At 64.4% G+C, this 57,671-nt stretch carries 40 protein-coding genes and 3 tRNA genes (2 of these 43 running past the window's edge); 27 read left to right on the top strand and 16 right to left on the bottom strand.

What is annotated here, in order from left to right; translation table 11 throughout:
• The 11 genes from AC1RQG_RS18445 to AC1RQG_RS18395 all read left to right on the top strand — a co-directional run.
• On the top strand, nucleotides 1-201 hold the 3' end of the coding sequence (locus tag AC1RQG_RS18445; RefSeq protein ID WP_493133469.1) for an efflux RND transporter periplasmic adaptor subunit. 912 nt of this gene lie to the left of the window's left edge; 201 of the gene's 1,113 nt are visible here — the last part of the coding sequence; its start codon lies off the left edge, out of view; its stop codon occupies nucleotides 199-201.
• On the top strand, nucleotides 201-3,311 hold the full coding sequence (locus AC1RQG_RS18440) for an efflux RND transporter permease subunit (protein ID WP_493133468.1): 3,111 nt from the start codon (nucleotides 201-203) through the stop codon (nucleotides 3,309-3,311). The genes AC1RQG_RS18445 and AC1RQG_RS18440 overlap by 1 nt, the downstream gene beginning before the upstream one ends.
• Before the next feature lie 163 nt (nucleotides 3,312-3,474).
• A tRNA-Leu gene (locus AC1RQG_RS18435) sits at nucleotides 3,475-3,561 on the top strand.
• A 35-nt stretch (nucleotides 3,562-3,596) separates the two neighbouring features.
• A complete protein-coding gene (gene tig, locus AC1RQG_RS18430; protein ID WP_493133442.1) occupies nucleotides 3,597-4,937 on the top strand; it encodes a trigger factor in 1,341 nt (446 codons plus the stop codon).
• Between the two features lie 63 nt (nucleotides 4,938-5,000).
• Nucleotides 5,001-5,618, top strand: a complete 618-nt coding sequence (gene clpP, locus AC1RQG_RS18425) for an ATP-dependent Clp endopeptidase proteolytic subunit ClpP (RefSeq protein ID WP_182153523.1) — start codon at nucleotides 5,001-5,003, stop codon at nucleotides 5,616-5,618.
• Nucleotides 5,619-5,773: 155 nt separating this feature from the next.
• Nucleotides 5,774-7,042 (top strand): ATP-dependent Clp protease ATP-binding subunit ClpX, encoded by a 1,269-nt coding sequence (gene clpX / locus AC1RQG_RS18420; protein WP_182164614.1) that lies wholly within the window; start codon nucleotides 5,774-5,776, stop codon nucleotides 7,040-7,042.
• Nucleotides 7,043-7,323: 281 nt separating this feature from the next.
• Nucleotides 7,324-9,735, top strand: coding sequence for an endopeptidase La (gene lon, locus AC1RQG_RS18415; protein ID WP_493133441.1), 2,412 nt, complete (start codon nucleotides 7,324-7,326; stop codon nucleotides 9,733-9,735).
• Between the two features lie 190 nt (nucleotides 9,736-9,925).
• A complete protein-coding gene (locus AC1RQG_RS18410; RefSeq protein WP_311196558.1) occupies nucleotides 9,926-10,213 on the top strand; it encodes an HU family DNA-binding protein in 288 nt (95 codons plus the stop codon).
• 61 nt (nucleotides 10,214-10,274) lie between these two features.
• Nucleotides 10,275-10,351, top strand: a tRNA-Asp gene (locus AC1RQG_RS18405).
• A 28-nt stretch (nucleotides 10,352-10,379) separates the two neighbouring features.
• A tRNA-Asp gene (locus tag AC1RQG_RS18400) sits at nucleotides 10,380-10,456 on the top strand.
• Between the two features lie 308 nt (nucleotides 10,457-10,764).
• Entirely contained in the window at nucleotides 10,765-12,690 is a 1,926-nt protein-coding gene (locus AC1RQG_RS18395) for a SurA N-terminal domain-containing protein (RefSeq protein ID WP_493133440.1), read from the top strand.
• Between the two features lie 101 nt (nucleotides 12,691-12,791).
• Here the strand turns inward: AC1RQG_RS18395 and mnmH are convergent, their stop codons facing one another.
• Nucleotides 12,792-13,850, bottom strand: a complete 1,059-nt coding sequence (mnmH, locus tag AC1RQG_RS18390) for a tRNA 2-selenouridine(34) synthase MnmH (protein WP_493133439.1) — start codon at nucleotides 13,848-13,850, stop codon at nucleotides 12,792-12,794.
• Entirely contained in the window at nucleotides 13,847-14,503 is a 657-nt protein-coding gene (locus tag AC1RQG_RS18385) for an arylesterase (RefSeq protein ID WP_493133438.1), read from the bottom strand. The genes mnmH and AC1RQG_RS18385 overlap by 4 nt, the downstream gene beginning before the upstream one ends.
• On the opposite strand from AC1RQG_RS18385, the gene AC1RQG_RS18380 reads away from it, so the two are divergent.
• Nucleotides 14,502-15,230 (top strand): ABC transporter ATP-binding protein, encoded by a 729-nt coding sequence (locus tag AC1RQG_RS18380; RefSeq protein WP_493133437.1) that lies wholly within the window; start codon nucleotides 14,502-14,504, stop codon nucleotides 15,228-15,230. The two genes, AC1RQG_RS18385 and AC1RQG_RS18380, sit on opposite strands and share 2 nt — an antisense overlap.
• A 6-nt stretch (nucleotides 15,231-15,236) precedes the next feature.
• On the opposite strand, the gene AC1RQG_RS18375 is transcribed toward AC1RQG_RS18380, so the two are convergent.
• The gene (locus tag AC1RQG_RS18375) at nucleotides 15,237-16,742 is read right to left on the bottom strand and encodes an NAD(P)H-hydrate dehydratase (RefSeq protein WP_493133436.1); all 1,506 of its coding nucleotides are present in this window, start codon (nucleotides 16,740-16,742) and stop codon (nucleotides 15,237-15,239) included.
• Nucleotides 16,743-16,917: 175 nt separating this feature from the next.
• Between AC1RQG_RS18375 and AC1RQG_RS18370 the strand changes: the two genes are divergently transcribed.
• Entirely contained in the window at nucleotides 16,918-20,523 is a 3,606-nt protein-coding gene (locus AC1RQG_RS18370; protein ID WP_493133435.1) for a hydantoinase B/oxoprolinase family protein, read from the top strand.
• Nucleotides 20,524-20,548: 25 nt separating this feature from the next.
• Here the strand turns inward: AC1RQG_RS18370 and AC1RQG_RS18365 are convergent, their stop codons facing one another.
• Entirely contained in the window at nucleotides 20,549-22,186 is a 1,638-nt protein-coding gene (locus AC1RQG_RS18365) for a response regulator (protein ID WP_493133434.1), read from the bottom strand.
• Between the two features lie 21 nt (nucleotides 22,187-22,207).
• On the bottom strand, nucleotides 22,208-23,902 hold the full coding sequence (locus AC1RQG_RS18360) for a response regulator (protein ID WP_493133433.1): 1,695 nt from the start codon (nucleotides 23,900-23,902) through the stop codon (nucleotides 22,208-22,210).
• Between the two features lie 305 nt (nucleotides 23,903-24,207).
• Between AC1RQG_RS18360 and purL the strand changes: the two genes are divergently transcribed.
• Nucleotides 24,208-28,257 carry a phosphoribosylformylglycinamidine synthase gene (gene purL, locus AC1RQG_RS18355; protein ID WP_493133432.1) on the top strand — a complete coding sequence of 1,350 codons (4,050 nt, stop codon included), beginning with the start codon at nucleotides 24,208-24,210 and terminating at the stop codon, nucleotides 28,255-28,257.
• A gap of 66 nt (nucleotides 28,258-28,323) precedes the next feature.
• On the opposite strand, the gene AC1RQG_RS18350 is transcribed toward purL, so the two are convergent.
• Nucleotides 28,324-28,959, bottom strand: a complete 636-nt coding sequence (locus AC1RQG_RS18350) for a hypothetical protein (RefSeq protein ID WP_493133431.1) — start codon at nucleotides 28,957-28,959, stop codon at nucleotides 28,324-28,326.
• Nucleotides 28,960-29,053: 94 nt separating this feature from the next.
• Here AC1RQG_RS18350 and AC1RQG_RS18345 point away from each other — a divergent pair, with 94 nt between their 5' ends.
• The gene (locus tag AC1RQG_RS18345) at nucleotides 29,054-30,094 is read left to right on the top strand and encodes an AraC family transcriptional regulator (protein WP_493133430.1); all 1,041 of its coding nucleotides are present in this window, start codon (nucleotides 29,054-29,056) and stop codon (nucleotides 30,092-30,094) included.
• A gap of 18 nt (nucleotides 30,095-30,112) precedes the next feature.
• Here the strand turns inward: AC1RQG_RS18345 and AC1RQG_RS18340 are convergent, their stop codons facing one another.
• Entirely contained in the window at nucleotides 30,113-30,781 is a 669-nt protein-coding gene (locus AC1RQG_RS18340; RefSeq protein ID WP_493133429.1) for a DNA alkylation repair protein, read from the bottom strand.
• A 419-nt stretch (nucleotides 30,782-31,200) separates the two neighbouring features.
• Here AC1RQG_RS18340 and AC1RQG_RS18335 point away from each other — a divergent pair, with 419 nt between their 5' ends.
• From AC1RQG_RS18335 to AC1RQG_RS18320, 4 genes are all read left to right on the top strand, one after another.
• Nucleotides 31,201-32,481 (top strand): dicarboxylate/amino acid:cation symporter, encoded by a 1,281-nt coding sequence (locus AC1RQG_RS18335; protein WP_493133428.1) that lies wholly within the window; start codon nucleotides 31,201-31,203, stop codon nucleotides 32,479-32,481.
• A gap of 40 nt (nucleotides 32,482-32,521) precedes the next feature.
• Nucleotides 32,522-33,517 carry a porin gene (locus AC1RQG_RS18330; protein ID WP_493133467.1) on the top strand — a complete coding sequence of 332 codons (996 nt, stop codon included), beginning with the start codon at nucleotides 32,522-32,524 and terminating at the stop codon, nucleotides 33,515-33,517.
• 97 nt (nucleotides 33,518-33,614) lie between these two features.
• Nucleotides 33,615-35,525: a sensor histidine kinase gene (locus AC1RQG_RS18325; protein WP_493133427.1), complete on the top strand. Its 1,911-nt coding sequence runs from the start codon at nucleotides 33,615-33,617 to the stop codon at nucleotides 35,523-35,525.
• Nucleotides 35,518-36,879 carry a sigma-54-dependent transcriptional regulator gene (locus AC1RQG_RS18320; RefSeq protein WP_493133426.1) on the top strand — a complete coding sequence of 454 codons (1,362 nt, stop codon included), beginning with the start codon at nucleotides 35,518-35,520 and terminating at the stop codon, nucleotides 36,877-36,879. The genes AC1RQG_RS18325 and AC1RQG_RS18320 overlap by 8 nt, the downstream gene beginning before the upstream one ends.
• A 66-nt stretch (nucleotides 36,880-36,945) precedes the next feature.
• On the opposite strand, the gene AC1RQG_RS18315 is transcribed toward AC1RQG_RS18320, so the two are convergent.
• The 6 genes from AC1RQG_RS18315 to AC1RQG_RS18290 all read right to left on the bottom strand — a co-directional run bounded on the left by AC1RQG_RS18315 (nucleotide 36,946) and on the right by AC1RQG_RS18290 (nucleotide 41,444).
• Nucleotides 36,946-37,722: a peptidylprolyl isomerase gene (locus tag AC1RQG_RS18315; RefSeq protein ID WP_493133425.1), complete on the bottom strand. Its 777-nt coding sequence runs from the start codon at nucleotides 37,720-37,722 to the stop codon at nucleotides 36,946-36,948.
• A 103-nt stretch (nucleotides 37,723-37,825) separates the two neighbouring features.
• Nucleotides 37,826-38,605 (bottom strand): peptidylprolyl isomerase, encoded by a 780-nt coding sequence (locus AC1RQG_RS18310; protein WP_493133424.1) that lies wholly within the window; start codon nucleotides 38,603-38,605, stop codon nucleotides 37,826-37,828.
• A gap of 114 nt (nucleotides 38,606-38,719) precedes the next feature.
• Nucleotides 38,720-38,992: a BolA family protein gene (locus tag AC1RQG_RS18305; RefSeq protein WP_493133423.1), complete on the bottom strand. Its 273-nt coding sequence runs from the start codon at nucleotides 38,990-38,992 to the stop codon at nucleotides 38,720-38,722.
• Nucleotides 38,989-39,618: a septation protein A gene (locus AC1RQG_RS18300; RefSeq protein ID WP_493133422.1), complete on the bottom strand. Its 630-nt coding sequence runs from the start codon at nucleotides 39,616-39,618 to the stop codon at nucleotides 38,989-38,991. Before AC1RQG_RS18300 ends, AC1RQG_RS18305 begins: the two co-directional genes overlap by 4 nt.
• A 24-nt stretch (nucleotides 39,619-39,642) precedes the next feature.
• Nucleotides 39,643-40,041 carry a peptide-methionine (R)-S-oxide reductase MsrB gene (msrB, locus tag AC1RQG_RS18295; RefSeq protein ID WP_493133421.1) on the bottom strand — a complete coding sequence of 133 codons (399 nt, stop codon included), beginning with the start codon at nucleotides 40,039-40,041 and terminating at the stop codon, nucleotides 39,643-39,645.
• An 8-nt stretch (nucleotides 40,042-40,049) separates the two neighbouring features.
• Nucleotides 40,050-41,444 carry a protein adenylyltransferase SelO gene (locus AC1RQG_RS18290; RefSeq protein WP_493133420.1) on the bottom strand — a complete coding sequence of 465 codons (1,395 nt, stop codon included), beginning with the start codon at nucleotides 41,442-41,444 and terminating at the stop codon, nucleotides 40,050-40,052.
• 295 nt (nucleotides 41,445-41,739) lie between these two features.
• Between AC1RQG_RS18290 and AC1RQG_RS18285 the strand changes: the two genes are divergently transcribed.
• Nucleotides 41,740-43,389, top strand: coding sequence for a 3-(methylthio)propionyl-CoA ligase (locus AC1RQG_RS18285; protein WP_493133419.1), 1,650 nt, complete (start codon nucleotides 41,740-41,742; stop codon nucleotides 43,387-43,389).
• Between the two features lie 36 nt (nucleotides 43,390-43,425).
• On the opposite strand, the gene AC1RQG_RS18280 is transcribed toward AC1RQG_RS18285, so the two are convergent.
• Nucleotides 43,426-44,001 (bottom strand): NnrU family protein, encoded by a 576-nt coding sequence (locus AC1RQG_RS18280; protein WP_493133418.1) that lies wholly within the window; start codon nucleotides 43,999-44,001, stop codon nucleotides 43,426-43,428.
• A 222-nt stretch (nucleotides 44,002-44,223) separates the two neighbouring features.
• Here AC1RQG_RS18280 and AC1RQG_RS18275 point away from each other — a divergent pair, with 222 nt between their 5' ends.
• Both AC1RQG_RS18275 and AC1RQG_RS18270 read left to right on the top strand, forming a co-directional pair.
• On the top strand, nucleotides 44,224-46,311 hold the full coding sequence (locus tag AC1RQG_RS18275; protein ID WP_493133417.1) for a 3-hydroxyacyl-CoA dehydrogenase NAD-binding domain-containing protein: 2,088 nt from the start codon (nucleotides 44,224-44,226) through the stop codon (nucleotides 46,309-46,311).
• A 307-nt stretch (nucleotides 46,312-46,618) separates the two neighbouring features.
• A complete protein-coding gene (locus AC1RQG_RS18270; RefSeq protein ID WP_493133416.1) occupies nucleotides 46,619-49,588 on the top strand; it encodes an EAL domain-containing protein in 2,970 nt (989 codons plus the stop codon).
• Nucleotides 49,589-49,657: 69 nt separating this feature from the next.
• On the opposite strand, the gene AC1RQG_RS18265 is transcribed toward AC1RQG_RS18270, so the two are convergent.
• Nucleotides 49,658-51,361 (bottom strand): MFS transporter, encoded by a 1,704-nt coding sequence (locus AC1RQG_RS18265; RefSeq protein ID WP_493133415.1) that lies wholly within the window; start codon nucleotides 51,359-51,361, stop codon nucleotides 49,658-49,660.
• 171 nt (nucleotides 51,362-51,532) lie between these two features.
• Nucleotides 51,533-51,928 carry a VOC family protein gene (locus tag AC1RQG_RS18260; protein ID WP_493133414.1) on the bottom strand — a complete coding sequence of 132 codons (396 nt, stop codon included), beginning with the start codon at nucleotides 51,926-51,928 and terminating at the stop codon, nucleotides 51,533-51,535.
• Nucleotides 51,929-52,182: 254 nt separating this feature from the next.
• On the opposite strand from AC1RQG_RS18260, the gene AC1RQG_RS18255 reads away from it, so the two are divergent.
• The 5 genes from AC1RQG_RS18255 to AC1RQG_RS18235 all read left to right on the top strand — a co-directional run.
• On the top strand, nucleotides 52,183-53,361 hold the full coding sequence (locus tag AC1RQG_RS18255) for an acetyl-CoA C-acyltransferase (RefSeq protein WP_493133413.1): 1,179 nt from the start codon (nucleotides 52,183-52,185) through the stop codon (nucleotides 53,359-53,361).
• 93 nt (nucleotides 53,362-53,454) lie between these two features.
• Nucleotides 53,455-55,371, top strand: coding sequence for an acyl-CoA dehydrogenase (locus AC1RQG_RS18250; protein ID WP_493133412.1), 1,917 nt, complete (start codon nucleotides 53,455-53,457; stop codon nucleotides 55,369-55,371).
• A 78-nt stretch (nucleotides 55,372-55,449) separates the two neighbouring features.
• The gene (locus AC1RQG_RS18245) at nucleotides 55,450-56,232 is read left to right on the top strand and encodes an SDR family oxidoreductase (protein WP_493133411.1); all 783 of its coding nucleotides are present in this window, start codon (nucleotides 55,450-55,452) and stop codon (nucleotides 56,230-56,232) included.
• Between the two features lie 3 nt (nucleotides 56,233-56,235).
• Nucleotides 56,236-57,237, top strand: a complete 1,002-nt coding sequence (locus AC1RQG_RS18240; RefSeq protein ID WP_493133466.1) for an NADP-dependent oxidoreductase — start codon at nucleotides 56,236-56,238, stop codon at nucleotides 57,235-57,237.
• Nucleotides 57,237-57,671, top strand: partial view of an SDR family oxidoreductase gene (locus tag AC1RQG_RS18235; RefSeq protein WP_493133410.1) — the beginning only. Its footprint extends 483 nt past the window's final position; the window shows 435 of its 918 coding nt (coding positions 1-435); its start codon is at nucleotides 57,237-57,239; its stop codon lies beyond the right edge, outside the window. Before AC1RQG_RS18240 ends, AC1RQG_RS18235 begins: the two co-directional genes overlap by 1 nt.

Below are 57,671 nucleotides of genomic sequence, written 5' to 3'. Positions count from 1 at the left end.
GCCATTGGCGGCGTGGCCGGCAATGAACTGGTGCTGACCAAGGGTGTGGCGGCCGGCCAGACCGTTGTCACGGCCGGCGTGAACCTGCTCAAGCCTGGCCAGAAAGTCAAGATTCTCGGTGACGACCTGCCGGCCAAGCCGGCCCGTCCGGCTGGCGCCAGCGCCAGCGCCGCACCCGGCAACGCTGAGGCGGCCATATGATGAAGGGCGGCTTCAACCTGTCGCGCTGGGCGCTCGAACACATCCCGCTCACGCGCTACCTGATCGCCGTGCTGCTGATCGGCGGCATGCTCAGCTACTCCAACCTCGGCCAGGACGAGGACCCGCCGTTCACGTTCCGCGCGATGGTGGTGCGCGCCATGTGGCCGGGCGCCACGTCGCTGCAGATGGCCGAGCAGGTCACGGACAAGCTGGAGAAGAAACTCCAGGAAACCCCCGACATCGACGAGATTTCCAGCTATTCCAAGCCGGGCGAGACGGTGATCATCCTCAAGCTGCGCGAATCGGCGTCGCCCAAGGATACCAACGCGTCCTGGTACCAGGTGCGCAAGAAGATCGGCGACATCCGCGGCACGCTGCCGCCCGGCGTGATCGGCCCGTTCTTCAATGACGAATTCGGCGACACCTTCGGCTCCATCTTCGCCCTGTCCGGCGACGGCTTCACCTATGCCGAGATGAAGGACTACGCCGACTTCGTGCGCCAGCAACTGCTGGGCGTGCCGCTGGTGTCGAAGGTCGAACTGTTCGGCGTGCAGGATGAGAAGATCAACATCGAGTTCTCGCACAAGAAGTTCGCGCAGCTCGGCATCCCGTTCGAGGCCATCGTCAACCAGATCGCCACCCAGAACTCGGTGGAATCGACCGGCGTGCTGGTGACGCCGACCGACAACCTGCAAGTGCGCGTTACCGGCGCCCTGAAGACCGTCAAGGATCTGGAGGAGCTGGAACTGCGCGCCAACGGCACCACGTTCCGCCTGGGCGACTTCGCCACCGTCAAGCGCGTCTACCAGGATCCGCCGCAGGACAAGATGCGCTTCAACGGCAAGGAAGTGATCGGCCTGGGCGTGTCGATGGAGAAGGGCGGCAACATCATCCGCATGGGCGAAGGCTTGCAGAAGGTCGTGGACCAGCTCAAGGCCAAGCTGCCCGTCGGCATCGAACTTGAGCGCGTGTCGAACCAGCCGGCGGCCGTGACGGCCTCCGTGGGCGAGTTCGTGCACACGCTGATCGAAGCCGTGCTGATCGTGCTGGCCGTCAGTTTCCTGTCGCTGGGGCTGCACAGCAAACCGTTCCGGCTCGACGCGCGCCCCGGCCTCGTGGTGGCCCTGACCATCCCGCTGGTGCTGTCGGTCACCTTCCTGTTCATGCGCATGCTCGACATCGACTTGCACAAGATCTCGCTGGGCGCCCTGATCATCGCGCTGGGCCTGCTGGTCGATGACGCGATCATCGCCGTGGAGATGATGGTGCGCAAGATGGAGGAGGGCATGTCGCGCTTCGAGGCGGCCACCTTCGCCTACACGTCCACGGCGCTGCCCATGCTGACGGGCACGCTGATCACGGTGGCCGGCTTCCTGCCGATCGGCCTGGCCAAATCGGCGGCAGGCGAATACACGTTCTCCCTGTTCTCGGTCAACGCGCTGGCCCTCGTCATCTCGTGGGTGGTGGCGGTCGTGTTCACGCCTTACCTCGGCTACGTGCTGCTCAAGGTCAAGCCGCATGCGAACGGCGACCATGAGCTGTTCGATACGCCGGGCTTCCGCAAGTTCCGCGCCGTCGTCAACTGGTGCGTGGAATACCGCAAGACCACCATCGTCGCCACCCTGGCGGTGTTCGCGCTGGGCGTGTATGGCTTCAACTTCATCGAGAAGCAATTCTTCCCCGATTCCAGCCGGCCGGAACTGATGGTCGAGATGTGGACGCCGGAAGGCACGACCTTCGCGGCGAACGAGGCGCAGGTGAAGAAATTCGAAGCGTTCATGTCCAAGCAGGAAGGCGTGGTCAGCGTGACCAGCTATGTGGGCACGGGCAGCCCCCGTTTCTACCTGCCGCTCGATCAGATCTTCCCGCAGACCAACGTGTCGCAAATCGTCGTGCTGCCCAAGGACCTGCAGGCGCGCGAAGTCTTGCGCAACAAGATCGTCGATATCTTCAAGAACGATTTCCCGGAAGTGCGCGGCCGCGTCAAGCTGTTGCCCAATGGCCCGCCCGTGCCCTATCCGGTGCAGTTCCGCGTGACCGGCGAGCAGGTGGAGAAGGTGCGCGCCATCGCCGACGAGGTCAAGGACATCATGCGCGCCAATCCCAATACGGTGGGCGTGAACGATAACTGGAACGAGTCGATCAAGGTGCTGCGCCTCGACCTCGATCAGGACAAGATGCGCGCGCTGGGCGTGACCTCGCAAACGGTGATGCGTGCCGCCAACACCATCCTGTCGGGCACGACGGTCGGCCAGTTCCGCGAGAACAACAAGCTGATCGACATCCAGGTGCGTCAGCCGTTGGAGGAGCGCAACACGATCTCCGTGCTCAACGACACCAATATCCCGACGGCCAATGGCAAATCCGTCACCATCAGCCAGCTGGCGCGCGCCCATTTCGTGTGGGAGCCCGGTGTCGTGTGGCGCGAGGGCAGGGAATGGGCGATCACCGTGCAGACCGACGTGGTCGACGGCATCCAGGGGCCGACCGTGTCGGGCCAGATCAATCCCAAGCTCGATGCGCTGCGCGCGCGCCTGCCGGCCGGTTACGCCATCACGGTGAAGGGCGCGGCGGCCGACAGCGGGGCGGCGGAGGCGTCGATCGCGGCCAACCTGCCGCTGGCGATCTTCATCATCTTCACGCTGCTGATGCTGCAATTGCATAGCTTCTCGCGGGCCTTGCTGGTGTTCCTGACCGGGCCGCTGGGCGTGGCCGGCGCGGCCATGGCCTTGCTGGCGCTGCATCGTCCGCTGGGCTTCGTGGCCAACCTCGGCATCATCGCGCTGTTCGGCATGATCATCCGCAATTCGGTGATCCTGGTCGACCAGATCGAGCAGGACATCGCGGCCGGCCATGAACCGTGGGATGCCGTGGTGGAATCGGCCGTGCGCCGTTGCCGCCCCATCATCCTGACGGCCGCCGCCGCCGCGCTGGCCATGATCCCCCTGTCGCGCTCCGTGTTCTGGGGCCCGATGGCGGTGGCCATCATGGGCGGCCTGGTGCTGGCCACGGCCTTGACCTTGCTGTTCCTGCCGGCGCTGTACGCGGCCTGGTTCCGGGTGAAAGAGCCGGTGCGCGGCGCCGATCATTTAGTCGTAAATAAAGCGTAATTAAACGAAAGTAGGCGGGGTGTTGGCGATAAGTTAAAAAACGCCACATTTCGCCGAAAAACCCGTTAGAATACCGCGTTGAAGTTGAAAGCTCCCACTGCGAGGCGGGATAGGGCGACCGTTTTCACTTACGGGTCGCCCTTTGCTTTTGTGCAAACATGCCGCGAGGATGGCGAAATTGGTAGACGCACCAGGTTTAGGTCCTGACGCCAGCAATGGTGTGGGGGTTCGAGTCCCCCTCCTCGCACCAACTGTACTCATAAATTTTTTGGACGATTTTTAAACATGGCAACTGCAGTCGAAACCTTGGGCAAACTCGAACGTCGTATCACGATCTCCTTCCCGCTGACTGATGTCCGCACGGAAGTGGAGAAGCGCCTGAAAGTGCAAGCCAAGTCGGCTAAGGCACCAGGCTTCCGTCCGGGCAAAGTTCCTTTAAAAATGGTCGCAGCACAATACGGTTATCAGATCGAAACCGAAGTGCTGAATGACAAAGTGGGCCGCGCGTTCAACGACGCCGCCAACGAAAATAACCTGCGCGTTGCCGGCTACCCACGCATCGAGCCTAAGGCCGACGCACCGGAAGGCGTGCTGACCTTCGACGCCACGTTCGAAGTGTACCCAGAAGTGGTGATCGGCGATCTGACCGCCGTGGAAATCGAAACCGTGAAGTCGGAAGTCACCGACGCCGAAATCGACAAGACCATCGAAATCCTGCGCAAGCAGCGCGTGCACTACCACACCAAGGGTGAAGCCGGTGAGCACGGCGACGGCGGCGCGCCGATCGCTGCCAACGGCGACCGCGTGACCGTGGACTTCGTCGGCTCGATCGACGGCGTCGAATTCCCAGGCGGCAAGGCTGACGACTACGCCTTCGTGCTGGGCGAAGGCCGCATGCTGCCTGAGTTCGAAGCCGCCACCGTCGGCCTGAAAGTGGGCGAGGCCAAGACCTTCCCGCTGGCTTTCCCTGAGGACTACCATGGCAAGGACGTGGCCGGCAAAACCGCCTCGTTCACCATCACCCTGAAGAAACTGGAATGGGCGCACCTGCCGGAAGTCGATGCCGAGTTCGCCAAGTCGCTGGGCGTGCCTGATGGCGACGTCGCCAAGATGCGCGAAGACATCAAGGTCAACCTGGAACGCGAAGTGGCCGGCCGCATCAAGGCCCGCAACAAGGAAGCCGTGATGGAGACCCTGGTCAAGACCGCCACCCTGGACGTGCCACAGGCACTGATCGCCCAGGACACCGAGCGTCTGGCCGAGATGACCCGCCAGGACATGGCGCAGCGCGGCATGAACGTCAAGGACGTGCCATTCCCACCAGAACTGTTCAAGGACAAGGCTGAGCGCCGCGTGCGCCTGGGCCTGATCCTGTCGCAACTGGTTGGCGAGCAGAAGCTGCAAGCGACCCCTGAGCAAGTCAAGGCCCAGGTCGAAGATTTCGCCCAGAGCTACGAAGATCCACGCGAAGTGCTGAAGTACTACTACAGCGATCGTCGCCGTCTGGCCGAAGTGGAAGCCCTTGTATTGGAAGAAAACGTCGTCAACTACGTCCTGGGCCTGTCGAAAAACGCGTCCAAGGCGATCGCCTTCGACGAACTGATGGGAAGCAACGCTCAAGCGTAATCCAGCTCAGGCTGGCCGTCCGCGGCCGGCCTGTCTGCTTCACAAGGAAAAGGAATGACTGGAATGAACCGAAACCCGGCGTTGGACACTGAAATGCTCGGCCTGGTGCCGATGGTGGTGGAACAGAGCGGTCGTGGCGAGCGCTCATACGACATCTACTCGCGCCTGCTCAAGGAGCGCGTGGTGTTCATGGTGGGCCCTGTCAACGACCAGATGGCCAACCTGATCGTCGCCCAGTTGCTGTTCCTGGAAAGTGAAAATCCTGACAAGGATATTTCCCTGTACATCAACTCTCCTGGCGGTTCCGTCTCGGCCGGCCTGGCGATCTTCGACACGATGCAGTTCATCAAGCCCGACGTCTCGACGCTGTGCACCGGCATGGCCGCCTCCATGGGCGCCTTCCTGCTGGCCGCCGGCGCCAAGGGCAAACGTTTCTCGCTGCCCAACTCGCGCATCATGATCCACCAGCCGTCCGGTGGCTCGCAGGGCCAGGCGTCCGACATCGAGATCCAGGCCAAGGAAATCCTCTACCTGCGCCACCGCCTGAACAGCATCCTGGCGGAACGCACGGGTCAGACGATAGAGCAGATCGCCAAGGACACCGACCGCGACCGCTTCCTGTCCGCCGAAGAGGCCACCGAGTACGGGTTGATCGACAAAGTGTTGACTTCCCGCGCTTGATGCGTCCCAAGCGCAATTGCTGAAAAAACGCCCGGACGCTCAAACGTTCGGGCGTTTCGTTTTTATTTCGGGTAGCATGTAGTGGTGGGCGGATTTTTTCCGGGCCGCACACACTAGCACCGGACACAACCTGGAAAACCTAAGAAAACTGCCCCATGTCAGACAAAAAATCCTCCAGCGGCGAAAAATTACTGTACTGCTCGTTTTGCGGCAAGAGCCAGCACGAGGTGAAGAAGCTCATCGCCGGCCCGTCGGTCTTCATCTGCGATGAATGCATCGACCTGTGCAATGACATCATCCGCGACGAGACGTCGGCCATCGAGTCCGTCACGGGCGCCAAGTCGGACCTGCCCACGCCCCAGGAAATCAAGGACCTGCTGGATCAGTACGTGATCGGCCAGCAGACGGCCAAGCGCATCCTGTCGGTGGCGGTGTACAACCACTACAAGCGGCTCAAGCACTTGGGCAAGAAGGACGATGTCGAACTGGCCAAGAGCAACATCCTGCTGGTCGGCCCCACCGGCTCGGGCAAGACGCTGCTGGCCCAGACCCTGGCCCGCATGCTCAACGTGCCGTTCGTGATCGCCGACGCCACCACGCTGACCGAAGCCGGCTACGTGGGCGAGGACGTCGAGAACATCATCCAGAAGCTGTTGCAAAGCTGCAACTACGATGTGGACAAGGCCCAGCGCGGCATCGTCTACATCGACGAGATCGACAAGATCTCGCGCAAGTCCGACAACCCGTCCATCACGCGCGACGTGTCGGGCGAGGGCGTGCAGCAGGCGCTGCTGAAGCTGATCGAGGGCACCATGGCGTCCGTGCCGCCGCAGGGCGGGCGCAAGCACCCGAACCAGGACTTCGTGCAGATCGACACCACCAACATCATGTTCATCTGCGGCGGCGCCTTCGACGGCCTGGCCAAGGTGATCTCGAACCGTTCGGAGAAGAGCGGCATCGGCTTCTCGGCCAGCGTCAAGAGCAAGTCCGAGCGTTCGGCCAGCGACGTGCTGCAGGAAGCGGAACCGGAAGACCTGATCAAGTTCGGCCTGATCCCCGAGCTGGTCGGCCGCCTGCCCGTGGTCGCCACGCTGTCGGAGCTGACCGAGGAGGCGCTGATCCAGATCCTGATCGAGCCGAAGAACGCGCTGGTCAAGCAATACTCGAAGCTGCTGGACATGGAAGGCGCCGAGCTGGAGATCCGTCCCGCCGCCTTGCACGCCATCGCCCGCAAGGCGCTGGCCCGCAAGACCGGCGCGCGTGGCCTGCGCTCGATCCTGGAACACGCGTTGCTGGATGTGATGTATGAACTGCCCAATCAGCAAAACGTGACCAAGGTGGTGATTGATGAAAACACCATCACCAGCGGCGCCAAACCATTATTGATTTATCAGGAACCTGCAAAAGTTTCTGGCGAAAATTAATTTAACTCAATCCCCTGGAGACACAAATGCGAAAAAAGGGTTTCGCATCTCCGGGGCGAGGCGGTACAATTTAAATCAATAAAAGATGCAGGCTTCATTCGAAAAGCCACTCGCGACATCGACGCCGCGCGTGGCTTTTTTATTTGAAACGCAAGCTTTTAGAGCACGGCCTCCAGTTTCCCGGCCGAATAGTGAACGCCTGGAATTTTTTCTGGACGCCGGTCTTGTGATTAGGCCACACCGCGCCCACATCATAAACACGCTTTCACATAAGGTACGCCATGACAACTTCCAAATTAACTGAGCAAACCCAGCTGCCGTTATTGCCGTTGCGGGACGTCGTCGTTTTCCCGCATATGGTGATACCGCTGTTCGTGGGGCGCCCAAAATCAATCAAAGCACTGGAAGCCGCGATGGAGCAAGGCAAGAGCATCATGCTTGCCGCGCAAAAAGCCGCTGCCAAGGACGAACCTTCTGCCTCCGATATCTATGAGATCGGCTGCGTGGCCAATATTCTGCAAATGCTGAAACTGCCCGACGGCACCGTCAAGGTGCTGGTCGAAGGCGCTCAGCGTGCGCGCATCAACCGCATCACCGATACGCCGTCGCACTTCGTGGCCGACCTGACGCCGCTCGAATCCGAGCTGGGCGACGAGTCGGAGCTGGAAGCCATGCGCCGCGCCATCGTTCAGCAGTTCGACCAGTACGTCAAGCTGAACAAGAAAATCCCGCCCGAGATCCTCGCTTCGCTGTCGGGCATCGACGACGCCGGCCGCCTGGCCGACACCGTGGCCGCCCACTTGCCGCTCAAGCTTGAGCAGAAGCAGGTGATCCTGGAGATCTTCAGCGTGTCCAAGCGCCTCGAGCACCTGCTGGGCCAGCTCGAAGGCGAGCTCGACATTCTGCAGGTGGAGAAGCGCATCCGTGGCCGCGTCAAGCGCCAGATGGAGAAGTCGCAGCGCGAGTACTACCTGAACGAACAGGTCAAGGCCATCCAGAAGGAACTGGGCGAGGGCGAAGAGGGCGCCGACCTGGACGAGCTGGAGAAGAAGGTCGCGTCCGCCAAGATGCCGAAGGAAGCGCTGGACAAGGCCACGGCCGAGCTGAAGAAGCTCAAGCTGATGTCGCCGATGTCGGCCGAGGCCACCGTCGTGCGCAACTACATCGACACGCTGGTCAGCCTGCCATGGAAGAAAAAGTCCAAGGTCAACAACGACCTCAGCAACGCCGAGAAGGTGCTGGAAGGCGACCACTATGGCCTCGAGAAGGTCAAGGAACGCATCCTGGAATACCTCGCGGTGCAACAGCGCGTCGACAAGCTGAAGGCGCCCATCCTGTGCTTCGTCGGTCCTCCGGGTGTCGGTAAGACCTCGCTGGGCCAGTCGATCGCGCGCGCGACCAACCGCAAGTTCGTGCGCATGGCGCTCGGCGGCGTGCGCGACGAGGCCGAGATCCGTGGCCACCGCCGCACCTACATCGGCTCCATGCCGGGCAAGATCCTGCAATCGCTGGCCAAGGTCGGCGTGCGCAACCCCTTGTTCCTGCTGGACGAGGTCGACAAGATGGGCGCGGACTTCCGCGGCGACCCGTCGTCGGCCCTGCTGGAGGTGCTCGATCCGGAACAGAACCACACGTTCTCCGACCACTACATCGAGGTCGATTTCGACCTGTCCGATGTGATGTTCGTGGCCACGTCGAACTCGTACAACATCCCGCCGGCGCTGCTGGACCGGATGGAGGTGATCCGCCTGTCCGGCTACACGGAGGACGAGAAGACCAGCATCGCGCAGCGCTACCTGCTGCCGAAACAGATCAAGAACAACGGTCTGAAGGAAGAGGAAATCTCGGTGGCCGAGTCGGCCCTGCGCGACATCATCCGCTACTACACGCGGGAGGCGGGCGTGCGTTCGCTCGAGCGTGAAGTGTCGAAGATCTGCCGCAAGGTGGTCAAGATGCTGCTGCTCAAGAAGTCGGACAAGAAAGTGGCCGTCACCAGCAAGAACCTCGACAAGTTCCTCGGTGTGCGCCGCTACGACTTCGGCGTGGCCGAGAAGGACAACCAGATCGGCCAGGTGGTCGGCCTGGCATGGACCGAGGTGGGCGGCGACCTGCTGACCATCGAGGCCGTGCAGATGCCGGGCAAGGGCAACGTGATCCGCACCGGCACGCTGGGCGACGTGATGAAGGAATCGATCGAGGCGGCCCGCACCGTGGTGCGCAGCCGGGCGGCGCGGCTGGGCATCAAGGCCGAGGTGTTCGAGAAGAGCGACATCCACATCCACGTGCCCGAAGGCGCCACGCCCAAGGACGGTCCGTCCGCCGGCGCGGCCATGACGGTGGCGATGGTGTCGGTGTTCACGGGCATCCCCGTGCGTGCCGATGTGGCGATGACGGGCGAGATCACGCTGCGCGGCGAAGTGTTGCCGATCGGCGGCTTGAAGGAGAAACTGCTGGCGGCCCAGCGCGGTGGCATCAAGACCGTGCTGATCCCCGAGCAGAACGTCAAGGATCTGGCCGATATTCCGGACAATGTGAAGAACAAGCTGGAAATCGTGCCCGTGCGCTGGATCGACAAGGTGCTGGAAGTGGCCCTCGAACGCCAACCCGTGGCGCTGACGGAAACGGCCGCCGTGGAAGCGGTGGCGGCGGCGGCGACCAAGGTCGATGGTCAGGCGGAAGTGGTAAAACATTAACTTTCCGTCGTCCGCAATGAACAAACAAGCGCCCGCGAGGCGCTTGTTTGTTATTTAAACCGTCATTCCTGGCTTAAAGTCTTGACATAAAGTGAGTGTGGCTTGTTTAATACGGCCTGAGATTTTTCTCTGCCGCAATTAGCGCGCCATTCGACTGGCGATTAATTGCCGGTGCAACGATATAACCTTTGTGACGGGGAAGCTAGTGAATAAGACTGAATTGATCGACCATATTGCCCAATCCGCCGATATTTCGAAAGCGGCTGCGGCGCGCGCACTCGATGCGGTGATCGACGGTGTAACGACAACCTTGCAGAAGAACGACAGCGTCACCCTGGTCGGCTTTGGCACCTTCTCCGTGAGCGAACGCGCCGCCCGTACCGGCCGCAATCCGCGCACCAAGGAAGAGATCACCATCGACGCGGCGAAAGTGCCGAAATTTAAAGCTGGTAAAGCTTTGAAAGATGCTGTAAACTAACGGACTTCGGTGAGTGGACGCTCACCGATTTGTTTGTCAGTAGGCAGTATCAGCATTTGCAGGAGCGGTAGTTCAGTTGGTTAGAATACCGGCCTGTCACGCCGGGGGTCGCGGGTTCGAGTCCCGTCCGCTCCGCCAGCAAATGCGCGATGAAACATCCAGTCCAGGAGTGGTAGTTCAGTTGGTTAGAATACCGGCCTGTCACGCCGGGGGTCGCGGGTTCGAGTCCCGTCCGCTCCGCCAGAACAAGAAACCCCGCAGCCGTCACCGGCTGCGGGGTTTTTCTTTTGTCGCGCGGTATTTGTTGGTCCCGTATATGGCTTCCGTTGCAATTGATTTACTCTTGCTATCGACTGAGGCTCACTGTAAAATCGCGTGATACCGATTTATTCGGCAGGTTTTTCGTTCACTGTGCCGTATAACTCGTTGAATTTAAAGGCGAAGTGGGCCGGAGTCAGTCGCTCCAAACCACCCCGCCCGACATAGAAGAGGCGAACGGGAGTTCGCCTTTTTTTGTATGTGCACGTTCCACTAATCCGAATTGGCTGACCATGTTTGAATTTATACGCACCCATCAACGCTTGATGCAGTTTTTCCTGATGCTGCTCATCATTCCGTCATTCGCGCTGGTCGGTATCAGCGGCTACAAGAGCTTTGGTGACGACGCCAACACGATCGCCAAGATCGACGGCCGCGCGCTGACCCAGCAAGAGTTCGATGCGGCCCTGCGCAACCAGCTCGAGAGCTATCGCCAGCGGCTCGGCGCCCAGTTCGACCAGAAGCTGTTCGACACCCCGGAATTCAAGCAAAACATCCTGGACCAGATGATCGCCGAGCGCGCGCTGAGCGCGGAAGTGGCGCGCGACCACCTGACCGTGACCGACGCCGCCCTGCAGAAGGCCATCCTGGAAGTGTTCGGTGGCGACGGCAAATTCGACATGGAGCGCTACAAGGCCATCCTGGCCGCGCAAGGCATGACGCCCGCCATGAACGATGCGCGCATGCGCCGCGACATGGCCTTCCAGCAACTGACCGGCGCCATCCAGAACACCGGCTTCGCCCCGCGCACGGTGGCCAAGACCGTGTCCGACATCGGCGCGCAGGAGCGTGAAGTGCAGGAGCTGGTGCTGCCGATCAGTGAATTCGCGGCCCAGGTCAAGGTCACGGACGACATGGTCAAAGCGTTCTACGACAAGAACGCCAAGATGTTCGAAGTGCCAGAGCAGGCCAAGATCGAATACGTGGTCTTCAGCAGCGACGCCGTGCTGTCGCAAGTGAGCGTGAGCGACGCCGACATCGCGGCCTACTACCAGCAGAATCAGCAGCGCTACACAACGCCGGAAACCCGTCGCGCCAGCCACATCCTGGTGGCCGTGAAGAAGGACGCCAGCGCCGCCGACAAGGCAGCCGCCAAGGCCAAGGCCGAAGCCATCCTGGCCGAAGTGCGCAAGGCGCCCGGCGATTTCGCCAAGATCGCCAAGGCCAAGTCGGAAGACCCCGGTTCGGCCCCGCAGGGCGGCGACCTGGACGTGATCGAAAAAGGCACGATGACCAAGCCGGTCGAGGATGCGATCTACAAGCTCAAGCAGGGCGAGATCAGCGACCTGGTGCAGTCGGAATTCGGCTACCACATCCTGACCGTGACCGCGCTCAAGCCGGCCACCGTCAAGCCGCTGGACGACGTGAAGAACGACATCGCGGCCGAACTGAAGAAGCAGAAGGCGGCCAAGAAGTATTCGGAAATGGCCGAGACGTTCACCAACACCGTGTACGAGCAAGCTGAAAGCCTGAAACCCGTGGCCGACAAGCTGGGCCTGAAGATCGAAACGGCGGCCAACGTCTCGCGTCAGCCATCGCCGGCCGCCGGCGCCGCGCCGTACAACAACGCCAAGTTCCTGGCGGCCCTGTTCACCAACGACTCGCTGCAGAACAAGCGCAACACGGAAGCGGTGGAAGTGGCGCCGAGCACCCTGATCGCCGGCCGCATCGTCGAGTTCAAGCCCGCCACCAAGCGTCCGCTGGCCGAGGTCGATGCCGCCATCCGTCAGCGCGTGACGATGGAAGAAGCGCTCAAGCTGGCCAAGAAGACGGGCGACGAGAAGCTGGCCGCCCTGCAGAAGTCGGGCGACGCCACCGGCTTCGGCGCCGCCAAGCTGGTGTCGCGTTCCAAGGCCGATGGCATCAACGGCAAGGCCATGGGCGCGATCATGCGTGCCGACACGAGCAAGCTGCCGGCCTATGTGGGCGTGGAACTGCCGGGCATGGGTTATGGCATCTACCGCATCGGCAAGGTGCAGCATCCTGCCGAGCAGGATGAGGCGCGCCGCAAGACGGAAGCCGAGCAGATCGCCAACATCGTATCGCAGCAGGAGATGTTCGATTACGTGGAAGCGCTGAAGCAGAAGGCCAAAGTGAAGATCGTCAAGCCGCTGGCTGCCGCCGCCGGCGCCGCCAAGACGGACGCCGACGCCAAGTAAGCCCGGCACCGCCCATAAAACAAAAGCCGCTTCGAGCGGCTTTTGTTTTTTCCAATGGGGTACGTAACGCAGTGAAGGAATCGTGTTACGTCCCCAATTCGCTAGGCGGTCGCTTGCAGGTGGCGGGCGGCGGCGAGGAAGGCGGCGGGAGTGATGTCGTCCAGTTCCAGCAGCTGTGCGTGGTCGAACTGGACGAAATTGCGGTCGATCGAACGCAGGTAGGCCGGGTCGTAATGCTCGGCCAGCAGTTCCTCCACCAGCAGCTCCATCTGACCGGAATTGGCCAATTCGTGCCAGCGCTTGATCTTCTCGTGGCCGTGCAGGCTCACCAGGCAATCGAGTTGGGTGTTCAGGGTGGCCGGGTCTTGCGTGAAGTGGGCGTAGTCCTCCATCAGCAGCCGCACCCGGTTGGCGCGCGACAGCTGGAGCGAGATGCACGGCGCGGCGCGCATGGTGTCCATCAGCGCGGCCGGCACGCGCAGCTGGCCGACCTTCTTGCTTTCCGATTCCACGAACACGGGCCGGGCCGGATCGAACCTGCGCAGCCGTTCCCAGAGCATCGTTTCGAACGCTTTCTGGGTCGGCTGCGGTTGGCTGGGCAGGTTGCCCAGCACCGAGCCGCGGTGGGCGGCCAGTTGTTCCAGGTCCAGCACCTGCGCGCCGTCCGCGTGCAGCACTTCCAGCAAGCGGCTCTTGCCGCTGCCCGTGGTGCCGCAGATCACGCGGAACGACAGCGCCGGCGCCACTTCCAGCGCGCCGTTCACATAGTTGCGATACGCCTTGTAGCCGCCATCGAGCTGCACGACGGGCCAGCCTATCTTGGCCAGGATGTGGGCCATGGCGCCGCTTCGGTTGCCGCCGCGCCAGCAGTAGACCAGCGGCTTCCAATCGCGCGGCTTGTCGAGGAACTGGGTTTCGATGTGTTGCGCGATGTTGCGCGCCACCAGCGCCGCGCCCACTTTCTTGGCTTCGAAGGCGTTGACCTGCTTGTACATGGTGCCGACCTTGATGCGCTGTTCGTCGTCAAGCACCGGACAGTTGATGGCGCCGGGCAGGTGGTCGAGCGCGAATTCGGACGGGCTGCGCACGTCGATGAGGGTGTCAAACTGGTCCAGCCGGGGCAGTGCATCTTCAAAGCGCAGTAGTTCTGGGTACTTCATCGTGTTTTGATTATTTTCTGTAGAGAGGGCCAGATGTTGGCCAGGATGGTGGGATGGGCCTCGGCGGTCGGGTGCAGCCGGTCGGCCTGGAATAATTGGGGCTGGTCGGCCACGCCTTCGAGCATGAACGGCACCAGCGGCGCCTTGATCTCCTTGCTCAACGTGCCGTACATGGCGTAGAACTGATCGGCGTACTGGCGGCCGTAATTGGGCGGCATGCGCATGCCCACCAGCAGCACGCGGGCGTTGGCCGCGTGGGCGGCGGCGGCCATGGCGCGCAGGTTGGCTTCGGCGGCGGCCACCGGCAGGCCGCGCAAGCCGTCGTTGGCGCCCAGCTCGATCACGAGGACTGCGGGATGGTATTTCTCCAGCAGGGCCGGCAGGCGGGTGCGGCCGCCGCTGGTCGTCTCGCCGCTTACGCTGGCGTTGACGATGTCGGCGGCGATCTTCTGGTCCTTGAGCTTCTGCTCGGCCAGCGCCACCCAGCCGCTGCCCCGGCTCAGGCCATATTCGGCCGACAGGCTGTCGCCGAGCACGAGGATGGTTTTTGGTGCAGAATAGGCGCTCGCGGCGCAGCACAGCAGGAGCAGGGCGGCGAACGCCAGCCGGCTTGTCCGTCCCGTGTCACGACTTATTCTTACAAAATTCAGCATGCCCGATCTTCCCTCGACGCCTTCCATTCCATTGACTCCCGCCCCGGCCAACGCCGCCGCGGGGACGGCCGCCATCGAAGTGACGGGCCTGACCAAGCGCGTGGCGGACGCCGGCGGCGAGCTGACGATATTGCACCACGTGGATTTTACCGTGCAAAGTGGCGAAACGCTCGCTATTGTAGGCGCTTCCGGCTCGGGCAAGTCCACTTTGCTCGGTTTGCTGGCCGGCCTCGATACGCCCAGCGGCGGCAAGGTGCTGCTCGATGGCGTCGACATCTACGCGCTCGACGAGGATGGCCGCGCCGCGCTGCGCATGGCCAAGCTGGGTTTCGTGTTCCAGTCGTTCCAGTTGCTGCCCCATCTGACGGCGCTGGAGAACGTGATGCTGCCGCTGGAATTGCGCGGCGAGGCGGGCGCGCGCGACAAGGCCGAGGCCATGCTGCGCCGCGTGGGATTGGGCGAACGCCTGCGCCATTACCCCAAATATTTGTCGGGCGGTGAACAGCAACGCGTCGCGCTGGCGCGGGCCTTCGTCACGGAGCCGCCGCTGCTGCTGGCCGACGAACCCACGGGCAGCCTCGATGCGGCCACCGGCGACGCGGTGATCCGGCTGATGTTCGAGCTCAATCGCGAACATGGCTCGACGCTGGTGCTGGTCACGCACGACGCCACCATCGCGGCCCAATGCGGCCGCATCATCACGATCGCGGCGGGCCGGCTGGTGTGAAGCGCCTCAGCGCGCGTGCTGCTGCACCAGGCGGTTGAGGGCGGTGCGGATGGCGGGCACCAGTTCGCCGGCCGTCAGCCCGATCGGTCCCACGCCATCGTTGACCAGCACGTCGGCCGCCATGCCATGCAGCCAGACGGCGGCCAGTGCCGCCTCCCATTGCGGCCAGCCTTGCGCCAGCAGGCTGCCGCACAGGCCGGCCAGCACGTCGCCCGTGCCGGCGGTGGCCAGCGCGGGATTGCCGGTCGTGTTGATGACGGCGTCGCCGCCGGGCGCGGCGATCACGGTGCCCGAGCCCTTCAGTACCACCGTCGCCCGCAGCCGCGCCGCCAGCGTGCGCGCCGCCGTCACGCGGTCCGCCTGCACGGTGCCGATGGGGCGGCCCAGCAGGCGCGCGGCCTCCAGTGGATGGGGCGTGATGATGCAGCCGGCGGCGCGCTGCGCCATGGCCGCCTGCAGCAAGGCGTCGGCCGCCAGCAGGTTGAGGGCATCGGCATCGGCCACCAGCGCGCTGGCGCTGGCCACGGCGCGCGTGAGCAGATCCACCGACTGCGGCGCCGTGCCCAGGCCCGGGCCCAGCACCAGCACGGCGCCATCGAGGTCGAAACCGGCCGCCGCGCGGCACATCAATTCGGGCTGGCCGCTGTCGTAGGCGGGCGCATCGTCCGCGAACACGGCGAACACGCGGCCCGCGCCCGCGTGCAGCGCGCTGCGCGCGGCCAGGATGGGCGCGCCGGCCATGCCGCGCGCGCCGCCCACCACGGCCACGTTGCCATAACTGCCCTTGTGGCTGTTCTGCCGCCGCGCCTGCAATTTTCGCGCGAAGAAGCGCACGTCGTTCAGGTGCAGCCGCACGGCGGGGAACTGGCGCGGCTCCAGGTCCAGCGCGGCGACGCTGACCTGGCCCGCATGGTCGCGTCCATCGCAGGTATGCAAGCCAGGCTTGTCGCCGATGAAGGTGATGGTGTGCGTGGCGCGTATGGCCACGCCATCGGGGCCGACGATGGCGCCCGTGTCGGCATCGAGGCCGCTGGGAACGTCGAGCGCCAGCACCGGGCAGTGGAGGTTGTTGACCGTCTCGACCAGCGTGCGCAAGGCGCCGCTCACGGGCCGGGCCAGGCCGATGCCGAACAGGCCGTCGATCACCAGGTTCCAGTCCGTGTCGGCCAGCACGCTGCCGCCGATGTCGTTGAAGCTGGCGTCGCTGTTCTCGGCGCGGCGCTGGGCGGCGGCCCGTTCCGCAGATTGCGCGCCGGCGGGCGGGAAATGCAGCACGTCCACGTGCGCGCCCGAATAGGTCAGGTGCGCCGCCGCCTCCAGCGCGTCGCCGCCGTTGTTGCCTGGCCCGGCCAGCACCAGCACCCTGGCGTGGTTGGTGGAGAAGGGCAGCATGTCGAGCGCCGCGTTGGCCGTGGCCTGGCCGGCCCGCTGCATGAGGGTGCCGGCCGGCAGGGCCGCGGCGGCCTGCTGTTCGATGGCGCGGATCCCGGCGACGGAATAGAGTGGGTGCATAGACGTGTCCGATCAAGAGTGTGGAACGGCGGTTCCGTCCCGCGCGTCGTGCGCGGCGCGCGCTGGCGATTGATGTTCATTCAATTTTAGCATCGAATTAATCCGTTCAAGTGTGTCGCCCTGATGGCGGGCCACGCACTACAATATGCGCTTCTTGTTTCGCATTGAGGTTGGCATGGATTGGCAATTCTGGATAGATCGCGGCGGCACGTTCACGGACATCGTGGCGCGCCAGCCCGACGGGCGGCTACGCACGCACAAGCTGCTGTCGGAAAATCCGGAACAGTACCGCGACGCCGCCATCGCCGGCATCCGCCACCTGATGGGCCTGGGGCCGCGCACGGCCATCCCGGTGGCGCAGATCGAAGCGGTCAAGATGGGCACCACGGTGGCCACCAACGCGCTGCTCGAACGCAAGGGCGAGCCGACGGCGCTGGCCATCACGCGCGGCTTCGGCGACGCGCTGCGCATCGCCTACCAGAACCGTCCGCGCCTGTTCGCGCGCCACATCGTGCTGCCCGAGCTGCTCTACGGCCATGTGGTCGAAATCGACGAGCGCATGGGCGCGCACGGCGACGTGGTGCTGCCGCTCGACGAGCAGGGCGCCCGCGCCGGCCTGCAGGCGGCCTACGACCGGGGTTTGCGCGCGCTGGCCATCGTCTTCATGCACGGCTACCGCTACCACGACCATGAACAGCGCGTGGCGCGGATGGCGCGCGAGATCGGTTTCACCCAGGTGTCGGTGTCGCACGAGGTCAGTCCCATGATGAAACTGGTGGCGCGCGGCGACACGACGGTGGTCGACGCCTACCTGTCGCCCATCCTGCGCCGCTACGTGGAGCAGGTGGCCGGCGACCTGCCGGGCGTGAACCTGCAATTCATGCAATCGAACGGCGGCCTGACGGATGCGCGCGCGTTCCAGGGCAAGGACAGCATCCTGAGCGGCCCGGCCGGCGGCATCGTCGGCATGGTGCGCGCCAGCCGGCTGGCCGGTTTCGATCGCGTGATCGGCTTCGACATGGGCGGCACGTCCACCGACGTGTCCCATTACTCGGGCGAGTTCGAGCGCGTGTTCGAAACGCAGGTGGCCGGCGTGCGCATGCGCGCGCCCATGATGAGCATCCATACCGTGGCCGCCGGCGGCGGCTCCATCCTCCATTTCGACGGCAGCCGCTTGCGCGTGGGGCCCGACAGCGCGGGCGCCAACCCGGGCCCGGCCAGCTACCGGCGCGGCGGCCCGTTGGCCGTTACCGACTGCAACGTCATGCTGGGCAAGATCCAGCCCGCCCATTTCCCGCAGCTGTTCGGCGCCGACGGCAAGCAGGCGCTCGACGCCCAGGCCGTGCGCGCGCAGTTCACCGACATGGCCGCGCGCATCGCGGCGGCCACCGGCAAGCAGGCCACGCCGGAGCAGGTGGCCGAAGGCTTCATCGACATCGCGGTCGGCAACATGGCCAACGCCATCAAGCAGATCTCGGTGCAGCGCGGCCACGACGTGACCGAATACACGCTGACCAGCTTCGGCGGCGCCGGCGGCCAGCATGCCTGCCTGGTGGCCGATGCGCTGGGCATGAAGACGGTGTTCATCCATGCGCTGGCCGGCGTGATGTCCGCCTACGGCATGGGGCTGGCCGATCAGAGCGCGATGCGCGAAGCGGCGGTGGAGGAAAGGCTGGCGCACGACGGCGTCGCCGGCCTCGACGCGCGCCTGCGCGCGCTGGGCGAACAGGCGCGCGCGGAGCTGGAGCGCCAGGGTGTAGCGGCGCAGCGCATCACCCTGCTGCGCCGCGTGCACCTGCGTTACGAAGGCACCGATTCGGCGTTGATCGTGCTGTTCGATACGGCGGAAGCCATGCAGGCCCAGTTCGAGTCGGCCTACCGGAAGCGCTTCTCCTTCCTCATGCCGGGCAAGGCGCTGATCGTGGAGGCGGTGTCGGTGGAGGCCCTGGGCCGCTCGGATGCGCCGGCCGAAACGGTCACGCCGGCGCCACGGCGCGTGTCCGGCCTCACGCCGCAGGCGGTGGTGCGCATGTACAGCGGCGGCCAATGGCGCAACACCAAACTGTATCAGCGCACGGCGACGCGCATCGGCGACATCATCAAGGGCCCGGCCATCATCGCCGAGGCCAACGCCACCACGGTGGTGGAGCCGGGCTGGCAGGCCGAGGTCACGCCGAGCGACCACCTGGTGCTCACGCGCGTGGAAGCATTGCCGCAGCGACGCGCCATCGGCACCACGGCCGATCCGGTCATGCTGGAGATTTTCAACAACCTGTTCATGTCGATCGCCGAGCAGATGGGCCTGCGGCTGCAGAACACGGCCTACTCGGTCAACATCAAGGAGCGGCTCGACTTCAGCTGCGCGATCTTCGACGCCGACGGCAACCTGATCGCCAACGCGCCCCACATGCCGGTGCATCTGGGCTCCATGGGCGAGAGCATCAAGACCGTCATGCAGGCCAACGCGGGCCGCATGCGGGCGGGCGACGTCTACATGCTCAACGATCCCTACCACGGCGGCACCCATCTGCCCGACGTGACCGTGATCACGCCCGTGTTCGACGAGGCGGACGAGCATATCCTGTTCTACGTGGGCTCGCGCGGCCACCATGCCGACATCGGCGGCACCACGCCCGGTTCGATGCCGCCCGATTCGCGCAGCATCGAGGAGGAGGGCGTCCTGATCGACAACTTCAAACTGGTGGACGGCGCGGCCGGCGGCCAGTTGCGCGATGCCGAGGCGCGCGCGCTGCTGACCGGCGCCACCTGGCCGGCCCGCAATCCCGACCAGAACATGGCCGACCTGCGGGCCCAGGTGGCGGCCAACCAGAAAGGCGTGGACGAGCTGCGCAAGATGGTGGCGCACTTCGGCCTGGACGTGGTGCAGGCCTACATGGGCCACGTGCAGGACAACGCCGAGGAAGCCGTTCGGCGCGTGATCAGCGCGCTGCGCGACGGCAGCTACACGGTCGATCTGGACAACGGCGCCCGCATCCAGGTGGCGGTGCGCGTCGATCACGCCAGCCGCTGTGCGGAGATCGACTTCGCCGGCACGTCGGCCCAGCTTGAGAACAACTTCAACGCGCCGTCGGCGGTCTGCATGGCGGCCGTGCTGTACGTGTTCCGCACGCTGGTGGACGACGACATCCCGCTCAACGCCGGTTGCCTCAAGCCGCTCAAGGTGCTGATCCCGCCGGGCTCCATGCTCAATCCGCACTACCCGGCCTCGGTCGTGTCGGGCAACGTGGAGACGTCGACTTGCATCACCAACGCGCTGTATGGCGCGCTGGGCGTGATGGCGGCCGCGCAGGGCACGATGAACAATTTCACGTTCGGGAACGCGCGCTACCAGTACTACGAAACCATCAGCGGCGGTTCCGGCGCGGGGCCGGGCTTCGACGGCACCAGCGTGGTCCAGACCAATATGACCAACTCGCGGCTGACGGACCCGGAGATTCTTGAATTCCGCTTCCCGGTGCGCTTGGACAGTTACGCCATCCGTCATGGATCGGGTGGCGCGGGACGCTGGCACGGCGGCGATGGCGGGGTGCGCAAAGTGCGTTTCCTGGAGCCGATGACGGCCGCCATCCTGTCCAACAACCGCATCCACGCGCCGTTCGGCATGGCGGGCGGCGCGCCCGGCGCCGTGGGCCGCAACAGCGTGGTGCGGGCCGACGGCAGCGTGGAGCAACTGGGCCACATCGGCAAGACGGCGATGGCGGCCGGCGACGTGTTCGTGGTGGAGACGCCGGGCGGCGGCGGTTACGGCCGGCCGGAATAACGCCGGCGGCCGCGCGCCCGCGCCGTCAGGCCGTGGTGGAGATACCGTACTTGCGCTGCGTGGCCGTGTACTGGTTGAGCAGGATGGGCAGGGCCGGGTGGTTCGGGTCCAGCCTGCGGATGCGCTCGAGCAGATGGCTGCACTGCTCGGCCACGGGCGCTTCCCAGCCCAGGTCGTCCAGCTGCTTGAGCATGGCCGACGCGGCGGCCGGCAGCAGCGCCATGTTGGACGGCGCCTTGCGCAGCGCGCCATTGAGCGTGTCGATGGCGGCCCGCAGGTCGCCGTGGGCGCGCTTCTCGGCCGCGTCCAGCAGCAGGTCGTCGAGCTGGCGCGAGATGGTTTCGCCCACGCCGGTCGCCAGGTCGTGGCGGCCAGCCTTCTCGAACACGTTCACGGCGTCGTCCATCGAGATGCCGCTGTCCGTGTCGTTGGTCAGATCCACCATCAGCGAGGTGGCCTCGTTATCGAGCTTGTTTTTCAGGCAGCTGTGCACCAGACCTATCTTGAGGCCGTTGGACAGGCCGCGCGTCATGCTCATGGTGCGCACGGCGTTGCGCAATTCGGCGGCGGCCGCGATCGGATTGTCCATCAGTTCGGCCACCAGGCTGGCGGCCACCGAGCGGCACACTTCCGTGTTGGCGTTGCCGCGCAGGGAGCGCTCCAGGTCGCGGATCACGCCGCCCGCCTGGCTGGCATCGCCTTTCTTGACCAGGGTCTTGACCAGGTTGACGTGATCCTCGGGGTCGCGGAACTCCGAGTATTTCGCTTTCTGCACCACCTGTTTGAACGCCTTCTCGGCCACCATCACATCGCCCGCCTCGTACGCCACTTCGCCCAGGTGGCGCAGGCGGCGGACCATGTGCGGCGAAATGGCCACCGCATCCTCCAGGATGCGCTTGGCCATCACGTTCTGGCCCATGGCCTCGTGGGTCCGGGCCAGCAGGTCATAGGCCGCCATGAAGCGCGGGTTGTGGGCGATCAGATTGTCCAGCGTCTGCTGCGCTTCCTCGTATTTCTGCAGGCCGAACTGGCAGCGGGCCAGGCCCAGGTGGGCCCAGCCGATGGGGCGCGTCAGCAGGATGGTCTGGTAGATCAGCTCCGCCTCCTCCAGTTCGTTCAGGCGCAGGTGCAGCTCGGCGCGCAGGCGCGCGAACTCGATCGCATGGCGCGCGTGCTGGGCCTCGCATTCGAGGCAGGTGGTGATGGCCTTGCGGATGTTGCCCATGCCGATCAGCTGGTACACGGGCAGGAAGTAGGAGCGGCGCTCGACGGCGCGCGCGATGCGCTGTTGCAGCACGTCGACCGTGAAGGGCTTGAGCACGTAGTCGTTGGGCGTCAGCTCGGCCGCGCTGATCACTTTGCTGTACACGCCCTCGGACGTCAGCATGATGAAGATGGTCCACTGCGCGATCAGCTTGTGGTGGCGCAGGTCTTCCAGCAGCTGCTGGCCGTCCTGGCCGTTGTCGCCGGCGCCGCTGCCCAGGTCGTACTCGCACAGGATGACGTCGTAACTTTTCTTGTTCAACTGGCCGATGGCCGTGCCCGAGCTCACCGCCTCGTCGATGCGGGTGATGCCGGACTGGTTCAGCATGTTGCGCAGCGTGGCGCGCATGCCAGGGTTGGGGTCTACCAGCAGGACCGAAAGTTCAGCGTAATCTTGCATTTATCTACTTCCAAGCATGGCCTAGGAGGCCGAAGGTGAGGGAGAGGGGGGTGTTGTTGGCGGCCGCGCGGGCGGCATCGCGGCGGCGATATGGGCGCCGTGCTGCTTGCGCACGGCCACATACTGGGCCACCAGGCCGGGCAGCAGCGGATGTTCGGCATTGTGGTCGCGGATGCGGCGCAGCAGGGCCGTGCACTGGCCGAACAGGGGCGCGTCCCAGCCCAGGTCGGTCAGCTGGCGCAGCATGGCCGTGGTGGCGGCCGTCCACAGGCCGGTATGGTCGGGATTGCGCTGCAAGGCCAGGCGCAGCACCTCGACCGCGCCCCGCAGGTCGCCCTGGCGGCTCTTCTCGGCCGCCTGGCGCACCATCGCGTCCACGGCCGAATCGAGGCGGGCGTGGTGCTGCTTGACCAGCTCCGGGCGTTCGGCCTGTTCGTAGATGGCCAGCACCTGCGATTCGCTCACGCCGCTGTTCGGATCGGCCGTCAGTTCCGCGAACAGCGCATTGGCCTGTTCGTCCATGCGGTTGACGAGGCAGCTGTGGGCCAGCCCCAGCTTCACGTTGCTCGACATGCCGGTCGCCTCGGACAGCTTGTCCATGGCCTTGGCCAGTTCGCCGGCCGCGCCGGCCGCGTCGCCCTTCAGCTCCAGCACCATGGCCGCGGCGTAGGCCCGGCACACCTCCGTGCTGGCACTGCTGCGCAGCGAACGCTCAAGGTCGCGCACGACGGCGCCGGCGGCCGTCGCGTCGCCCTTTTTGACCAGTGCGCGCACCAGGTTGACGTGGTCGGCCGGGTCGCGGAATTCCGAATGGCGGGCCTTGGCCACCACCTGCTTGTAGGCTTGCTCGGCGCCGGCCACGTCGCCCACGGCCAGCGACACATCGCCCAGATGGCGCAGGCGGCGCACCATGTGGGGCGAGATGGCGACCGCGTCCTGCAGCACCTGCTTCGCCGCCTCGTCGTCGCCGTGCACGCGCAGGCACTGGGCCAGCAGATCGTAAGCGGCCATGAACTTGGGGTTGGCCTCCACCAGCGCCTCCAGCAGCGCGCGGGCCTCGGCGTGCCGCCCAAGGTGGGACAGGCAGCGCGCCTGCCCCAGCTGCGCCCAGCCCAGCGGCTTGGATTGGACGATGGCGGCGTATACTTGTTCCGCCTCGGCGTGCCGGTCCAGGCTCGCCAGCAGCTCGGCCCGCAGCCGAGCGTAGTCGGTCGCGTAGCGCGGCTGGCTGGCTTCGGCCGCCAGGCAGGCGGCCAGCGCCTCGCGCGCCTTGCCCTGGCCTATCATCTGGTACACGGGCAGGAAGTTGGCGCGCCGCTCCAGCGCGCGCCCGATGCGCTGCGACAGCACGTCGACCGTGAACGGCTTGAGGATGTAATCGGTGGGCAGCAGTTCGGCCGCGCTCACCACCTTGCTGTACACGCCTTCGGCCGTGAGCATGATGAAGATGGCCCACTGGCTGATCATGCGGTGGTGGCGCAGGTCCTCCAGCAGTTGCTGGCCGTCCTGGCCCGCGTTCTCGGCGCTGCCGCCGAGGTCGTACTCGCACAGGATCACGTCATACGATTTGATGCCCAGCTGGCGGATGGCGGTGGCCGAACCGACGGCATGATCGACCTTGGTGATGTTCACCTGGGTCAGCATATTGTGCAGACTGGCGCGCATGCCCTGGTTGGGATCGACGATCAGGACCGACAGGTTGCTATAGTCTGGCATGGTGGACTTTCGTGGGCCGGGCCGCGGGGGCGGTGAGTCCTTATCGGCAGGCGTCAGCAAAATTTGAAACAAGCATACCCCAAGCCCGGGGAAAATTGCAGCGCAGGGCCGTGTTTCCCGCGCGGCAAGCCCGATTTTCAGCCCGAATCGGCAAAAAATGTTGCTTTGACAGCAGCTTTTCCGCCGAATAAGGGCTGTGGGGACAGGGGCGAAAGCGGTATAATGCGCGCAAAGCAAATCTTGCAGCACCGCACACGGAACCATCCGACCCCATTCGACTCTTTCTTAATCCCCATCGCCCAACCATGTTGATTCTGCCGGGTTCCAACGCCCTGTCCGCATTCCGTAGCCAACGCCTGTTAAACCAACTGCAATCGGTGCTGCCCGCCGTGGCCGCAGTGCAGGCCCGATATGTCCACTTCATCGACGCCGCCGCGCCCCTGTCGGCCGACGACAGCAGCCGCCTCGGCGCGCTGCTGACCTATGGCGAGCCGGCCCATGCCGAACACGCCGAGGGCGCCGTCGAGGAATTCTTCGTCATCCCCCGTTTCGGCACGATCTCGCCGTGGGCCTCGAAGGCCACCGACATCGTCCACAACTGCGGCATGGCGCACATCAAGCGCGTGGAGCGTGGCGTGGCCTACCGGATCAACCTGAAGGCCGGCTTCCTGGGCACCGGCATCGGCGCCGCCAAGAAGCTGTCGGAATCGGAAGCGCAGGCCGTGGCCGCGCTGCTGCACGACCGCATGACCGAATCGGTGCTGCGTCATCCGGACCAGGCCTCCGCGCTGTTCAGCACGCTCGAAGCGCGTCCGCTGGAGACGGTCGATGTGCTGGGCGCCGGCAAGCAGGCGCTGGAGAAGGCCAACACGGACCTCGGCCTGGCCATGTCGGACGACGAGATCGAGTACCTGGACGCCGCCTTCACCAAGGCCGGCCGCAACCCGACCGACGTGGAACTGATGATGTTCGCGCAGGCCAACAGCGAACACTGCCGCCACAAGATCTTCAACGCCGACTGGACCATCGACGGCGTGGCGCAGGACAAGTCGCTGTTCCAGATGATCAAGAACACCCACCTGTTGCAGCCCAAGGGCACCATCGTGGCCTACAGCGACAACTCGTCCATCATGGCCGGCGCGGAGGTGCAGCGCTTCTTCCCGCGCGGCGAGCAGCATGAATATGCCGCCTCGACCGAGCTAACCCACACCCTGATGAAGGTGGAGACCCACAACCACCCGACCGCCATTTCGCCGTTCCCCGGCGCCTCCACGGGCGCGGGCGGCGAGATCCGCGACGAGGGCGCGACCGGCCGCGGCGCCAAGCCCAAGGCCGGCCTGACCGGCTTCACCGTGTCCAACCTGATGCTGCCGGGCGCCGTGCAGGCGTGGGAAAACGCGGCCAGCGTGACGGCCGCCGCGCCCCACCACGACAGCGCCGGAGTCTACGGCAAACCGGACCGCATCGCCTCGCCGCTGCAGATCATGATCGAAGGCCCGCTGGGCGGCGCCGCGTTCAGCAATGAATTCGGCCGTCCGGTGCTGGGCGGTTACTTCCGCACCTACGAACAGAACATCGGCCGCCAGTTCGCCGGCGCCAGCGACACCGTGTACGGCTACCACAAGCCCATCATGATCGCCGGCGGCATCGGCAACATCTCGGCCCGCCACACGCACAAGGACGACATCCCGGTCGGCAGCCTGCTGATCCAGCTGGGCGGACCCGGCATGCGCATCGGCATGGGCGGCTCGGCCGCCTCGTCGATGGCCACCGGCACCAACACGGCCGACCTGGACTTCGACTCGGTCCAGCGCGGCAACCCGGAAATGGAACGCCGCGCCCAGGAAGTGATCAACGGTTGCTGGCAGATGGGTGAGGCCAACCCCATCATCTCGATCCACGACGTGGGCGCCGGCGGCCTGTCGAACGCCTTCCCGGAAATCACCAACGACGCCAAGCGCGGCGCCATCTTCGACCTGCGCAAGATCCCGCTGGAAGAAAGCGGCATGGCGCCCAAGGAAATCTGGTCCAACGAATCGCAGGAACGTTACGTGCTGGCCATCGCGCCGGACAACCTGCCCGCGTTCCAGGCCCTGTGCGAGCGCGAGCGCTGCCTGTTCGCCGTGGTCGGCGTGGCCACCGAGGAGCGCCAGCTCAAGCTGGTCGATCCTGAACTGGGCAACAACCCCGTCGACATGCCGATGGACGTCCTGCTGGGCAAACCGCCCAAGATGCAGCGCGACGTGCACCACGTGCAGAACGATTTCCCCGCCATCGACCTGACCGGCATGGACCTGGAGGAAGCGGCCAAGCGCGTGCTGCTGCTGCCGACCGTGGGCGACAAGTCGTTCCTGATCACCATCGGCGACCGCACCGTGGGCGGCATGAGCGTGCGCGACCAGATGGTCGGCCCATGGCAGGTGCCGGTGGCCGATTGCGCCGTCACCGCCATGAGCTTCGACGGTTACGTCGGCGAAGCCATGGCGATGGGCGAGCGCACCCCGCTGGCCGTGATCGACGCGCCGGCCTCGGGCCGCATGGCCGTCGGCGAGGCGATCACCAACATCGCCGCCGCCGCCATCGGCGACATTTCCGACATCAAGCTGTCGGCCAACTGGATGGCTGCCTGCGGCCAGCCCGGCCAGGACGCTGCCCTGTACGACACCGTGAAGGCGGTCGGCATGGAACTGTGCCCGGCGCTGGGCATCAGCATCCCGGTCGGCAAGGACTCGCTGTCGATGCGCACCACCTGGCGCGACGAGCAGGAAACGTCGAAGGCCGTGACCAGCCCCGTGTCGCTGATCGTGTCGGCCTTCGCGCCCGTGCACGACGTGCGCAAGTCGCTCACGCCGCAGATCAAGACCGATGCGGGCGACACGTCCATCATCCTGATCGACCTGGGCCGCGGCAAGAACCGCCTGGGCGCGTCGGCGCTGTCGCTGGTCATGGGCCAGCTGGGCAACGAGACGCCGGACGTGGACAGCGCGGAAGACCTGAAAGGCTTCTTCGCCGCCATCCAGCAACTGAACAATGAAGGCAAGCTGCTGGCCTACCACGACCGTTCGGACGGCGGCCTGTACGCCACGCTGGCCGAGATGGCCTTCGCCGGCCGCGCCGGCCTGTCGATCAACCTCGACATCCTGACGCTGGAGCAGGGCCACGGCGCCGACCAGGGCGACGCCAAGAACTGGGCCGGCCAGATCGCCGAGCGCCGCAACGAGCAAACCATCCGCGCGCTGTTCGCGGAGGAGCTGGGCGCCGTGATCCAGGTGCGCGCCGACGAGCGCTCGCAGGTGATGGACGTGCTGCGCGCGTTCAACCTCGGCGCCTGCAGCCACATCATCGGCAAACCGAACGACCGTGGCGTGGTCGAATTCACGCGCGACGCCAAGACCATCTACAGCCAGCCGCGCGCCGCGCTGCACCGCCTGTGGAGCGAAACGAGCTGGCGCATCGCGCGCCTGCGCGACAACCCGGCCTGCGCCGACGCCGAATACGACCGCATCCTGGATGAAACCGATCCCGGCATGACGCCCAAGATCACCTTCGACCTGGCCGACAACGTGGCCGCGCCATTCCTGGCCACCGGCGTGCGTCCGCGCGTGGCGATCCTGCGCGAGCAGGGCGTGAACTCGCACATCGAGACGGCGTATGTGATGCACCAGGCCGGCTTCACGGCCGTGGACGTGCATATGAGCGACCTGATCGCCGGGCGCGTCAAGCTCGACGACTTCCAGGGCATCATCGCCGTCGGCGGCTTCTCGTACGGCGACGTGCTGGGCGCCGGCGAGGGCTGGGCCAAGACCATCCTGTTCAACGCCGCCTTGTCGGACCAGTTCGCCCGCTTCTTCCAGCGCACCGACAGCTTCGGCCTCGGCGTGTGCAATGGCTGCCAGATGATGAGCAACCTCAAGTCCATCATCCCCGGCGCCCACGCCTGGCCCAAGTTCACCACCAACAAGTCGGAGAAGTTCGAAGCGCGCTTCTCGATGGTGGAAGTGCTCGATTCGCCGTCGATCTTCTTCAGCGGCATGGCCGGCACCCAGACCGCCATCGCCATCGCCCACGGCGAAGGCTATGCGGACTTCAGCCAGACCGGCAACATCAACGAAGCCGTGGCCGCCATGCGTTTCATCGACAACCGTGGCGCCGCCACCGAAGCGTATCCATACAACCCGAACGGTTCGCCGCAGGGCTTGACGTCGGTGACGACGGCCGACGGCCGCTTCACGGTGATGATGCCGCACGCCGAGCGCGTGTTCCGCACCGTCCAGCAATCGTGGCACCCGGAAGCATGGGGCGAGGATTCGCCTTGGATGCGCATGTTCCGCAACGCCCGCAAGTTCGTCGGCTAAGCGATAGTACCAATGAGAACGGCCCCGTTTCGGCGACGAAACGGGGCCGTTTTTACTTCAGCGAGCTCAGATCCAGTGCAGCACGCCCGCGAACAGGCCCAGTCCGCCGGCCACGGTGGCGCCCAGTCCGCCAACGACGGCCATCTGGCGCTTGCGCGAACGCATGTCGTGCACGAGGTAGGCGACCACGAAGAACGGCATGTAGCCGACCAGCCAGATCAGCCACGGCGCGCCCGCGTTCCAGCCCGACCATTCCCAGGTCAGCGCGCCAATGTGGTTGAGCCATAATTCCACGCCCACGCACAGCACCGAGTTCACGGCGGCGATCACCCAGCGGTTGTTGATGCCGAGGATCTTCGCGTCGGGGTCGGACGGCAGCATGCGCACCGCGTACAGGCCCATGATGGCGAACATGAAGGTGATCTCCACGTTGAGGCCGATCAGGATCACGTAGGCGGAACCGCCGGGCGTGCCCCAGGCGGGGGCGAATCCCGAAAAATGGAACAGCAGGCCGTTCCAGATCTCGTTGATCCAATCCATCAGCCAGAAGGACAGTCCGGCCAGCACCACGTTCCAGCGGCGCGCGGCGGCCTGCTCGCCGTAAGCCTGCACCACCAGCAACAGCAGGGGAATCACATACCACTGGAAATGGGTGGCGTTGCGCACCAGCGCTTGTGCCTGGGCGGCGGAATCTGCGATCATGCTTGTTGTCTCCTTTTTATGAAAACTGGGATTGTAGATACCGGGGCGTGCGCTGGCTTGACAGCGCAGGTCATCTTTTTTGACAATTCAGGCCATGTCCGACCATCTTCGCCTTCCACCTATCGTCGCCATCGGGCTGACGGGCAGCGTGCCCGGCGCCTATGTCCGGCTGCTGTTCGACTATCTGGCGCGGCAGGGTGCGGATCCGGCTGACGTCCTGGGCGAGACGCCGCCGCCACCGGAGGCGACGCCGCCGTCCTATCCGGCCCTGCGCTGGGCAGGCATGCTGGCGGCCGCCGCGCGGCAATTGCGCGACCCCGCGTTGGGCCTGCATGTGGGCGCCACCATCACGCCCGCCCACCTGGGGCCGCTCGGCTATGTGCTGCTGGCGTCGCAGTCGGTGCTGGCGGCGTTGCAGCGCTATCTGCGCTACCAGCGGCTGGTGCACGACGTGAGTCCCGTGCGCACCTGTCAGGCCGAGGACAGGCTGATCCTGGAATGGAGCGATGAGTCGCGCCATATCGGCTTGCTGGCCAACCAGTGCGGACTGGCTGCGCTGGTCCAGTTCGCGCGCGACATCACGGGCAGCGCGATCGATCCGGTGGCCATCCATTTCGTCGAACCGGCGCCGGCCGACGTGGCGCCGTACGCGGCGCTGTTCCGTTGCCCGGTCCTGTTCGGGCAGGAGGCCACCCGGGTCTGTTTCCCCAAGCACCTGCTGGACTTGCCGCTGCGCCGCGCCGATCCGGCCCTGGTGGCGATGCTGGAACGGCAAGTGCAGGCCAGCCTGGACGCCTTGCCGGGCCCGGACCACATGCTGCAAGCGGTGCGGCGTTGCATTTCCAGTCACTTGCTCGACGGCGAAGCCATGCTCGATCAGGTGGCGCAGGAACTGCACGTGTCTGGCCGGACGCTGCGGCGCTGGCTACAGGCGCGCGGCTGGAATTTCAGGCGTCTGCTCGAAGACACGCGGCGCCGCCTGGCCGAGCATTATCTGCGCGATACCCCGTTGTCGCTGCCCGAAGTGGCATTGCTTTTGGGCTATTCGGAGCAAAGCGCGTTCAATCGCGCTTTCCTTCAATGGTCGGGCATGACGCCACGGCGCTGGCGTCTGGCGGCCCGCAAGGCGGCCTAGACCTGCCCGACAACTGCGTCACGCTTGCCGCAGGTGTTTGTTCGCTTCGCGATAGCTGAGTGGCGCGAGATGGCTCTTGTGGATTCGCAGGAAATCCCGCACGGCCTCGGGATCATGGCGGGCGTAGTCCCGCAATGCCCAGCCGATCGCTTTTTGGATGAAGAATTCCCGTTCCGGCGCCAGCGTGCATGCATCGTTGAACAGGCGCTCGCGATCGGTCCGGCCGCGCCAGCCCAATTGATGCAGCATGGCAATTCGCCGCAGCCACATATTCGGGCTCGTCAAAGCGTCATCCATGCCGTCGTGCCGGCCGGCCAATATATCCGCGATGATGGATGTCAATCCATCGACCGTATCCCACCAGGATTTATCCTGCGCCAACAGGAGCAGGTCCGGAATATGCTCGACTCCCAATTCCTTATGCCTTAAAGCCAGCATATCGAGCGCCGCGTACTGATATTCACGTTCTGGCAGCGTCCATAATTGTTTCGCCAGCGCGATTAAACATGCGGCGCCACTCCCTTTTAAATCCCTGAAAATAGGATGCAGTAATCGGCGCCGGACCGGCGTGGGAATGCCCAGAAAGACGAACTGATTGCGCATATACGCGCGCATCGGCCCGGCGCGCGACGCCTGGGCGTTCGCTTCCAGTATTTTTCGAATCTCATCCAACAAAGACGTGACCATGGTGTGCTTTTAATCGCGTGACGGGTAGGGCAGTGTATCCGGCCATACGGCGAAAGCACAGGTGAACAGTGCGGCCGCGCAGCCGGTACCGACCCTCGTGCTCATTTCTGGTCTTTACATGCCAGGAACTGGCACGGGTACTGCTATGCGGCGGGGCTGGGCGCTAGGTCCGACGACGCAGTCCAACTTCTCATACAGCATCGGGCAGTCCATTCCAACAACTCATACGCGGCCGCGCCACGCTCCTCACGCGGCCCAATTTTCCCTATATATATCAATAACTTAGCGGCGGTTCGCACCTTGCCATCGTCAGGCACGCCGATTGCTATTACCTCCACCAGACCAGGAAGCTGGTCGCCCTCGACAACAACGGAGCAGGCCCAAGACGCCCGCTCCAATCCTTAGGCTGGAGGAACGCAATGAAGAAACAACGCCCGTTGACCATCTATATCCTGATCGCGATGGTGCTCGGCATTCTGGTGGGTTATGCCTGCCACGAGACATTCCCTGATCAGAAAATCACCACCGATATCGCTGCCCATATTTCGATTGCGACGGATGTATTTTTGCGGTTAATCAAAATGATTATCTCGCTGCTGGTGTTCTCCACGCTGACGATCGGTATCGCCCATATGGGTGACGGCAAAGCGGCCGGTCGTATTGGCGCCAAAGCGATGTGCTGGTTCGTTACCGCCTCGCTGGTTTCGCTCACGCTGGGCATGCTGCTGTCGAATTTCCTGCAATTGGGCGCCCACCTGGGCTTGCCATTGCCGGCGGCTGACGCTTCCACCGGCCTGAAAACGGCGGCATTCACGCTCAAAGACTTCGTGGCGCACATGGTGCCCAAGTCGCCGATCGAAGCGATGGCCAACAATGAAATCCTGCAAGTGCTGGTATTCGCCATCTTCTTCGGCAGCGCGCTGGGCGCCATGGGCGACGCCGGCCGCAAACTGACGGCCGTGATCGATCAACTGGCGCAGGTCATGCTGCGCATCACGGGCAGCATCATGAAACTGGCGCCACTGGCCGTGTTCGCGGCCATGGCGTCCGTCGTGACCACCAACGGCCTGGCCATCCTGGCCACCTTCGCCAAATTCATGGGTGGTTTCTATCTGGGCATGTTCTGCCTGTGGGTATTGCTGATCGCCGGGGGCTTCGCCTTCATCGGTCGTCGCGTGTTCACCCTGATCGGCCTGATCCGCGAACCGTTCCTGCTGGCTTTCTCGACCGCCAGCTCGGAAGCCGCCTATCCCAAGCTGCTTGATGCGCTCGATAAATTCGGCGTGCAACGCAAGATCTCCAGCTTCGTTCTCCCCATGGGCTATTCGTTCAATCTGGACGGCTCGATGATGTACTGCACCTTCGCCGTGCTATTCATTTCCCAGGCTTATGGCATTGACCTGTCCATCGGCACCCAGATCACGATGCTGCTGCTGTTGATGCTGACCTCCAAGGGCATGGCCGGCGTGCCGCGCGCGTCGCTGGTGGTGATCGCCGCCACCCTCAACCAGTTCCACATCCCGGAAGCAGGTCTGTTGCTGCTGATGGGCATTGACCAGTTCCTCGACATGGGCCGTTCCGCCACCAACGCGGTCGGCAACGCGGTCGCAACCGCCGTCGTCGCCAAGTGGGAAGGCGCATTGCATGACCCGCAAGAAGACGGCGACCTGAATGTCGCCACCGCACAACTGCGCGCATAACAACTACATCACTTTTCTGGAGACCACTATGAAAGCAGCAATCAAATCGGCAACCCTGAGCGTTCTGGCCCTCGGCATGGCATCGGGCGCCGCCATGGCGCAATCGAACGTCACCGTCTATGGCGTGGCGGACGCGGGCCTGGCGCTGGAGCGCGGCGGCCCGGCCGGCAGCGTGAGCAAGGTCACCAGCGGCATCGCCTCGGGTTCCCGCCTCGGCTTCAAGGGTACGGAAGACCTGGGCGGCGGCCTGGCGGCCAACTTTGTCCTGGAAAATGGCTTCGGCATCGACACCGGCGCGGCGGGGCAGGGCGGCCTGCTGTTCGGCCGCCAGGCATGGGCCGGCCTGTCCGGACATTTCGGCGCGGTGGCCCTGGGGCGCCAGTACTCGCCCATGTATAAGACGTTGCGCGATGTTGCCGATCCTTTCTGCGACGGCCTGGCTGGCGCGATCACCAATGTCTTCGTCGGCAGCACCCGCGTCGATAACATGGTGAGCTACGCGTCGCCCAAATTGGCGGGCTGGTCGGCGGAGCTGGCCTATGGCGCCGGCGAAGTGGCCGGCAACGCCTCGGCCAACCGCAGCCTCGGCGCCAGCGCGACCTACGGCAACGGTCCGCTGACCGTGGTGCTGGTCCACCACCAGCACGAAGACCTCACCGCCACCGCGCATAGCCGCAACACCCTGCTGACCGCCCGCTATATGTTCAATAACGGCGTGACCGGGCATGTTGCGCACGCCGTCAACCGCGACCTGGCGGGCAACGAAAGCAAGGACACCTTGCTGGGTGGCACGGTGCGCATTGCCGCCAGCAAGTTCATCGCCTCGGTGATCTACCATCAGGACGACTCGGCGGCCAACCGTGACGCGCGCCAGTACGCCGTGGGCTATGTTTACTCCCTGTCCAAGCGCACGGACCTGTATACTGCCTACGGTCACGTCAACAATCGCAATGGCGCCAGTTTCAAGATTGGCAATGCCACCGATAGCGGTTCGGGTAGCACGGGCGTCAATCTGGGCATGCGCCACGTCTTCTGAAGCCGGGACGGCGGTTTCCCGCCAGCGGCGCCGCGCATGATCCATGTCGCACCCAGTGATTGTGCGCTGCGCCGCCCCGGAAATTGAAGAAAGCACCATGCCCCAAACCGCCACCACCGAACCGGGTCACACCCATCAAATCAGGCAGCAACGTTGGACGGGCCGTGTCGTGGCCGGGTGGAGCGTCGTCGTCGCGGCGGGGCTGCTGCTCGCCGCGATCGCTTATGTGTGGGCGGAACGGATCACCACCGAGCGTTTGCGGGTGGGCGCGGCGCAGCGGCTGGACGTGTATGCCGGCAGTCTGGAAAACCTGCTCGGCAAGTATGACTTTCTGCCCGGCACGCTGGAATTGAGTGACGATGTTGTCGATTTGCTGCTGAAGCCGGAAGATCCGGCTTTGCAGCGGGCCGTCAATCAACACTTGGAGCGCCTGAATGTGCAGGCCGGCTCCACCAGCATCTATGTCAGCGACTTGCGCGGTATTACGCTTGCGGCCAGTAACTGGCGCGAACCCAGCAGCTTCGTTGGCGATAATGTCGCGTTCCGCCCTTATGTGCGCAACGCTTTGCGCGGCAAACCGGCCGGTTTTTACGGCGTGGGCACGACTTTCCTGGAGCCCGGCTATTTCTTCGCCCACGGCATATTCCGCAACGGCCGCATGCTCGGGGTGGCGACCGTCAAAGTCAATATCGAGAAGCTGGAAAAGACCTGGATCCAGGGTGCCGACAAGGTGTTGCTGAGCGACGAGCACGGCGTGATTTTTCTGACGTCGGTACCCGTGTGGAAATACACCACGCTGGCGCCATTGTCCGCCGAGGTGCGGCGCGAGCTGGCCGCCACGCGCCAGTATTTCTCCCATGCGCTCACGCCGCTCGATATCCGCTACGAGCCGACCCGTGATGATGGCGTCCAGTACGCGACCATACGCGCTTCCGCGACCGAAGGCGGGGTCGACAGGCCGCGCCGGATGCTGAGCCAGCGTTTGTCGCTGGGGCCCCGTCACTGGCAGTTCATCTACCTGTCGGACCTGAGTCCGGCCCGCTCCAACGCGCAGACGGCCTTCTTTCTGGCCTGCCTGTTGCAGGCTTTCCTGATCGTTCTGTACCTGTATGTGCGCCAGCGGCGCCGCAGCCTGCGGCTCAAACTGAAGGCCAAGGAAGACTTGCAGCACGCCTATGACAACCTGGAACTGATGGTCGCGGAACGCACCTATAACCTGAAGCAGATGACGCGCAGCCTGAGCGACGAGATCGCCGTGCGGCAATGGGCCGAGGACAAGTTGCGCGTGACCCAGAATGAATTGGTGCAGGCCGGGAAGATGGCGGTGCTCGGGCAGATGTCGGCCGGCATCACGCACGAACTGAATCAGCCATTGACGGCCTTGCGCACGATGTCCGACAACGCGGCCGTGTTGCTCGACCGCGGCCGGATCGAGGACGCCAAGGCCAACCTGGGCATCATCTCCCAGATCGTCGGACAAATGGGCACGATCACCGGACAATTGAAAGCATTCTCGCGCAAGTCCGCCACCAACCTTGTGCCGGTGGCGATCCAGCCGGCCGTGGCCAACGCCTTGTTCCTCGTGGAGCGGCGGCTGCAACAGGAGGGCGTGGCATTCCACCTGAACGTGCGCCATGACGACGCCTATGCCCTGTGCGAAGGCAACCGGCTGGAGCAGGTGCTGGTCAACCTGTTCAACAACGCGCTGGACGCCATGGCGGGCGTGGACAACCGCCAATTGACCGTCGGCATAGAGCGCCAGGGCAACCGCGTGTTGATCCGTGTGACCGACACGGGACCGGGCATACCGGAGGACGTGCGTGCCCACTTGTTTGAACCGTTCTTCACCACCAAGGAGCAGGGCGCCGGACTGGGTCTGGGCCTTGCCATTTCCGAGCAGATCGTGGTGGAGTTCGGTGGTATATTGAGGGCCGATCGGGCGCCCGGTGGCGGCGCGGAATTTACGATTGATTTGCCTATTTCGGAGCAGGGAGCGTTACATGGTTGAGGGGTTGCAGGGGGTGCCGGGGTTGCAGGTCTTGCTGGTGGAGGATGACGCGACCGTGCGCGCCGGGAGCGTGCAAGCCTTGCAGCTCGCCGGCCTGGAGGTGCAGGGGTTCGCCTCCGCGGAGCCGGCATTGAAGGCGTTGACGCCGCACTTTCCCGGCATCGTCGTGACCGACGTCAAATTGCCGGGCATGAGCGGGTTGGAATTGTTGACCGCCGCCAAGGCCATCGACGCGGAATTGCCCGTCATCCTGGTGACGGGCCACGGCGACATCAACATGGCCGTGCAGGCGATGCGCGACGGCGCCTATGACTTCATCGCCAAACCCTATTCATCGGAGCAACTGGTCGAGGTGGCGCAGCGCGCACTGGCCACGCGCGGCCTGATGCTCGAAGTGCACAGCCTGCGGCGCAAACTGGCGCAGAGCACGGGGATAGAAGCGATGCTGCTGGGCGAGTCGCCGGCCATGCGCGAATTGCGCCGCCTGATCGCGGACCTGGCCGACGAGCCGGCCGACGTGCTGGTGTTCGGCGAAACGGGGACGGGCAAGGAAATGGTGGCGCGCAGCCTGCACCAGCACAGCATCCGCAGCAAGCACCATTTCGTCGCCATCAATTGCGGGGCGATACCGGAGAATATCTTCGAAAGCGAGGTGTTCGGCCACGAACCGGGCGCGTTCACGGGGGCGGCCAAACGCCAGATCGGCAAGATCGAACACGCCGACGGCGGCTCGCTGTTCCTGGACGAGGTGGAAAGCCTGCCGCTGGCCATGCAAGTGAAGTTGCTGCGCGTGCTGCAGGAGCGCTACGTCGAACGGCTGGGCTCGAACCAGCCGGTGCCGGTCGACGTGCGCATCATCGCCGCCACCAAGGTCGATCTGAAGGAGCTGTCGGATCAGCAAAAATTCCGCAGCGACCTGTACTACCGCCTCAACCTGATCGTGCTCCATCTGCCGCCGCTGCGCGAGCGGCGCGAAGACATCCCGCTGTTGTTCGAACACTTCGTGCTGGGTGCGGCCGCGCGTTACAAGCGCGAGGTGCCCGTCATGCCCGGCGCGCTGATGCAACGTCTGATGGCCCATACCTGGCCTGGCAATGTGCGCGAATTGCGCAATATCGCGGATCGTTTCGTGCTCGGGCTGTCGAGCGGCACGGATGGCTTGCTGGCGGCGTCGGCGGCCGCGCCGATGGCCTTGCCCGAGCAGGTCAGTCGTTTTGAACGCGCGCTGATCGAGCAGGAACTGCGCCATTTCGCCGGGAACGTCGCCGAAGCGTGCGTGACCCTGGGCCTGCCCAAGCAGACGCTGTACCACAAGATGCAGAAGTACAATCTGGTGGCCGACGACTTCAAATAACGCGCGGCAATAAAAAAAGCGCTTCACGGGGAAGCGCTTCTTTCGCAGGGCACAGATCCGGAATGATTACTGGATCTTGGCCTTCTTCAACAGCTCGTCGCGGTAGGCGGCGATCTTACGTTGTTGCAGCGATTCCGCCACCTGGCCTTTGACTTCTTCCAGTGCCGGCAGTTTCACGGCGCGCGAATCTTCGAGCTTGATCACGTGGTAGCCGAATTCCGTCTTGACGGGGGTTTCGGTGTACTGGCCGTTTTTCAGGGCCACCATCGCGTCGGCGAAAGGCTTGACCAGCTTGGCAGGGGTCATCCAGCCCAGGTCGCCGCCGTTGTTGGCCGAACCGTCCTTCGACACTTTGGCCAGTTCTTCGAACTTGCCGCCCGCTTTCAGCTTGGCGATGATGTCTTTGGCTTCCGCCTCGGTGCCGACCAGGATGTGGCGCGAGTGGTATTCCTTCTCGCCCATGGCAGCCTTGTACTTGTCGTACTCGGCCTTGATGTCGGCGTCCTTGACCGGATTCTTCTTCACATAGTCGGCCAGCATGGCATTGATGATGATGCTCTGGCGGGCGTTCTCGATGGCGGCCTTGACGTCGGCATGGGTGCCGAAGCCTTGCTTGTCGGCTTCCTGGATCAGCACTTCACGGCCGATCAGGTCTTTCTTGATGGCTTCGCGCAGTTGCGGCGAATCCGTTTGCTGGCCCTGGGCAACCACTTGCTTGACGATCTGGTCGATGCGCGACGCGGGGATGGCCTTGCCGTTGACGGTGGCGGCGTTCTGCGCGAATACCGGAGCTGCAACTACAGCGATCATTGCTAACAACAGGCGTGCTGGCTTCAAAATCATTATCAAATCCTATAAAAAAACAAGAGATCGCGCCTGGCGGACAGTGCGCATTGTTGAACGCAGAACTAAAAACGGCGCCCAGTGGGCGCCGGTGACGACTATATTACTGAATCTTTGCTTTCTTGACCATTTCTTCTTGGTAAGCTTGCAGTTTCTTCTGGGTCAGCGCTTCCGCGATCTGCGGTTTCACTTCTTCCAGGGTAGGCAGCTTGGCGGGACGGATGTCGTCGACCTTGATCACGTGGAAGCCGTTCGGGGTTTGCACAGGTTTGTCGGTGAACTGGCCTTTTTGCAGGTTGACGAAGGCTTCCGAGAACGCTGGCGGGAACGACGACGGGGTCGCCCAGTCCAGATCGCCGCCGGTCGAGGCCGAGCCCGTGTCCTTCGATGCCTTGGCCAGGTCTTCGAACTTGCCGCCAGCCTTCAGCTTGGCGATCACGTCGTTCGCTTCGGCTTCGGTGCCCAGCAGGATGTGGCGCACATGGTATTCCTTGTCGCCGGCCTGCTTGGTGAAGCGGTCGTATTCGGCCTTGATGTCGGCGTCCGACACGGGGTGCTTCTTGACGAAGTCGCCAACCAGGGCGTTGATGATGATGGCCTGGCGCGCATTCTCCAGCTGTTGCTTGACGTTCGGATCCTTGGCGAAGCCTTGCTTTTCCGCTTCCTGCATCATGACTTCACGGCCGATCAGGTCTTTCTTGATCAGTTCACGCAGTTGCGGGGAATCTTGCCGCTGGCCTTGCGCGACCACTTGCTTGACGACGGCGTCAACGCGCGAAGTAGGGATGGCCTTGCCATTGACGACAGCAATGTTTTGAGCAAAAGCGGGTACGGCGGCAACGGCGAGAAGTGCAATCAGCAAACGGGCTGGCTTGAAAGTCATTATTAATTCCTGTAAAGGGAAAGTTTAAGCTAAAAATTGTTGGTTCAGGTTAGACCGTCATTGTGTCGTCATGTTCCAAGACTATTCTGTGTCTGCCCTAAACCTTGCGCTACATCATACTTCGGATGGTGCCAGTGCGGTAATGGCCAATGCATGAATTTCTTTATGCATCATATCGTGCACGGAATCATACACGAGTCGATGTCGCATGACGAGTTTGATCCCTTCGAATCGATCGGAAACAATGCGCACCGTGTAATGGCCGCCACCGGAGGCGGCGCCGGCGTGGCCGGCGTGCAAGGCGGACTCGTCGCCGATGTCAATTTCCAGCGGCGTCAATGCCGCTTGCAGGCGGGTGCGGATCTTGTCCAGGCGTGGGTCGCTCATGCTTCATCCTTCATATGTTTCGACAGATATACGGTTTGGCCCACGATAAACACGAACATGATGGACGTGGAGCCGAATGCTTTGAAACTGACCCAGGCGCCGGTATCCCCCTTGAACAGGACGAAGGCGACGAACAGGTTCAGGAATCCCATAGCCGCGAAGAAACAAATCCACGCGAGGTTAATGCGGTTCCAGATCACATCGGGCAAATGAATGATGTGTTCCATGGATTTACGCATCAGGTTCTTTTTGAAAGCCAGTTGCGACACCAGCAGCCCGATGGCGAAACACCAATAAACGATGGTCAGCTTCCATTTGATGAAGTTGTCGTCATGGAAGTAGATGGTCAGGCCGCCAAAGAAGATAAACATGAACAGCGATAACCACAGCACGAAATCGACTTTCCGGCCACGCAGTTTGATATAGGCGATCTGGCCCATGGTGGCGAGGATGCCGACCAGGGTGGCGATGATGATCGGCGATTGCGACGCCGTGACCACGCCGCCGGACACCAGCGCGCTCAGGTGGGTGTTGATGAAGTCTTGCGCCGCGTCGGCATGGATGCCGGCCAGTTTGTAGGCGGCGAAGAACGCCAGCAGCGGCAGGAAGTCGAACAGGAATTTCATGGTTTTGTCGTGGGTGGCGGTGAATCAGGTTTCAGGATCAAAGCGCAGCGAAGCGGAATTAATGCAATAACGTAATCCGGTCGGCGGCGGACCGTCGGGGAACACGTGCCCGAGGTGCGCGTCGCACACGGCGCACAGGATTTCGGTGCGCAGCATACCATGCGAACGGTCGACCTTCTCGATCACATGGGCCGGGTCCAGCGCCTCAAAATAGCTGGGCCAGCCGCAACCGGAATCGAACTTGGCGTCGGAACGGAACAGCGGCGTGCCGCAGCACACGCAGGTGTAGATGCCGGGCGCGTGGTGATCCCAGTATTCGCCCGTGAAAGCACGCTCGGTGGCCGCGTGGCGCGTCACCTCGAACTGCATCGGGTCCAGCTGGGCGCGCCATTCGGCCTCGCTCTTGTGTACTTTGTCGGTCATGATGATCCTCAGGAAGAACAGCTCACTTCAAGATGGCTTGCCCAATCGGGCGGCAAGGCGGCATAGTGTTCATGCTCAGGCTGTTCGTCGAACGGGCGCTGCAGAACTTTCAGTAAGCGTGCCACTTCCGTAAAGTCCTTATTTTGCGCCTTTTCAATCGCAAGCTGCGCAAGGTAGTTGCGCAAAACATACTTGGGATTGACGCTGTCCATGGCGGCGCGGCGTGCCGCATCCACACTGTTTTCCGCGCGCAGGCGGGCCCGGTATTGCGCGGCCCACGCATCGAACGCGGGACGGTCCAGGAACTGATCGCGCAGCGGCGCATCGGCGGCCGGATCGGCCAACCGCAATTTGCCCAGCGCGCGGAAGAATTGGGTGAAATCGACGCTGTTCGCTTGCATCAGCGTGAACATCGCGTCGAACAGCGCTTGATCGCCATCCTGGCTGGTGGCCAGGCCCAGCTTGGCGCGCAGCAGCGCTTCGATCTTTTCCGCGAACGCCGGCTGGTAGACGTCCAGCGCCGCCTGGGCCGACTCCACTTCCCCGATCAACGGCAGCAGCGCCTGCCCCAGCGCGTAGCAATTCCAGTGGCCGATCTGCGGTTGCATCGCATATGAATAGCGCCCTTGCTGGTCGCTGTGGTTGCAGATGTGTTGCGCATCGAAGGCTTCCATGAAACCGAACGGCCCGTAGTCCAGCGTCTGGCCGAGGATGGACATATTGTCCGTATTCATCACGCCGTGCATGAAGCCGACCGCCTGCCACTGGGCGATCAAGTGCGCCGTGCGGCGCGTCACTTCCTCCAGCAAGGCCTGATACGGATTGCTTGCGTCGCGCAATTGCGGATAAAAGCGGTCGATGACGTAATCGGCCAACTGTCGCAATTGTTCCGGCTTGTTCTGGTAGAACCAGTGCTCGAATGAACCGAATCGGACGAAGGTGGGCGCCATACGGACCACGACAGCGGCCGTTTCCGGTGTTTCGCGCATCACATACTGGTCCGAGCCGGTCACCGACAGGGCCCGCGAGGTGGGGATGCCGAGCGCGTCCATGGCTTCCGAACACAGAAACTCACGGATGGACGAGCGCAGCACGGCGCGGCCGTCGCCCATGCGGGAGTAGGGCGTCAGGCCGGCGCCTTTCCACTGCAGTTCCATCGGCCCGGCGCTGCTGTTCATTTCGCCCAGCAGGATCGCGCGGCCGTCGCCCAACTGGCCGGCCCACACGCCGAACTGGTGGCCCGAATACACGGCCGCCAGCGGCTGGGACTGCTCAGGCACCAGATTGCCCGTCAGCAGATCGACGTAATCGGCTTGCCCAAGGTGCGCGGGGTCGAGTCCGATCAACGCGGCGGCCGCATCGCTGACCCCCACCAGGTAAGGCGAGGGGAGCGGGGTGGGCATCAGCCGCGTGTAGAAGGCGGGAGGCAAGGACAGAAACGAATTGTCCAGCGGCAGTTTAGCGGCAGTAATGGTAATTCCAGTCGATGGTCATGGAGTGGTAAGCGGGCTGTCGGATTTTACCCTACGGCGCCGATTCTATTGAGGCGCAGCGCCAAAAGACACGGTGGTTACACTCGGTAACGTCCGGCGCGCCACAGAGCCGGTTGTTTATTGCAATGCAACATTGAAAAGCGTTGACGGCTTTCGCGCGGCCGTTTCAAACTTGAACGCAAGTCCAACCTCTGCAGGAGTGTCGATGTCCTATCCGCAAAGCCCCGTCATGGGGCAAATGATGAACCAACCGCTGCTGATTTCCAGTATTGTCGAATTCGCGGCGCGCCACAATGGCAACAGCGAGATCGTCTCCCGCCGGGTCGAGGGCGACATGCACCGCTACACCTTCCGCGAATGCCATCAACGCGCGCGCCGTCTCGCCAACGCGCTGCACGGCCTCGGTGTGAAGATGGGCGAGCGCGTCGCCACGCTGGCCTGGAACGGCTACCGCCACCTGGAAGCTTACTACGCCGTGTCGGGTTCGGGCGCCGTCTTGCATACCATTAATCCTCGTCTGCATCCGGAGCAGGTGGCCTACATCATCAACCATGCGGAAGACCAGCTGCTGTTCTTCGACCTGACCTTCCTGCCGGCCGTGGAAGCCGTCGCCGCGCACTGCAAGATGATCAAGGGCTATGTGCTGATGACGGACCGCGCCCACATGCCGGCCGACAGCAAGATCCCCGACCTGATGTGCTATGAAGATCTGATCAATTCTCACTCGGATGACTACACCTGGCCGCAGTTCGACGAGAATTCGGCCGCCACGCTGTGCTACACGTCGGGCACGACGGGCAACCCCAAGGGCGCGCTGTACTCGCACCGCTCGACCGTGCTGCACGCCTACGCGTCGGCCCTGCCGAGCGCGCTCAACGTCACCTCGCACGACACGATCTTGCCCGTGGTGCCCATGTTCCACGTCAACGCCTGGGGGCTGCCGTACTCGGTGCCGTTGACGGGCGCCCGCATGGTGTTCCCCGGCCCCGCGCTCGACGGCAAGTCGCTGTACGAGCTGTTCGAGAGCGAGGGCGTGACCATGTCGGCCGGCGTGCCCACGGTCTGGCTGGGGCTGATCAACCACGCCTTGCAGAACAAATTGAAGTTCTCGACCTTCCGCCGCACGGTGATCGGCGGCTCGGCCTGTCCGCCGGCCATGATGAACACGCTGATCGACGAATTCGGCGTGGAGGTGGTGCACGCCTGGGGCATGACGGAGATGTCGCCGCTGGGCACGGCCTGCGTGCTGTCGAGCAAACACAGGGATTTGCCCAAGGAGGAGCAGCGCAAGATCCTGCAGAAGCAGGGCCATGCCATCTTCGGCGTCGACATGAAGATCGTGGACGACGATGGCAAGGAATTGCCGTGGGATGGCGTCGGTTACGGCCATTTGCTGGTCAAGGGGCCATGGATCATCAGCAGCTACTTCAAGGGCGAGGGCGGCGACGTGCTGCAGGACGGCTGGTTCCCGACCGGCGACGTGGCCACCATCGACCCCGACGGTTACATGCAGATCACCGACCGCAGCAAGGACGTGATCAAGTCCGGCGGCGAATGGATAGGCACGATCGACCTGGAAAACATCGCGATGGCGCATCCGGCTGTGATGCAGGCGGCCTGCATCGGCATCTACCATCCGAAATGGGATGAGCGGCCGCTGCTGATCGTGGTGCGCCGGCCGGGCCAGGACGTGAGCCGCGAGGAGTTGCTGGCGTTTTATGAAGGCAAGATCGCCAAGTGGTGGACGCCCGACGACGTGGTGTTCGCCGACGCCTTGCCGCTGGGCGCCACCGGCAAGGTGCAGAAGAACAAGCTGCGCGACCACTACAGGGACTACAAGCTGCCCACCGCGTGAGCCTGGCGCCCCGGCCGCCTCGCCGGGGCGGCTTGATCAAAACGGTCGCACGCCGATCAGCCACCCGTGCAGCAGGAAGGCGAACACGGCCCAGCCGGCCAGGCCGGCGACCACCGTCGTCACGGTGGCGCCGGTGGTGCCGGCCGGATACACCGTGCCTTCGGCCACGTCGCGGCGGCGCGCGGCCCGGAAGCAGAGGATGGCCCACACCAGGAAGCTGCCGAACAACACCACGTCATGCAGTTTGCCGTTGGCCAGCAGGTGGGCCAGCGCCCACACTTTCACCCCCAGCAGCATCGGATGGTGGACGCGGGCCTTGATGCCGTCGCGCGGAACGTCCTTGGCCGTCAACAGGATGAAGGCCAGCGCCGTCAGCAAGCCGGCAACGTGGCGCATGGCCACCGGCGGCGTCCACAGCACCACGGGCCGCTGGCGCGCCAGGCCGAATCCCCAGATGATCAGGATGAGCCCGGCCAGCGACAGCAGGCTGTACAGTCCTTTCCATGTCGCCTCGCCCAGTTGCGCGCGCCTGGCCGTACGCCAGTCGTCGGCCACGATGCGCACGGAGTGCACGCCCAGAAACAGCACCAATCCCAGTATCAGAATGACCATCGTTATCCCTTGTCTTGTCGCTAGTGTCGTTCATGTTGTGACGCCGCCGGAGGGCAGCCCCATCGCCATTTTGGCAACGTTGATTATACGTTCAGTCCGTCCCTGGCCTACAATGCAGCGCGCGGGGCACGTCCGCGTGAAAAAAATAATACGATCGTTCTTTTTCTGCGGTATAGTTAGATTTTCGCAGCAAGCCCGTTACCAACACAACAAGGAAGAGACATGACCGCCGAATATCAAGTCAACGGTTCCGTTGCCGTCATCACCCTGAACAATCCACCCGTGAATGGCTTGGGGCTGTCCACGCGCACGGCCGCCGTGGCCGGCATCAAGCAGGCGCTGGCGGACGACGCCGTCAAGGCCATCATCATCACGGGCGCCGGCAAAGCGTTTTCGGGCGGCGCCGACATCAAGGAGTTCAATTCGCCCAAGGCGCTGGCGGAGCCGAGCCTGCACACGCTGATCGCGACGGTCGAAAATTCCACCAAGCCGGTGGTCGCGGCCATCCACAGCGTCGCCATGGGCGGCGGGCTGGAACTGGCGCTCGGTTGCCACTACCGCGTCGCCTTGCCCGGTGCGCAGATCGCCTTGCCGGAAGTGAAGCTGGGCCTGCTGCCCGGCGCCGGCGGCACGCAGCGCCTGCCGCGCGTGCTGGGCCTGGAGATGGCGCTCAACATGATCGTTTCGGGCACGCCCGTGCTGTCGGAGAAGCTGGCCAAAACGGCGCTGTTCGATGAACTGCTGCCCGCCGATTCGGACTTGCTGGCCGGCGCCATCGCCTTCGCCAACAAGGTGGCCGACGTGCGTCCGCTGCCGAAGGTGCGCGACCGCAAGGTCGATTATCCCAACCACGAAGCCTTCCTGCAGTTCTCGCGCAACACGGTCAAGGCCATGTCCGGCCCGTTCCCGGCGCCGCTCGAATGCGTGGAAACCGTGGCCGCCACCGTCACCAAGAAGTTCGAGGATGGCCTGAAGTTCGAGCGCGACCGCTTCCTGCATCTGATCCAGACCACGGAATCGAAGGCCCTGCGCCACGCCTTCATCGGCGAACGCCAGTGCAGCAAGGTGCCCGACGTGCCGGCCGATACGCCGGTGCGCGCCATCAAGTCGGCGGCCGTGATCGGCGCCGGCACCATGGGTGGCGGCATCGCGATGAACTTCCTGAACGCCGGCATCCCCGTCAAGCTGCTGGAGACCAAGCAGGAAGCGCTGGACAAGGGCATGGCCACGATCCGCAAGAACTACGAGAACACGATGAAGAAGGGCAAGCTGACGCAGGAGAAGTTCGACCAGCGCATGGCCCTGCTGAGCGGCACGCTGTCGTATGACGACATCGGCCAGGCCGACATCGTGGTCGAGGCCGTGTTCGAGGACTTGGGCGTCAAGGAAACCGTGTTCCGCAAGCTCGATGAGGTGATGAAGCAGGGCGCCATCCTGGCCAGCAACACCTCCACGCTGGACGTGAACAAGATCGCCGCCTTCACCCAGCGTCCGCAGGACGTGATCGGCCTGCACTTCTTCAGCCCGGCCAACGTGATGAAGCTGCTGGAAATCGTGCGCGGCGCCAAGACCGGCAAGGACGTGCTGGCCACCGCGCTGGCGCTGTCCAAGAAGCTCAAGAAGACCGGCGTGGTGTCGGGCGTATGCGACGGCTTCATCGGCAACCGCATGATCGAGCAGTACAGCCGCCAGGCCGGCTTCCTGCTGGAGGAAGGCTGCCTGCCCGAGCAGGTCGACAAGGCGGTCGAGAAATTCGGCTTCGCCATGGGCCCGTTCCGCATGGGCGACCTGGCCGGCAACGACATCGGCTGGTACATCCGCAAGCGCCGCTACGTCGAGTCGCCCGAGATCAGCTATTCGAAGACGGCCGACCTGCTGTGCGAAATGGGCCGCTTCGGCCAGAAGACGGGCGCCGGCTGGTACGACTACAAGGCGGGCGACCGCAAGGCCTACCCATCGGACGTGGTCAACGCCATGATCGTCAAGCATTCGGCCGACATCGGCGTCGAACGCCGCAAGATCAGCGACCAGGAGATCGTCGAACGCCTGGTGTTCGCGATGGTCAATGAAGCGGCCCTGATCCTGGAGGAGGGCATCGCCATGCGCGCCTCCGACATCGACATGGTCTACCTGACCGGCTACGGCTTCCCGCTGTTCCGTGGCGGCCCCATGTTCTACGCCGACACGGTGGGCTTGCCCAATGTGCTGGCCGCGATCGAGAAATACGGCCGTGGCCACCACGGCGAGGCGTGGAAACCGGCGCCGCTGCTGCTGCGCCTGGCTGCGGAAGGCAAGACCTTCAACGGCTAAGCGTCAGTACCGGTCCACCCGCCGGGGTGGCTCCGCCCGATGGCGGGACCGTTGCTGGTCCCGCCCCGCCGTCCGCCCCCATACGGCCCGTTTCGCGCTATCCGCGCCGCCACGGCGCGGCTGCCATTGTCCGCGCCACCTTGGCGCGGCTTCCTTTTCGCTAGTGTTGCCGGGTTTGGACAACGGTAGCGGAATCAGCGGCGTCCGCCCGCGACCCATTGTCCCACCTTGAAAATCATGTAAGACTGGCCACAGATTCATTGCTCCAACCCAACCGGAGAGAACCTCCGCATGAGAGTCTGGCACCATGGCCGAAGCCGCTAATCCCCGCAACGACATCAACCGTCTCAGCCTGCGTGCCCGGCTGCTGATCTGCTTTTCCGCACTCGTGGTGCCGGCCGTGCTGGCCGCATTGGCTTCGCTGCTGGTCCACGAGCGCCTCGTGTCCACCATGGGCGCCTATCTGGACCAGGATGCCCGTATCGTCGAGCTGGCCTTGCGCAGCAGCGCCGCGCTGGCCGGCGCTGGCGCCGCGCCGGCCGCCCAGCAAGCCGCGCGGGAGGAAGTACGCAACAATATGCGCAGCGCGGCGGCGCTGGCGCCCGATGCGCTCAGGCAGGAGGCGCTCGACATTGGCGTGCTCAGTTACGACAGTCCGCCCGACAAGCTGGCCGCGCGGCTGGCCACGCTGACCCAGCACGCCACCGACGCCAGCGCCGGCACCGAGGCGCGCTTGCGCCAGTGGCGCGCGCTGTCGCGCATGGTGCTGCTGCTGGCCCCGGCGCTGGCGCTCGCGCTGGGCATGGCGCTGGCCTACGCCATCGCGCGCGGCATGTACCGCACGCTCAGCGACTGCATCGCGTTCGCGCGTGACATCGCCGATGGCAAGATGCCCTCGCGCCTGGTCCCGGACAGCAAGAACGAATTCGATGTGCTCGTGGTCGCCGTCAACGATCTGATGCTCGACGCGCGCCACAATGCACAACTGCGGCACGAGCACGAATCGCGGATCGCGGTGCTGGAGCGGGCCGCCGTGCTGCACGCGGCCTGCAGCACCGCGCTGGCCGCCGGCACCGACGAGGCGGCGATGCTGGCCGCCTTCTGCGACGGACTGGTGGAGGCGGGCGGCTACCGGTCGGCGTGGATAGGCCAAGCCCGCCACGACGCCGATCACAGCATCGAACTGGCCGCGCACGCCGGCATCGACCGTGCATTCTTCGAGGGGCTCCACCTCAGCTGGGGCCAGGACTTGCGCCGCCACGCCGCGTGCGGTGGCGCCATCCTGCTGAAAAAGCCGCAGGTGGTGCGCGACATGGCCGATGCGCCCCCGTTCGCGACGTGGCGCGGCGCGCTGCTGATGCGCAATCTGGTCAGTTGCATCGCCGTCCCCCTGTTGGCCGGCGGCGAGGTGCTGGGCGTGCTGGCCGTGTACGCCAGCGATGCCGGTCCCTGCAACGACGACGAGGTGGCGCTGCTGCAGGAACTGAGTCACACGCTGGCGGCCGGCATGGAGCGCTACCGCGCCCTGGCCGCGCGCCAGCGCGCCGAGCAGCTGCTGGAGCGGGGCGCCAACTACGATGCGCTGACGGGGCTGCCGAACCGGGCCACGCTGGAGGATCAACTGGCGCGGATGGCGGCCGCCGCCGACGCGGGCGGCAAACGGCTGGCGACCCTGTTCGTGGATCTGGACCGCTTCAAGGAAGTGAACGACAACCTCGGCCACAAGGTCGGCGACACCGTGCTGGTGGCGGTGGCGCGCCGGCTGGAGACGCTGGCGGGCGAAGGCAATCTGGTGGCCCGGCCCGGTAACGACGAATTCGTCATCGTGCTCCAGAACCTGGACGCGGGCGCCGATGCCGCCGTGGCGGCGGGCGCCGTGGTGGCCGGACTGGCGGAGGCCTTGCCGGGCGTGCCGGCGCAGCTGCGGGCGCTGGCCTCCGTCGGCATCAGCGTGTACCCGGACGACGGCGCCGACGTGGCTAGTCTGCTGCGGCTGGCCGACCTGGCCATGCAGGAGGCCAAGAGCACGGGCGGCAACACCTTCCGTTTCTACGCGCCCGCCATGAACGCGCGCATGGCCGACCGCTTCGCGATGGAGGCCGACCTGCGCCAGGCGCTGGAGAAGGGCGAGCTGCTGATGCACTACCAGCCGCAGGCGAGCCTGGTCAACGGCGTCATCACGGGCGCGGAGGCGCTGCTGCGCTGGCGCCATCCGACGCGCGGCATGGTGGCGCCCAACGAATTCATCCGCCTGGCCGAGGAAACCGGGCTGGTGCTGCCGCTGGGCGAATGGGCGATCGGCCACGTGTGCGCGCAACTGGCGCGCTGGCGCAAGGCCGGGCTGAATGTGCCGACCGTGGCCATCAACCTGTCGGCCCAGCAATTCCACCAGCCGGGGCTGGTCGAGGTGGTGCGCAAGGCGCTCGACGCGAACGGCCTGACGGCGCGCATGCTGGAGCTGGAGTTGACGGAAAGCGCCGTCATGCACGACGTGCAGGCCGCCGCCGCCATCCTCAAGCAACTGGAGCAGATGGGCGTGGGCGTGACGCTCGATGATTTCGGCACCGGCTATTCGTCGCTGTCCTATCTCAAGCGCTTCCCGTTGAGCCATCTGAAGATCGACCGCTCCTTCGTCCGCGACGTCACCACCTCGCCCGACGACGCGGCCATCTGCAACGCCGTCATCAGTCTGGCCCACAGCATGCACATCTCCGTGATCGCGGAAGGGGTGGACACGGAGGGGCAGATGCACTATCTGCGGCGGCGCCTGTGCGACCAGATGCAGGGCAACCATTTCAGCAAGGCCCTGTCGGGCGAGGCCTTCGCCCAGCTGCTGACGGATGGCAAGCGCCTGCTGCTGCCGGCCGACCGGACCCAGCGCACGCTGCTGATCCTCGACGACGAGCCCAACATCGTGCGCGCGCTGGCGCGCGCCCTGCGTCCCGAAGGCTACAAGCTGTTGCTGGCCACGTCGGCGGCCGAGGCCTTGCAGCTGCTGGCCGTCAACGAGGTGCAGGTGGTGCTGTCCGACCAGCGCATGCCGGAAATGAGCGGCACCGAGTTCCTAGCCAAGGTCAAGGACCTGTACCCGGAGACGATACGGCTGATCCTGTCGGGCTACGCCGACCTCGAATCGGTGATCGACGCCATCAACCGCGGCGCCATCTACCGCTTCTTCACCAAGCCGTGGGAAGACGAGCCGCTGCGCCGCTGCATCGCCGAGGCCTTCCGCCAGCAGCAGATGGAGCACGGCACCGATGCCGTGGCCAGCACCTGAAGCAGCGCCAATGAGCGCCAATTAAAAAGCCGCCATCGCTGGCGGCTTCGGGGATCACTTCAACGCCACTCAGTCGGCGGCGTAGATGTCGTTGTCGCGCGTCTCCTTGACGAACAGCGCGCCGATCACCACGGTGGCCAGGGCGATCACGATCGGATACCACAGGCCGTAGTAGATGTCGCCCTTGAACGCCACCAGCGCGAAGGCGGTGGTCGGCAGCAGGCCGCCAAACCAGCCGTTGCCGATGTGGTAGGGCAGCGACATGGACGTGTAGCGTATGCGGGTCGGGAACATCTCGACCAGCATGGCCGCGATCGGGCCGTACACCATCGTCACATACAAGACCAGGATGAACAGGATCAGCACCATCATCGGACGGTTGATCTGGTCTTCATCGGCCTTGGCCGGATAGCCGGCGGCCTTCACGGCGGCGGCCGTGTCCTTCTTCAGCGCGGCTTCGGCCTTCTTGCTGTCGGCGTCGAAGTTCAGGCCGTCGGCCGTCATCACGGCGTTGAACGACGGGATTTCCTTGTCGCCGATCCTGATCACGGCCAGGGAACCGGCCGGCGCGTCGACCTTGGAGTAGGCGACCGAGCTGTTCGACAGCAGGCCGGTGGCGATGTCGCACGAGGACGGGAATTTCTTCTGCCCCGTCAGGTTGAACTGGAAGTGGCAGGAGGCGGGATCGGCCACCACCGTCACGGGCGAGTTCTTCAGCGCCGTCTCCAGCGCAGGGTTGCCGTAGTGGGTGAGCGCGCCGAACAGGGGCATGTAGGTGGCGGCGGCCAGCAGGCAGCCGCCGAGGATGATGTATTTGCGGCCGACCCTGTCGGCCAGGCTGCCGAAGAAGATGAAGAACGGGGTGGCCAGCGCCAGCGCCACGGCGATCATCAGCGTGGCGTTGACGATGTCGATCTTCAGCGTCTGCTGCATGAAGAACAGCGCGTAGAACTGGCCCGTGTACCACACCACGGCCTGGCCCATGGTCAGGCCGAGCAGGGCCAGCACCACGATCTTCAGGTTGCGCCACTGGCCGAACGCTTCGCTCAGCGGGGCTTTGGAGGTCTTGCCCTCGGCCTTCATCTTGGCGAAGGCGGGCGATTCATTCATCGACAGGCGGATCCAGACGGAGATGCCCAGCAGCAGCACCGACACCAGGAAGGGCACGCGCCAACCCCAGGCGTTGAAGGCTTCCTCGCCGATCGCCTTGCGCGTGCCCAGGATCACCAGCAGCGACAGGAAGAAGCCCAGCGTGGCGGTGGTCTGTATCCACGAGGTGAACATGCCGCGCTTGCCGTGCGGCGCGTGCTCGGCCACGTAGGTGGCGGCGCCGCCGTATTCGCCGCCCAGCGCCAGCCCTTGCAGGATGCGCAGCGTGACGAGGATGATGGGCGCGGCGATGCCGATCGCCGCGTGCCCGGGTAGCAGACCGACGATGAAGGTGGAGCCGCCCATGATCAGGATGGTGATCAGGAACGTGTACTTGCGGCCTATCATGTCGCCGAGGCGGCCGAACACGAGCGCGCCGAACGGCCGGACGATGAAGCCGGCCGCGAAGGCCAGCAGGGCGAAGATGAAGGTGGTGGTCGGGTCGCCGATGAAGAATTGCTTGGCGATGATGGAAGCGAGCGAGCCGTACAGGTAGAAGTCGTACCATTCGAAAATGGTGCCCAGCGAGGATGCGAAGATGACTTTGCGCTCCTCCGGGGTGATCGCGCCGGCCTTGGGGGGCGGATTGCGCAGATCGGCACTGGTGCCGGATGAAACTGCCATGATTTGTCTCCTGGTTTTATTGTGGTGTGAAACAGCTGACCAAATACAACATTGTCAGCTTGTTCCGAGTCTGAGCGCTTAACCTTACGTCAAACTTGCACCAAACTTACACCAATCTGACGCGAATGTCATAAAAACGGCCTACCGGAAAACCGCAAAATGGCGCGCGACTCAGAGCGGACAATTCAGCATCCACTGCACGCCGAACTGGTCCGTCAACTTGCCGAAGTAGTCGCCCCAGGGCTGGATGGCGAGCGGCGTCGTGACGTTGCCGTTCCTCGCCAGGCGCGCGAAGAGCCGGTCCGTTTGCTCCCGGTCGTCCATCTGCAGGATGTGCGCGGAACCGCGCATCGGTTCCGCGTCATCGTTATCGGACGCGAAGAACAGCACGCCCGGCCCCTCGAATTTCGCATGCATGATGCGGCCGCGCATCGCTTCGTTATGGACCGGCATGCCATCGATGCCATAGCGCAGGATATCGGTCACGCGGCCCAGCCCGCATTCGGTGTAGAAGTTCAGCGCCGCTTCGCACGTGGTGGTGAAAAACAGGTAGTTGGAGAGCTCCATGGGGCTGCTCCTGGCATAAGGGTGGGGGTTGCGGTGGATCGTGCTGGCGCGACGGCTGGCGTGCGAGCCGGGCGCATGGCTGGTTGACATTACATGGCGCCGATAATGTTGTCAATTTATATATGCGTTGCGCGCCTGAAAAATTTGCGAACGGTCGTACTAAAATATGCTATTCTTACTCTCATCGCTGCAATCACCGCGGCCGCCATGGGGTGCGCGCGCGGATCAAAACCATTACCCATCAGGAGACTCACATGATAGATGCCGTCATCGTATCGACCGCCCGTACCGCCCTGGCCAAATCGTGGAAAGGCGCGTTCAACATGACGCACGGCGCCACCCTCGGTGGCCACGCGCTGCAGGCGGCCATCGCCCGCGCCAATATCGAAGCGGGCGAAGTGGAGGACGTGCTGGTGGGCTGCGCCAATCCTGAAGGCGCCACCGGCGGCAACATCGCGCGCCAGATCGCCATCCGCGCCGGCTGCCCGGTGACGACGGGCGGCATGACCGTCAACCGGTTCTGCTCGTCGGGCCTGCAGACCATCGCCCTGGCGGCCCAGCGCATCATCGCCGGCGAGGGCGACATCTACGCCGCCGGCGGCGTCGAGTCGATTTCCTGCGTGCAGCAGGAGATGAACCTGCATATGTACAAGGAAGTCTGGCTGTCCGAGCACAAGCCGGCAATCTACTGGCCCATGCTGCAGACGGCCGAAACCGTGGCCAAGCGCTACAACATCAGCCGCGAGCGCCAGGACGAATACGGCGTCCAGAGCCAGCAGCGCGCCGCTGCGGCCCAGGCCGCCGGCCTGTTCAACGCCGAGATCGTGCCCATGACCACCGTGATGGGCGTGGCCGACAAGGCCAGCGGTATGCTGCTGAGCCGCGAAGTGACGATCTCGGCCGACGAGGGCATCCGCGCCGACACCACCTATGAAGCCGTGTCCAAGATCCGCAGCGCTGTGCCCGGCGGCGTGATCAGCGCCGGCAATGCCAGTCAGTTCTCGGACGGCGCCTCGATGGCCGTCGTGATGAACGCCAAGACGGCCGCCGCCAAGGGCTTGCAGCCGCTCGGCATCTTCCGTGGATTCGCCGTGGCCGGTTGCGAGCCGGACGAGATGGGCATCGGCCCCGTGTTTGCCATCCCCAAGCTGCTCAAGCAGGCCGGCCTGTCGGTGGCCGACATCGGCCTGTGGGAACTGAATGAGGCGTTCGCCGTGCAGGTGCTGTACTGCGCAGACAAGCTGGGCATCCCCATGGACCGCCTGAATGTGAACGGCGGCGCCATCGCCGTGGGCCATCCTTATGGCGTGTCGGGCGCGCGCCTGACCGGCCACGCGCTGATCGAAGGCAAACGCCGCGGCGTCAAATACGTGGTCGTGACCATGTGCATCGGCGGCGGCCAGGGTGCCGCCGGCCTGTTCGAAGTGGTCTGACCCGCGTGCCACGGGCGTCCTGCGGGGCGCCCGTTTCGTATCCGGTCTGGCCACCGGCTTCAACCTATCCGCTCACCGATAAAGGACTGCGCCATGCAATCCACGATTTTGTCGCGCCGCGATATCGAGTTCATGCTGTACGAATGGCTCGATGCGCAGGCGCTGGGCCAACGCGCCCGTTTCCAGGACCATAACCGCGAAACCTTCGACGCGGCCATCGACACGGCCGAACAGATCGCGACCGAGTTGTTCGCGCCGCACAACAAGAAAAGCGACCAGCAGGAGCCGCACGCCATCCCCGGCGACGGTTGCTTGCGGGTGCAGATCATCCCCGAGGTCAAGACCGCGCTCGACGCGTTCTCCGCCGCCGGCCTGATGGCGGCCGGCCAGGACTTCGAGCGCGACGGCATGCAGTTGCCGACCGTGGTGGAGAAGGTGTTGTCGGCCTATTTCACGGGCGCCAATGTCAGTACGGCCGCGTATATCTTCCTGACCATCAGCAACGCCAACACCCTGCTCAAGCACGGCACGCCGTCGCAGGTCCGCCGTTTCGTCGAGCCCATGTTCGCCGGCAAGTTCTTCGGCACCATGTGCCTGTCCGAGCCGCAAGCCGGTTCCAGCCTGTCCGACATCACCACGCGGGCCGAACCGGACCCGGTGGCCGGCGACGATGGCGAGCGCCAGTTCCGTCTGCGCGGCAACAAGATGTGGATTTCGGCCGGCGAGCACGATCTGGCCGGCAACATCGTCCACCTCGTGCTGGCCAAGATCCCCGGTGCCGATGGCAAGCTGGTGCCCGGCGTCAAAGGCATCTCCCTGTTCGTCGTCCCCAAATTCCTCGTCAACGACGACGGCAGCCTGGGCGAGCGCAACGACGTGGTGCTGGCCGGCCTCAACCACAAGATGGGCAACCGGGGCACCAGCAACTGCCTGCTCAATTTTGGCGAAGGCAAGTTCCAGCCGCAATGCAAGGGCGGCGCCATCGGCTATCTGGTGGGCCAGCCGGGCCAGGGCTTGGCGTGCATGTTCCACATGATGAACGAGGCGCGCATCGCCGTCGGTCTGGGCGCGGCCGTGCTCGGCTACACCGGCTACCTGCACGCGCTCGACTACGCGCGCAACCGGCCGCAGGGCCGCCATCCGGCGCAAAAAGACCCGTCCCAGCCGCAGTTGCCCATCATCGAGCATACCGACGTGCGGCGCATGCTGCTGGCCCAGAAAGCTTATGTGGAAGGCGGCCTCGGCCTCGTGCTGTACAGCGCGCGGCTGGTGGACGAGCAGCGCACGGCCGAGACGCCAGAGGCGCGCGAGCACGCGGGCCGGCTGCTGGACTTCCTCACCCCGATCACCAAGAGCTGGCCGTCGCAATGGTGCGTGGAGGCGAACAGCCTGGCCATCCAGGTGCACGGCGGGTACGGCTACACGCGCGAATACAACGTCGAACAGTTCTACCGCGACAACCGCCTGAACGCGATCCACGAAGGGACGCACGGCATCCACGGCCTGGACTTGCTGGGTCGCAAGGTGACATTGCAGGATGGCGCGCTGTTCAAGTCGTTCGGGGGCGAGCTGCGCAAGACCGTGCGCAAGGTGCGCGGCAGCGTCGCCGTGCCGCGCGAGGACAGCGCCAACCTCACGGTGGCGCAGGCCGGCCAACTGATGGCGGATCTGACGGCCCACGCCGCCGCGCTTGAGGCCGCGTGGCAGCGGGTGGAACAAGTGACCCAGACCCTGTATGCTGCGGGCGACATGAACAAGACGCTGGCCAACGCCAGCGTCTACCTGGAAGCGGTCGGCCATGTGGTCGTGGCGTGGATCTGGCTGGAGCAAGCCATGCTCGCGGCCAGCCAGCTGCCCGAAGCCGTCGCCGGCGATGCCGATTTCTACCGGGGCAAGCTGCAAGCGTGCCGCTACTTCTTCCACTGGGAACTGCCCAAGGTGGAAGCCCAGCTTGCCTTGCTTGCAAGTCTAGACACCACCACGCTTGATATGCAAGACGGGTGGTTCTAACTCATTCGATATGAAAAACATATCATGAACTACGAAATCTGACACCGCATTAACCAACACCAATAGGAAGACAGACACATGCGTACAACTCAAGAATTGTTCTCGCTGGCCGGCAAGACGGCCCTGGTCACGGGCGGCTCGCGCGGTTTGGGCCTGCAAATGGCGCTGGCGCTGGGCGAGCAGGGCGCGAAGGTGGTGATTTCCTCGCGCAAGCAGGCTGACCTCGACGAAGCGCTGGCCTTCCTGGCCCAGCACGGCGTGAGCGCGCACGCGATCCCGGCCGACCTGTCGCAGGACGCGGCGGCCGAGGCGCTGGTGACGGCCGCGCTGGCCCAGCTCGGTCATATCGACATCCTGGTCAACAACGCCGGCGCCACCTGGGGCGCGCCGGCCGAAGACCACCCGGTCGAGGCGTGGGACAAGGTGATGAACCTCAACATCCGCAGCATCTTCCTGGTGTCGCAACTGGTCGGCAAGCGTTCCATGATCCCGCGCAAGTATGGCCGTATCATCAACATCGCCTCGATCGCCGGCCTGAGCGGCAATCCGCCCGGCACCATGCAGACCATCGCCTACAACACCTCGAAGGCGGCCGTGATCAACTTCACGCGCACGCTGGCGGGCGAGTGGGGCGTGCACGGCATCACCGTCAACGCGATCGCGCCGGGTTTCTTCCCGTCCAAGATGACCAAGGGCATCCTCGACCACCTGGGCGCGGACAAGCTGTCCCGGGGCGCGCCGCTGCAGCGCATCGGCGACGACGAGGATTTGAAGGGCACGACCGTCCTGTTCGCGTCCGACGCGGGCAAGCACATCACCGGCCAGACGCTGGCGGTGGACGGTGGCGTGTCGGCGGTCTGAATGATGACGAACACGCAATACCAACGGCTGGTGCTGGCCTCCCGTCCGCGCGGTGAAGTCCAGGAGTCGGACTTCCGCATGGAAACGGTGGCCGTGCCGGCACTGCTTGACGGCGAGGTGCTGGTGCGCAACCACTACCTGTCGCTGGACCCGTACATGCGCGGACGTATGAGCGCGGCCAAGAGCTACGCCGCCTCGCAGGCGCTCGATGAGACCATGATAGGCGGCACCGCCGGCCAGGTGGTGGCGTCGCGCCATCCGCGCTTCGTGGCCGGCGATTTCGTGGCCGGCATGCTGGGCTGGGCCGAGATGGGCGTGGCGGACGGCGGCCAGTTGCGCAAGGTCGATACCACCGCGATTCCATTGTCCGCCTACCTTGGCGCGGTCGGCATGCCCGGCATGACCGCATGGTATGGCATGCACCAGATCCTGCAAGCCAAGGCCGGCGAAACCGTCTATGTGTCGGCCGCCAGCGGCGCCGTCGGCAGCGCGGTGGGCCAACTGGCCAAGCTGCGCGGCTGCCGCGCCGTCGGCGTGGCCGGCGGCAAGGAGAAGTGCGATTACGTGGTGCAGGAACTGGGCTTCGACGCCTGCGTGGACTACAAGGCCGGCAACCTGGAGGCCGACCTGGCCGCCGCCGCGCCCAACGGCATCGACGCCATCTTCGAGAACGTGGGCGGCGCCGTGTTCGACGCGGCCCTGGCGCGCACCAACGCCTTCGCCCGCGTGGCCCTGTGCGGCCTGATCGCCGGTTACAACGGCCAGGAGCTGCCGATCCGCAACGCGCGCCTGCTGCTGCTCAACCGCATCACGCTGTGCGGCTTCATCGTCACCGAGCACATGGAATTCTGGCCGCAAGGCCTGGCGGAACTGGGGCAACTGGTGGCCCAGGGCAAACTGAAGTACCGGGAAACGGTGGCGCAAGGCCTGGCCAGCGCACCGCAAGCATTCAAGGGCCTGCTGCAAGGCCACAATTTCGGCAAACAACTGGTGAAATTAATCTGATGAAGAACTTCCAAGGAAAAGTAGCGGTGATCACGGGCGGCGCCAGCGGACTGGGTCGCGAATTCGCCAATGTGGCGGCCCGGCTGGGCATGAAGCTGGTGCTGGCCGACGTGCAGCGCGACGCGCTCGACCGCGCGCGCGACGAACTGGTGGCCCAGGGCGCGCAGGTGGTGGCCCAGGTGTGCGACGTGCGCAAGGGCGAGCAGGTGCAGGCGCTGGCCGACGCGGCCATTGCGGCCTACGGCACGGTCAACCTGCTGTTCAACAACGCGGGCGTGGGCTCCGGCGGCCTGATCTGGGAGAACACCGAGGCGGACTGGGAGTGGGTGCTGGGCGTGAACGTGTGGGGCGTGATCCATGGCGTGCGCATCTTCACCAAGCTGATGCTCGACGCGGCCGCCCGCGATCCGGCGTTCGAGGGCCATATCGTCAAC

The organism is Rugamonas sp. GW822-FHT03B10 (assembly GCF_058801745.1).
Note: the sequence above shows the minus strand (reverse complement) of the source record. Positions and strands in the feature narration are given on the sequence as shown.

Bases quoted from the DNA above. Each gene is read 5' to 3' on its own strand.
- AC1RQG_RS18440 (WP_493133468.1), top strand. From the start codon at position 201: ATGAAGGGCGGCTTCAACCTGTCGCGCTGGGCGCTCGAACACATCCCG.
- tig (WP_493133442.1), top strand. From the start codon at position 3,597: ATGGCAACTGCAGTCGAAACCTTGGGCAAACTCGAACGTCGTATCACG.
- clpP (WP_182153523.1), top strand. From the start codon at position 5,001: ATGAACCGAAACCCGGCGTTGGACACTGAAATGCTCGGCCTGGTGCCG.
- clpX (WP_182164614.1), top strand. From the start codon at position 5,774: ATGTCAGACAAAAAATCCTCCAGCGGCGAAAAATTACTGTACTGCTCG.
- lon (WP_493133441.1), top strand. From the start codon at position 7,324: ATGACAACTTCCAAATTAACTGAGCAAACCCAGCTGCCGTTATTGCCG.
- AC1RQG_RS18395 (WP_493133440.1), top strand. From the start codon at position 10,765: ATGTTTGAATTTATACGCACCCATCAACGCTTGATGCAGTTTTTCCTG.
- mnmH (WP_493133439.1), bottom strand. From the start codon at position 13,850: ATGAAGTACCCAGAACTACTGCGCTTTGAAGATGCACTGCCCCGGCTG.
- AC1RQG_RS18380 (WP_493133437.1), top strand. From the start codon at position 14,502: ATGCCCGATCTTCCCTCGACGCCTTCCATTCCATTGACTCCCGCCCCG.
- AC1RQG_RS18385 (WP_493133438.1), bottom strand. From the start codon at position 14,503: ATGCTGAATTTTGTAAGAATAAGTCGTGACACGGGACGGACAAGCCGG.
- AC1RQG_RS18375 (WP_493133436.1), bottom strand. From the start codon at position 16,742: ATGCACCCACTCTATTCCGTCGCCGGGATCCGCGCCATCGAACAGCAG.
- AC1RQG_RS18370 (WP_493133435.1), top strand. From the start codon at position 16,918: ATGGATTGGCAATTCTGGATAGATCGCGGCGGCACGTTCACGGACATC.
- AC1RQG_RS18365 (WP_493133434.1), bottom strand. From the start codon at position 22,186: ATGCAAGATTACGCTGAACTTTCGGTCCTGCTGGTAGACCCCAACCCT.
- AC1RQG_RS18360 (WP_493133433.1), bottom strand. From the start codon at position 23,902: ATGCCAGACTATAGCAACCTGTCGGTCCTGATCGTCGATCCCAACCAG.
- purL (WP_493133432.1), top strand. From the start codon at position 24,208: ATGTTGATTCTGCCGGGTTCCAACGCCCTGTCCGCATTCCGTAGCCAA.
- AC1RQG_RS18350 (WP_493133431.1), bottom strand. From the start codon at position 28,959: ATGATCGCAGATTCCGCCGCCCAGGCACAAGCGCTGGTGCGCAACGCC.
- AC1RQG_RS18345 (WP_493133430.1), top strand. From the start codon at position 29,054: ATGTCCGACCATCTTCGCCTTCCACCTATCGTCGCCATCGGGCTGACG.
- AC1RQG_RS18340 (WP_493133429.1), bottom strand. From the start codon at position 30,781: ATGGTCACGTCTTTGTTGGATGAGATTCGAAAAATACTGGAAGCGAAC.
- AC1RQG_RS18335 (WP_493133428.1), top strand. From the start codon at position 31,201: ATGAAGAAACAACGCCCGTTGACCATCTATATCCTGATCGCGATGGTG.
- AC1RQG_RS18325 (WP_493133427.1), top strand. From the start codon at position 33,615: ATGCCCCAAACCGCCACCACCGAACCGGGTCACACCCATCAAATCAGG.
- AC1RQG_RS18320 (WP_493133426.1), top strand. From the start codon at position 35,518: ATGGTTGAGGGGTTGCAGGGGGTGCCGGGGTTGCAGGTCTTGCTGGTG.
- AC1RQG_RS18315 (WP_493133425.1), bottom strand. From the start codon at position 37,722: ATGATTTTGAAGCCAGCACGCCTGTTGTTAGCAATGATCGCTGTAGTT.
- AC1RQG_RS18310 (WP_493133424.1), bottom strand. From the start codon at position 38,605: ATGACTTTCAAGCCAGCCCGTTTGCTGATTGCACTTCTCGCCGTTGCC.
- AC1RQG_RS18305 (WP_493133423.1), bottom strand. From the start codon at position 38,992: ATGAGCGACCCACGCCTGGACAAGATCCGCACCCGCCTGCAAGCGGCA.
- AC1RQG_RS18300 (WP_493133422.1), bottom strand. From the start codon at position 39,618: ATGAAATTCCTGTTCGACTTCCTGCCGCTGCTGGCGTTCTTCGCCGCC.
- msrB (WP_493133421.1), bottom strand. From the start codon at position 40,041: ATGACCGACAAAGTACACAAGAGCGAGGCCGAATGGCGCGCCCAGCTG.
- AC1RQG_RS18290 (WP_493133420.1), bottom strand. From the start codon at position 41,444: ATGCCCACCCCGCTCCCCTCGCCTTACCTGGTGGGGGTCAGCGATGCG.
- AC1RQG_RS18285 (WP_493133419.1), top strand. From the start codon at position 41,740: ATGTCCTATCCGCAAAGCCCCGTCATGGGGCAAATGATGAACCAACCG.
- AC1RQG_RS18280 (WP_493133418.1), bottom strand. From the start codon at position 44,001: ATGGTCATTCTGATACTGGGATTGGTGCTGTTTCTGGGCGTGCACTCC.
- AC1RQG_RS18275 (WP_493133417.1), top strand. From the start codon at position 44,224: ATGACCGCCGAATATCAAGTCAACGGTTCCGTTGCCGTCATCACCCTG.
- AC1RQG_RS18270 (WP_493133416.1), top strand. From the start codon at position 46,619: ATGGCCGAAGCCGCTAATCCCCGCAACGACATCAACCGTCTCAGCCTG.
- AC1RQG_RS18265 (WP_493133415.1), bottom strand. From the start codon at position 51,361: ATGGCAGTTTCATCCGGCACCAGTGCCGATCTGCGCAATCCGCCCCCC.
- AC1RQG_RS18260 (WP_493133414.1), bottom strand. From the start codon at position 51,928: ATGGAGCTCTCCAACTACCTGTTTTTCACCACCACGTGCGAAGCGGCG.
- AC1RQG_RS18255 (WP_493133413.1), top strand. From the start codon at position 52,183: ATGATAGATGCCGTCATCGTATCGACCGCCCGTACCGCCCTGGCCAAA.
- AC1RQG_RS18250 (WP_493133412.1), top strand. From the start codon at position 53,455: ATGCAATCCACGATTTTGTCGCGCCGCGATATCGAGTTCATGCTGTAC.
- AC1RQG_RS18245 (WP_493133411.1), top strand. From the start codon at position 55,450: ATGCGTACAACTCAAGAATTGTTCTCGCTGGCCGGCAAGACGGCCCTG.
- AC1RQG_RS18240 (WP_493133466.1), top strand. From the start codon at position 56,236: ATGACGAACACGCAATACCAACGGCTGGTGCTGGCCTCCCGTCCGCGC.